At 48.8% G+C, this 57,671-nt stretch carries 47 protein-coding genes and 3 pseudogenes (1 of these 50 only partly in view); 38 read left to right on the top strand and 12 right to left on the bottom strand.

Annotated features, from left to right (window positions below; all coding sequences use genetic code 11):
* The 7 genes from FQZ95_RS21530 to FQZ95_RS21560 form a co-directional block, all read left to right on the top strand.
* Window positions 1–5,164 carry the 3' portion of a BigA/YdbA N-terminal beta-barrel domain-containing protein gene (locus FQZ95_RS21530; RefSeq protein WP_160530627.1) on the top strand. 335 nt of this gene lie to the left of the window's left edge, so only the last 5,164 of its 5,499 coding nucleotides appear in the window; the start codon falls outside the window, past its left edge; the stop codon is at window positions 5,162–5,164.
* A gap of 207 nt (window positions 5,165–5,371) precedes the next feature.
* Window positions 5,372–6,232: a pyridoxine 4-dehydrogenase gene (pdxI, locus tag FQZ95_RS21535; protein WP_088542028.1), complete on the top strand. Its 861-nt coding sequence runs from the start codon at window positions 5,372–5,374 to the stop codon at window positions 6,230–6,232.
* Window positions 6,233–6,295: 63 nt separating this feature from the next.
* Complete coding sequence (locus tag FQZ95_RS21540) at window positions 6,296–8,602, top strand: DUF2773 domain-containing bactofilin (RefSeq protein WP_032184127.1); 2,307 nt, start codon at window positions 6,296–6,298, stop codon at window positions 8,600–8,602.
* Between the two features lie 170 nt (window positions 8,603–8,772).
* On the top strand, window positions 8,773–9,378 hold the full coding sequence (locus FQZ95_RS21545) for a CDP-alcohol phosphatidyltransferase family protein (protein WP_032184128.1): 606 nt from the start codon (window positions 8,773–8,775) through the stop codon (window positions 9,376–9,378).
* Window positions 9,378–10,274 carry a phosphatidate cytidylyltransferase gene (locus FQZ95_RS21550; RefSeq protein ID WP_032184130.1) on the top strand — a complete coding sequence of 299 codons (897 nt, stop codon included), beginning with the start codon at window positions 9,378–9,380 and terminating at the stop codon, window positions 10,272–10,274. The genes FQZ95_RS21545 and FQZ95_RS21550 overlap by 1 nt, the downstream gene beginning before the upstream one ends.
* A 15-nt stretch (window positions 10,275–10,289) precedes the next feature.
* On the top strand, window positions 10,290–12,047 hold the full coding sequence (locus FQZ95_RS21555; protein WP_032184131.1) for a bifunctional alpha/beta hydrolase/class I SAM-dependent methyltransferase: 1,758 nt from the start codon (window positions 10,290–10,292) through the stop codon (window positions 12,045–12,047).
* Window positions 12,037–13,353: a phosphatase PAP2/dual specificity phosphatase family protein gene (locus FQZ95_RS21560; RefSeq protein ID WP_050487856.1), complete on the top strand. Its 1,317-nt coding sequence runs from the start codon at window positions 12,037–12,039 to the stop codon at window positions 13,351–13,353. The genes FQZ95_RS21555 and FQZ95_RS21560 overlap by 11 nt, the downstream gene beginning before the upstream one ends.
* A gap of 53 nt (window positions 13,354–13,406) precedes the next feature.
* Here the strand turns inward: FQZ95_RS21560 and azoR are convergent, their stop codons facing one another.
* Window positions 13,407–14,012, bottom strand: a complete 606-nt coding sequence (gene azoR, locus FQZ95_RS21565; protein WP_000048948.1) for an FMN-dependent NADH-azoreductase — start codon at window positions 14,010–14,012, stop codon at window positions 13,407–13,409.
* Between the two features lie 200 nt (window positions 14,013–14,212).
* On the opposite strand from azoR, the gene hrpA reads away from it, so the two are divergent.
* The 3 genes from hrpA to aldA all read left to right on the top strand — a co-directional run bounded on the left by hrpA (window position 14,213) and on the right by aldA (window position 20,823).
* Complete coding sequence (gene hrpA, locus FQZ95_RS21570; RefSeq protein WP_032184132.1) at window positions 14,213–18,115, top strand: ATP-dependent RNA helicase HrpA; 3,903 nt, start codon at window positions 14,213–14,215, stop codon at window positions 18,113–18,115.
* Between the two features lie 271 nt (window positions 18,116–18,386).
* On the top strand, window positions 18,387–19,187 hold the full coding sequence (ydcF, locus tag FQZ95_RS21575) for a DUF218 domain-containing protein YdcF (protein WP_160530628.1): 801 nt from the start codon (window positions 18,387–18,389) through the stop codon (window positions 19,185–19,187).
* A 196-nt stretch (window positions 19,188–19,383) separates the two neighbouring features.
* Complete coding sequence (gene aldA, locus FQZ95_RS21580; protein WP_160530629.1) at window positions 19,384–20,823, top strand: aldehyde dehydrogenase; 1,440 nt, start codon at window positions 19,384–19,386, stop codon at window positions 20,821–20,823.
* A gap of 41 nt (window positions 20,824–20,864) precedes the next feature.
* Here the strand turns inward: aldA and gap are convergent, their stop codons facing one another.
* Window positions 20,865–21,866 (bottom strand): type I glyceraldehyde-3-phosphate dehydrogenase, encoded by a 1,002-nt coding sequence (gene gap, locus FQZ95_RS21585; RefSeq protein WP_160530630.1) that lies wholly within the window; start codon window positions 21,864–21,866, stop codon window positions 20,865–20,867.
* Between the two features lie 188 nt (window positions 21,867–22,054).
* Between gap and cybB the strand changes: the two genes are divergently transcribed.
* From cybB to FQZ95_RS26555, 3 genes are all read left to right on the top strand, one after another.
* Window positions 22,055–22,585: a cytochrome b561 gene (gene cybB / locus FQZ95_RS21590; protein ID WP_001353209.1), complete on the top strand. Its 531-nt coding sequence runs from the start codon at window positions 22,055–22,057 to the stop codon at window positions 22,583–22,585.
* Window positions 22,586–22,829: 244 nt separating this feature from the next.
* Window positions 22,830–23,003 (top strand): hypothetical protein, encoded by a 174-nt coding sequence (locus tag FQZ95_RS21595; protein ID WP_000731856.1) that lies wholly within the window; start codon window positions 22,830–22,832, stop codon window positions 23,001–23,003.
* 25 nt (window positions 23,004–23,028) lie between these two features.
* Window positions 23,029–23,097 carry a hypothetical protein gene (locus FQZ95_RS26555; RefSeq protein WP_212734533.1) on the top strand — a complete coding sequence of 23 codons (69 nt, stop codon included), beginning with the start codon at window positions 23,029–23,031 and terminating at the stop codon, window positions 23,095–23,097.
* Here FQZ95_RS26555 and hokB read toward each other — a convergent pair.
* Window positions 23,075–23,224, bottom strand: coding sequence for a type I toxin-antitoxin system toxin HokB (gene hokB, locus FQZ95_RS21600; RefSeq protein ID WP_001320773.1), 150 nt, complete (start codon window positions 23,222–23,224; stop codon window positions 23,075–23,077). The two genes, FQZ95_RS26555 and hokB, sit on opposite strands and share 23 nt — an antisense overlap.
* Window positions 23,225–23,622: 398 nt before the next feature.
* Here hokB and trg point away from each other — a divergent pair, with 398 nt between their 5' ends.
* Window positions 23,623–25,263: a methyl-accepting chemotaxis protein Trg gene (trg, locus tag FQZ95_RS21605; RefSeq protein WP_088542018.1), complete on the top strand. Its 1,641-nt coding sequence runs from the start codon at window positions 23,623–23,625 to the stop codon at window positions 25,261–25,263.
* A gap of 36 nt (window positions 25,264–25,299) precedes the next feature.
* Here trg and FQZ95_RS21610 read toward each other — a convergent pair whose 3' ends face one another.
* Window positions 25,300–26,223 (bottom strand): LysR substrate-binding domain-containing protein, encoded by a 924-nt coding sequence (locus FQZ95_RS21610; protein WP_000414564.1) that lies wholly within the window; start codon window positions 26,221–26,223, stop codon window positions 25,300–25,302.
* A gap of 216 nt (window positions 26,224–26,439) precedes the next feature.
* Between FQZ95_RS21610 and hglS the strand changes: the two genes are divergently transcribed.
* From hglS to rimL, 4 genes are all read left to right on the top strand, one after another.
* Complete coding sequence (gene hglS, locus FQZ95_RS21615) at window positions 26,440–27,783, top strand: 2-oxoadipate dioxygenase/decarboxylase HglS (RefSeq protein ID WP_160530632.1); 1,344 nt, start codon at window positions 26,440–26,442, stop codon at window positions 27,781–27,783.
* Between the two features lie 224 nt (window positions 27,784–28,007).
* Window positions 28,008–29,663: a glucan biosynthesis protein OpgD gene (gene opgD, locus FQZ95_RS21620; RefSeq protein ID WP_000375956.1), complete on the top strand. Its 1,656-nt coding sequence runs from the start codon at window positions 28,008–28,010 to the stop codon at window positions 29,661–29,663.
* 139 nt (window positions 29,664–29,802) lie between these two features.
* Entirely contained in the window at window positions 29,803–30,027 is a 225-nt protein-coding gene (locus FQZ95_RS21625) for a YdcH family protein (RefSeq protein WP_001296778.1), read from the top strand.
* Between the two features lie 62 nt (window positions 30,028–30,089).
* Window positions 30,090–30,629: a 50S ribosomal protein L7/L12-serine acetyltransferase gene (gene rimL / locus FQZ95_RS21630; protein WP_160524456.1), complete on the top strand. Its 540-nt coding sequence runs from the start codon at window positions 30,090–30,092 to the stop codon at window positions 30,627–30,629.
* Here the strand turns inward: rimL and ydcK are convergent.
* Window positions 30,621–31,601: a YdcK family protein gene (gene ydcK / locus FQZ95_RS21635; RefSeq protein WP_088542016.1), complete on the bottom strand. Its 981-nt coding sequence runs from the start codon at window positions 31,599–31,601 to the stop codon at window positions 30,621–30,623. The genes rimL and ydcK overlap by 9 nt on opposite strands.
* A 123-nt stretch (window positions 31,602–31,724) precedes the next feature.
* On the opposite strand from ydcK, the gene tehA reads away from it, so the two are divergent.
* From tehA to FQZ95_RS21650, 3 genes are all read left to right on the top strand, one after another.
* On the top strand, window positions 31,725–32,717 hold the full coding sequence (tehA, locus tag FQZ95_RS21640) for a dicarboxylate transporter/tellurite-resistance protein TehA (RefSeq protein WP_001353207.1): 993 nt from the start codon (window positions 31,725–31,727) through the stop codon (window positions 32,715–32,717).
* The gene (gene tehB / locus FQZ95_RS21645) at window positions 32,714–33,307 is read left to right on the top strand and encodes a tellurite resistance methyltransferase TehB (protein ID WP_088542015.1); all 594 of its coding nucleotides are present in this window, start codon (window positions 32,714–32,716) and stop codon (window positions 33,305–33,307) included. Before tehA ends, tehB begins: the two co-directional genes overlap by 4 nt.
* 301 nt (window positions 33,308–33,608) lie before the next feature.
* Window positions 33,609–34,277 carry a DUF3313 domain-containing protein gene (locus tag FQZ95_RS21650; RefSeq protein WP_088542014.1) on the top strand — a complete coding sequence of 223 codons (669 nt, stop codon included), beginning with the start codon at window positions 33,609–33,611 and terminating at the stop codon, window positions 34,275–34,277.
* A gap of 34 nt (window positions 34,278–34,311) precedes the next feature.
* Here FQZ95_RS21650 and ydcO read toward each other — a convergent pair whose 3' ends face one another.
* A complete protein-coding gene (ydcO, locus tag FQZ95_RS21655; RefSeq protein ID WP_160530634.1) occupies window positions 34,312–35,523 on the bottom strand; it encodes a BenE family transporter YdcO in 1,212 nt (403 codons plus the stop codon).
* Between the two features lie 52 nt (window positions 35,524–35,575).
* On the opposite strand from ydcO, the gene sutR reads away from it, so the two are divergent.
* Together sutR and rlhA are read left to right on the top strand one after the other, a co-directional pair.
* Window positions 35,576–36,112, top strand: coding sequence for a DNA-binding transcriptional regulator SutR (gene sutR / locus FQZ95_RS21660; protein ID WP_160530636.1), 537 nt, complete (start codon window positions 35,576–35,578; stop codon window positions 36,110–36,112).
* Window positions 36,113–36,184: 72 nt separating this feature from the next.
* Window positions 36,185–38,146, top strand: a complete 1,962-nt coding sequence (gene rlhA, locus FQZ95_RS21665) for a 23S rRNA 5-hydroxycytidine C2501 synthase (RefSeq protein ID WP_160530638.1) — start codon at window positions 36,185–36,187, stop codon at window positions 38,144–38,146.
* Window positions 38,147–38,237: 91 nt separating this feature from the next.
* Here rlhA and FQZ95_RS21670 read toward each other — a convergent pair whose 3' ends face one another.
* Window positions 38,238–38,468: a DUF2554 family protein gene (locus FQZ95_RS21670; protein ID WP_024225472.1), complete on the bottom strand. Its 231-nt coding sequence runs from the start codon at window positions 38,466–38,468 to the stop codon at window positions 38,238–38,240.
* A 178-nt stretch (window positions 38,469–38,646) separates the two neighbouring features.
* Between FQZ95_RS21670 and hicB (FQZ95_RS21675) the strand changes: the two are divergent.
* Window positions 38,647–38,775: pseudogene (gene hicB, locus FQZ95_RS21675) on the top strand (type II toxin-antitoxin system antitoxin HicB); the annotation flags it as partial.
* Between the two features lie 253 nt (window positions 38,776–39,028).
* On the opposite strand, the gene FQZ95_RS21680 reads toward hicB (FQZ95_RS21675), so the two are convergent.
* Window positions 39,029–39,808: a lysozyme inhibitor LprI family protein gene (locus FQZ95_RS21680; RefSeq protein WP_032184150.1), complete on the bottom strand. Its 780-nt coding sequence runs from the start codon at window positions 39,806–39,808 to the stop codon at window positions 39,029–39,031.
* A 361-nt stretch (window positions 39,809–40,169) separates the two neighbouring features.
* Here FQZ95_RS21680 and FQZ95_RS21685 point away from each other — a divergent pair, with 361 nt between their 5' ends.
* The 9 genes and pseudogenes from FQZ95_RS21685 to patD all read left to right on the top strand — a co-directional run bounded on the left by FQZ95_RS21685 (window position 40,170) and on the right by patD (window position 50,272).
* A complete protein-coding gene (locus FQZ95_RS21685) occupies window positions 40,170–40,721 on the top strand; it encodes a hypothetical protein (protein ID WP_032184151.1) in 552 nt (183 codons plus the stop codon).
* Window positions 40,722–41,682: 961 nt separating this feature from the next.
* Window positions 41,683–42,859 (top strand): annotated as a pseudogene (locus FQZ95_RS21690) (IS3 family transposase).
* Window positions 42,860–43,074: 215 nt separating this feature from the next.
* A pseudogene (gene hicB, locus FQZ95_RS21695) lies at window positions 43,075–43,194 on the top strand (type II toxin-antitoxin system antitoxin HicB); the annotation flags it as partial.
* A gap of 78 nt (window positions 43,195–43,272) precedes the next feature.
* On the top strand, window positions 43,273–44,679 hold the full coding sequence (locus FQZ95_RS21700) for an aminotransferase-like domain-containing protein (protein WP_160530640.1): 1,407 nt from the start codon (window positions 43,273–43,275) through the stop codon (window positions 44,677–44,679).
* Window positions 44,680–44,923: 244 nt separating this feature from the next.
* Window positions 44,924–46,069, top strand: a complete 1,146-nt coding sequence (gene ydcS / locus FQZ95_RS21705; protein WP_104919752.1) for a putative ABC transporter substrate-binding protein YdcS — start codon at window positions 44,924–44,926, stop codon at window positions 46,067–46,069.
* A gap of 17 nt (window positions 46,070–46,086) precedes the next feature.
* Window positions 46,087–47,100 carry an ABC transporter ATP-binding protein gene (locus FQZ95_RS21710; protein WP_000220426.1) on the top strand — a complete coding sequence of 338 codons (1,014 nt, stop codon included), beginning with the start codon at window positions 46,087–46,089 and terminating at the stop codon, window positions 47,098–47,100.
* Window positions 47,101–48,042 carry an ABC transporter permease gene (locus tag FQZ95_RS21715; RefSeq protein WP_001251299.1) on the top strand — a complete coding sequence of 314 codons (942 nt, stop codon included), beginning with the start codon at window positions 47,101–47,103 and terminating at the stop codon, window positions 48,040–48,042.
* Entirely contained in the window at window positions 48,032–48,826 is a 795-nt protein-coding gene (locus FQZ95_RS21720; RefSeq protein WP_160530642.1) for an ABC transporter permease, read from the top strand. The genes FQZ95_RS21715 and FQZ95_RS21720 overlap by 11 nt, the downstream gene beginning before the upstream one ends.
* 21 nt (window positions 48,827–48,847) lie before the next feature.
* Window positions 48,848–50,272 carry an aminobutyraldehyde dehydrogenase gene (gene patD, locus FQZ95_RS21725; protein ID WP_160530643.1) on the top strand — a complete coding sequence of 475 codons (1,425 nt, stop codon included), beginning with the start codon at window positions 48,848–48,850 and terminating at the stop codon, window positions 50,270–50,272.
* A 96-nt stretch (window positions 50,273–50,368) separates the two neighbouring features.
* On the opposite strand, the gene yncL is transcribed toward patD, so the two are convergent.
* Window positions 50,369–50,464, bottom strand: a complete 96-nt coding sequence (yncL, locus tag FQZ95_RS21730; RefSeq protein WP_001303494.1) for a stress response membrane protein YncL — start codon at window positions 50,462–50,464, stop codon at window positions 50,369–50,371.
* Between the two features lie 194 nt (window positions 50,465–50,658).
* On the opposite strand from yncL, the gene ortT reads away from it, so the two are divergent.
* Window positions 50,659–50,832 (top strand): orphan toxin OrtT, encoded by a 174-nt coding sequence (gene ortT, locus FQZ95_RS21735; protein ID WP_000061178.1) that lies wholly within the window; start codon window positions 50,659–50,661, stop codon window positions 50,830–50,832.
* 85 nt (window positions 50,833–50,917) lie between these two features.
* Window positions 50,918–51,151 (top strand): DUF2526 family protein YdcY, encoded by a 234-nt coding sequence (ydcY, locus tag FQZ95_RS21740; protein ID WP_000018633.1) that lies wholly within the window; start codon window positions 50,918–50,920, stop codon window positions 51,149–51,151.
* On the opposite strand, the gene FQZ95_RS21745 is transcribed toward ydcY, so the two are convergent.
* Together FQZ95_RS21745 and FQZ95_RS21750 are read right to left on the bottom strand one after the other, a co-directional pair.
* Window positions 51,152–51,601, bottom strand: a complete 450-nt coding sequence (locus FQZ95_RS21745) for a DMT family transporter (RefSeq protein ID WP_160530645.1) — start codon at window positions 51,599–51,601, stop codon at window positions 51,152–51,154.
* Complete coding sequence (locus FQZ95_RS21750; protein ID WP_000027557.1) at window positions 51,601–52,116, bottom strand: GNAT family N-acetyltransferase; 516 nt, start codon at window positions 52,114–52,116, stop codon at window positions 51,601–51,603. Before FQZ95_RS21750 ends, FQZ95_RS21745 begins: the two co-directional genes overlap by 1 nt.
* 180 nt (window positions 52,117–52,296) lie before the next feature.
* On the opposite strand from FQZ95_RS21750, the gene curA reads away from it, so the two are divergent.
* Window positions 52,297–53,334, top strand: coding sequence for an NADPH-dependent curcumin/dihydrocurcumin reductase (curA, locus tag FQZ95_RS21755; protein ID WP_160530647.1), 1,038 nt, complete (start codon window positions 52,297–52,299; stop codon window positions 53,332–53,334).
* A gap of 198 nt (window positions 53,335–53,532) precedes the next feature.
* Window positions 53,533–54,198, top strand: coding sequence for a colanic acid/biofilm transcriptional regulator McbR (mcbR, locus tag FQZ95_RS21760; RefSeq protein ID WP_032184161.1), 666 nt, complete (start codon window positions 53,533–53,535; stop codon window positions 54,196–54,198).
* Window positions 54,199–54,233: 35 nt separating this feature from the next.
* Here mcbR and pqqU read toward each other — a convergent pair whose 3' ends face one another.
* Window positions 54,234–56,336 carry a TonB-dependent receptor PqqU gene (pqqU, locus tag FQZ95_RS21765; RefSeq protein WP_160530649.1) on the bottom strand — a complete coding sequence of 701 codons (2,103 nt, stop codon included), beginning with the start codon at window positions 56,334–56,336 and terminating at the stop codon, window positions 54,234–54,236.
* A gap of 241 nt (window positions 56,337–56,577) precedes the next feature.
* Here pqqU and yncE point away from each other — a divergent pair, with 241 nt between their 5' ends.
* A complete protein-coding gene (yncE, locus tag FQZ95_RS21770) occupies window positions 56,578–57,639 on the top strand; it encodes a 7-bladed beta-propeller protein YncE (RefSeq protein WP_160530650.1) in 1,062 nt (353 codons plus the stop codon).
* The last annotated feature ends 32 nt before the right edge of the window (window positions 57,640–57,671 follow it).

The following is a 57,671-nucleotide window of genomic DNA, read 5'->3' on the forward strand; positions in this document are numbered from 1 at the left end:
ACCGCTACCCGTTCCCAGTGATGAAGATTCAGGTATACCTGTAAAGCCAGATAACGGCGGTAATGTTACTCCACCCGACAATAGCGGTGATGATGTTGACCCCCCGAGAACAGAACCCGTTGTCTTTGATAACAATGTGACATGGGACAAGGACGCGCAAACCCTGAAGATTCGCGGGGCGACGTTCACTTATACCCAAAATGAAGATGGTAGCTACACGCTGACGGCAAAAGATGGCCGAAAAACCATTGTGACTGAGTGGGAAAACCATGAAGAGACTCATACCGCCATGTTTAGTGGTGTGAGTACCACAGGTGATATGGAATGGCGCTACGATGACGAAGGTAAACTCCACGTCACACAGTTAGCCAGTGTCGTGTCTGATGGAACAACGGACAGAATAATTACCGTTAATGATGCGATTATCACTGACCAGGGCGGTAACACGGCCCTGAATGGCGGCACGGTGATGATGATTAATGGTAACAACATTGCGCTGACAAACGAGGGTAAAACAGAGGCTGTCGGTGAAGGTTCGGTGGTCGGTATCCTGACCGGCGATAATATAACCATCAATAATAACGGTCAGACGGTGGTCGATGCTGGCACGGCGGTTATCGTCAATGGCGATCGTACAATCTTAAATAACACTGGCGACTCCACTGTCAATAACGGCGGAATAGGGGCCGTTATTAGCGGTAATGATGTCAGGACCGATAATAAAGGACATATGACGGTTGATGGGCAAAATTCAACGGGCAGCAAAATCGTTGGTAATAATGCGACGGTTATACAGGAAGGGGATTTATACGTTAGCAATGCTGCACGGGGTATTGATGTTGAGGGTAATGGCGCGATCGTCAGCAACAAAGGAAATATAACGGTCGTGGATGAAAATTCGCAGGGTGTTTCTCTCAGTGGTGATGCGTCGACGTTCATTAACAGGGGGGATATATCCGTCAGTAATGGTAGTTCAGAGGCCAATGCGACAGGGATTCTGATTGAGGGTAATCATTCTACCCTTATCAATGTGGGGGACATCATTGCTGATAATTTCAGTACCGGGATTCGCATCATCGGAGATGATGGTCTGATTTCTCTGGCTGGCCGTGTGGATGTAGGGGATTATTCAACCGGTCTGGATGTCTCTGGAAATAATAACGCCATGACGCTGGCGACAAATGAGCTTAATGTGACCGGCAGTGTTGCGACAGGGGTAAATGTAGCCGGTGATGGCAATGAAGTTGAAATTACCGGTAATATTCTGGTGGATAAAAATCAGGCCGGAGAGCATTCAATAAATGACTTTTTTACCCCTTCTGTTGGCATTCAGGTGCAGGGACACGACAATAATATCGTATTAAATGGCAATCTTACCGTTGTTGCTGACAGTGAAGTCACTTCTCGTATCTATAATGAAATGGATGGCAGCCAGGAAAATATTAATGGTCTGGTTGTGTCGGGTGACGGTAATACCGTCGAAATTAATGGTGGTATCCATTTAGCTGGCGAAGAAAATACTCTACAGGATGGCTCCACACCTGCTTTAAAACGTAATGGTTATGGCGATACGCCTGTTATCAAAATCGATGGGCACTCTACTCTGTATCTAAATGGGGATTCAACAATCAGTGGTGTTTTTCCGCTTGGATTAGGCGATATCATTCAACTGAATAACCGAGCCCATTTAGAACTTGGCCGCAACGCCACTTTTATCCTAAAAGATATAAATACATTTGAACATTATAATAGTGACACATCACAGGTTGTACTGGTGAATTCCGGTTCGCAGATGATAAATAATGGTGATGTAGAACTGGGTAATATTGGCTTTGCCAGGGCTACTGGTGAAGAGTCGCTAGCTGTAAATAATAACAACGTAACGATTTCTATCTACGGCGTAGAGGGGAATACATCAGACTCTGCTAGTTCTGCGTATTTGAGCGTCTATGGTGGTCGAGTTGTTAATAACAGTGCCATCACCAGTAAGGTACTCGCGCAGGGACGTATTTTCAATAGTCTGAACGCTCAAGGTTTGAGTGACCCTTTAATTTTTAATAATCAAGTCATTAGTCTGACGGGGATGACGGCAGGCAACAATGGCACCGCTTTAAATAATACTGCCGGTGAGATCCAAATGTACGGCCGGGGGAGTGTTGGCATGCTGGCCTCCAATAATTCAACCATTGACAATATGGGTAAGATTTTCATTGACGCATTATGGGTTGATGAAAACGATACTTCCAGTCTGGCGTCCAATATCGCTCATGACAGCGCCAAAGATTATGCTGTCGGGATGGCTGTGGGTACAGACAGTTCTGGTGCCAGCGTTAATTCTACCGCCATTAACCAGCAGGGTGGTGAAATAACACTCTATAATTCCGGTGCCGGTATGGCTGCGATGAAGCCAGGTAACATTATTATTAACCAGGGAACTATAAATCTGGAAGTAAATGAAAATGATGATGATACGCTGGGGCCAAATAAATTGGTCGGCATGGCTGTTTACAATGGTGCCACTGCGATTAATGATCAGACGGGCATCATCAATATTAATGCTGAAAACGGGCAGGCGTTCTATAACGATGGCAGCGGGACCATCGTTAATTACGGAACCATCTGTACTTTTGGTATATGCCAGGACAGTAACGCCTATAACCCTACTGACGGAGTTGTTTCATTAAGCTGGAGAAATGGTGACATTATTACGGTCGACGGGGAAACGCTTAACCTGTCTTCATATGGCGGTACTACTGATATCATGGCAACCGCCGAAACCCTGGTAACCAACGCGGGTACGGTTACCGGGGGGCCTGTCACCGTGGCTGACTTCGGCCATCTGGTCAATGAAACCACGGGCAGTATAAACGAGGTTGATATCGCAACGGGTGGGGAATACACCAACCACGGCACGACAAAAACCGTTTCTGTGGATGGCGGCGTGTTCACTAACGAAGGTACGGTGACCGGGCTGGTAGGTACAACCGTTGCGGGTTCTGTTATCAACAATTCCGGCACCATGAACACTGTTGAACAATGGGCCAGTACGTTTTATAACGCCGGGACGGTAACAGCCTGGAAAGGGGCCTCAGCTTCTGCCGTGATGAATAACGAAGCGGATGGAACGGTCAATAAAGTGAATTTTTCTGCCGCAGCCACCTTCAATAACGCAGGAACGGTTCACAGTGGTTCGGTTGATAAAAACGCGACCTTTAATAACCTGGGTGGTGGTGTTGTCGATCTTCTTGATAACGGACTTTGGGCTGGGCATTTCAACAACTGGGGTACAGTGAATGGGGATGCTGATATCGCTACCGGCGGTAATGGGCATACCTTGTATAACGGTACGACAGGTGTGATTAACGGCCAGGTTACGACGCCAAATAATAACGCCGGTAGCCGGGCAATTAACGATGGCACTATCAATATTGATAAAAATAATACCATCGCCATGAATGCGCACGGCAGCGCAAAAATGGTCAACAATGGCACTATCAATATTGGTAGCGAAGGCACTTCGCATACAGGTATGGTTGGAATGCAATTAGCATCGGACGCGAAAGCGGATGGTGTGGTTGAAAACAACGGTACGATTAATATCTACGCCAATAATTCCTGGGCTTTCAGCAAGCTCGGGAGCAATGGTCATATTGTTAACAACGGCACTGTTTATATTGACGACAGCGTGAATGGTTCCGGATTAATTAAACAATCTGGCACGGTGATGGAGGGCAGTGGTGAAGGGGGAGACGGTACGGAAGTACACTATGTCGACTTTACCGCGCCGGAAGAACCCACCATTACGCCATACGACGACAGTCATTCTTCTTCTGTTAGCCGCAACGATGGCATGAACAACCTCAATGGTTACGTGGTGGGGACGAACGCCGATGGTAGCGCTGGTAAGCTGATGGTCAATAACGCCAGTATGAAAGGCGTGGAGATCAACACTGCTTTTGCGGCGGGAACGGCGGACAAAACCGCCAGCTTTGATGATGTGGTGCAAGGCAGCAACCTGACCGATGCGCAAGCGATCACTTCGACATCTGTTGTCTGGCAGGCGACAGGCAGTACCGACGCCAGCGGCAACGTTGACGTGACCATGAGCAAAAAAGCCTACACCGATGTGGCGACGGATGCCTCAGTGAATGACGTGGCAAAAGCGCTGGATGCGGGTTACACCAACAATGAGCTGTATACCAGTCTGAACGTCGGCACCACTGCAGAGCTGAACAGCGCACTTAAGCAAATTAGCGGTAGCCAGGCGACCACGGTATTCCGCGAAGCGCGTGTGTTAAGCAATCGCTTTAGTATGCTGGCAGACGCAGCACCGAAGATGGGCAACGGTCTGGCATTTAACGTGGTGGCGAAAGGCGATCCGCGTGCAGAGCTGGGGAATAATACCGAGTACGACATGCTGGCGCTGCGCAAAACCCTCGACCTGAGCGAAAACCAGACCATGAGCCTGGAGTACGGTATCGCCCGTCTGGACGGCGATGGTGCGCAGAAAGCGGGTGATAATGGTGTTACAGGCGGCTACAGCCAGTTCTTTGGCCTGAAGCATCAGATGTCCTTTGACAACGGTATGAGCTGGAATAACGCGCTGCGCTACGATATTCACCAACTGGACAGCAGCCGTTCGGTGGCTTACGGCGACATCAGTAAGACGGCAGACACGAATGTGAAACAACAGTACCTGGAGTTCCGCAGCGAAGGGGCGAAAACCTTTGAACCGCGCGAAGGGCTGAAAATCACGCCATATGCGGGTGTGAAACTGCGTCACACGCTGGAAGGCGACTATCAGGAGCGCAATGCCGGAGACTTTAACCTGAGCATGAACAGCGGCAGCGAAACGGCGGTGGACAGCATCGTCGGGCTGAAGCTGGACTACGCAGGGAAAGACGGCTGGAGTGCGAACGCCACGCTGGAAGGTGGGCCGAACCTCAGCTACAGCAAGAGCCAGCGCACGGCAAGCCTGGCAGGCGCAGGCAGCCAGCACTTTAATGTCGATGATGGGCAGAAGGGCGGCGGCATCAACAGTCTGGCAAGCGTCGGCGTGAAGTACAGCAGCAAAGAAAGTTCGCTGAATCTGGATGCTTACCACTGGAAAGAGGATGGTATCAGCGATAAAGGCGTGATGCTGAACTTCAAGAAAACGTTCTAATTTTTAGTATGTGATGCATAAACCGCAACGCTGATACAGGTTGCGGTTTTTTATTGCCGGATGCGGCGCTTGACGCGTTTTGTTTTGGTGTTTTTCAGGACAATAGAGCAACTCATCCAGTAATCTTGTTTACGCCTTCGCATTATTTAACTCTTTTCGTTTCTATACTGATTTTTCTTAATCCGTTTTATTACAGGGCAGGGTGCGATGAGCAGCAACACATTTACTCTCGGTACAAAATCCGTTAACCGTCTTGGTTATGGCGCGATGCAACTGGCAGGTCCTGGAGTTTTTGGTCCCCCAAGGGATCGCCACGTCGCTATAACCGTGCTGCGCGAGGCGCTGGCATTAGGCGTTAATCACATTGATACCAGTGACTTTTATGGTCCACACGTCACCAATCAGATTATCCGCGAAGCGCTTTATCCTTACTCTGACGACCTGACCATTGTTACTAAAATTGGGGCGCGGCGTGGAGAGGACGCCTCCTGGTTGCCCGCATTTTCTCCGGCAGAGTTGCAAAAAGCGGTACACGATAATCTACGTAATCTCGGACTGGACGTACTGGATGTGGTCAACCTGCGCGTTATGATGGGGGATGGTCATGGCCCAGCGGAAGGATCGATTGAAGCCAGCCTGACCGTGCTGGCAGAGATGCGACAACAAGGCCTGGTAAAACATATTGGCCTGAGCAACGTCACACCGACGCAGGTTGCAGAGGCACGCAAGATTGCCGAAATCGTCTGCGTGCAGAACGAATACAACATTGCTCATCGTGCTGATGACGCAATGATTGATGCTTTGGCTCGTGACGGCATTGCCTACGTGCCGTTCTTCCCGCTCGGGGGCTTTACGCCGCTGCAATCCTCCACGCTTTCCGATGTTGCTGCGAGCCTTAATGCGACACCAATGCAGGTAGCGCTGGCGTGGCTGTTACAACGTTCACCGAATATTTTGTTGATTCCTGGAACATCTTCTGTTGCGCATTTACGGGAGAATATGGCTGCTGAAAAATTGCATCTTTCTGCGGACGTGTTGTCTACGTTGGATGGTATTTCGCGAGAATAACGAATATACAAAAGGGAAAGATGCATTTCCCTTTTGTTTCTTTTTTAATGGCATGGAGTGCATATGTTTAAGGCCAGGATTTGCGGCTGGATACGTTTACTTCCCCTGTTTATCCTGAGTCTTCCAGTACAGGCGGAACTTCGATGTGTTGCAAATGCAGTTGATATTAATCCATTTTTATCTGCGGCTACCGCTGAAGATAAACAGCAAGTTGAACAAGCTATCAACAGTAGCGTGAATCTTGTCCCCTTCGGTTTATCTGCATCGGACTGGAAAGTGCATCGTGGCGATTTAGTGGTAGAAGGTAATATAGAGAGTAATCAAAAATTGATTGTTCTTGGCAATTTGACAGTCAAAGGTAATATTTCCACTTTCTCTCTTTCTAATCCATGGGTTATTCTCGGTAACGTGACGGCAACGAATATAGTTACGGATTCACCACTGTTAATTACCGGTTCGATAAATGCAAGTGGACTGGTATTTATCGATTCATATTACGATAATCCGTCTACGATTAAGGGGAGTATTAATGCGCGTGGGATATTTATCAATGACATAATTGCACCTGTTGTTGCGTCTTCGACAAATAGTGAATTCATGGTCCGTGCGAGTGATAAAAATGACACTGAAAATGTCAAAAAAGCGCTGATGATAATAAATCCTGATGCATATTATTGGGGTCTAATAAATGATGAAGATGCTCTGAAAGAAATTTTTAAGCGAAGCAATATTCGCATGGCAGGGAATGTCTGTAATCAGATGAAAAAAGAAGCGCTGTTTCGCCCTAAGCCTTCTCCTGAGTTAGTGCAGGAATTGCAAATTCTGGATGAAGGCAACGTTGCTGCATTTGAAGGACGAGATATTGCGACATTTGATCTTGCCATAATGCGAACTCTCCCAAGGCTTAAAGGAATTTCAGCTAACCTACGCAAACAACTTATTAATAGCAATGATGAAAAAACGATTGCAAGTATGGCGAGATATATGCCTGACAATGAGATTCTGGAGTTGACCGATCAGCAATTAGGTTACCAGCCTGTTGTTCTGGGGTTGCTCGACCGTGAACCGCTCTCTGTCGAAATAATGACGCGAATGAGTCATCTACCTGATGGTGTCGGTCCGTTGAATCTTGCGCTACGTGAAAATCTCCCTCTGGATATCGTCATGACTCTGGCGAAAAGAGATTGGGATATGATCATTCAGGAGCTTTATAAAGATGCGTGGTTATTGCCCGAATCCATTATTGATGGCTATATCCGCAGTGATGATTCCTCTATTCGTCAAGTCGGTGCTGGAGGACAACTCACCTACAATCAGGCAATGCAGTTGGCGAACGATTCATCAAACGATGTTGTCACAAGCTTAGCGTTCAAACTGGCAGAGATGAAACACCATGGTCAATTGTTGCGGATGACGCCACAAGAGAGTGACAAAATAGCAGTATATTTATACCAAAAATTCGAGAATGACGATGATCTAATACGTGTGTTATTTTTAGCATTGCCAGATAACTTACAGTTTAATTTTGTTAAAAGGATGGAGAAAAAATCCCCTGCCTACTTTTGCTGTCGGGATATGCAGGTAATTCACTCTGACGCTGCTCTACAACGGTTATTGACACGTTTCAACGATCCTGAGGGGTGGAGTAATCTGGCGAAAAATCAGTATCTGAGCACGTCGATGAAACAAAAAATTTGGCAACGTGCTTTATCGCATCGGAAAAATAATCCCAAAGCAGATTCAGATGCATATGAAACCAGCGCTGATATGATTTTGTCTGAGCTTATCAGCTACGGTGAAGTTGATGACCAGATGCTATTAAATGCCACCTCTCTGATACGTTCGGACGACTGGGACTTTTTAGAGAGTGCATTAATTAGTTGGGATAATTTACCCGCTGTTGTTCTCAAGGAATTACAGCAAAACACGCCACGCAATGATATTTGGGCGAAGTTTTTTCTGAGGCAGGAAAACAGTTCCCGTGCGCAGGTTAACGAAGCGTTACGTGTTTATTATGCACTCGACCCCGATGCGTTAGCACAACTGGATGTACTGGCAAAACAACCGGATCGTATATGGTGGAGTACACTGGCGAAAAGCAATCTCACATTTTTCAAGTTCGGCGCACTTAGCAACCGCCACACCCCCCCAGCGGCACTGGCGGCAGAAATTGATCCCGAGTGGTGGATTGTGGCGATGAATAATCCCCGCTTTCCAGTTGATGTATTGAAGGCGAGGTTGAAACGTAATCCTTTGCTGGCGTTAGAGCTTGTTAACCCTGAACTGGATTTAGTTCGCCAGCTGGCGCTTAACGGTAAGACGCGCGCAATACGGGAACAAGCGATGAGAAAACTTGATGAGTTGTATTGATCCACAACGTAATGTTTCTTAACCATTTGATTAATTGGGGATAATCATTCCTGGCAGTGAGTCCCCAATACCTTGATATATTCTGAATTTTTAATGAAGCGTCGTGTTGCGATATCTCCGTCAGGGGAATTGATGCACCATAGCGCAAACCGAATTATCAAGGATTGATAATGACGCTCTACCAGATAAAACCGCTCTTTCAGTCGCTGTTAAGGCCGACGATGTTTTGGCTTTATAAGCACCATGTTACAGCGAATCACATCACTCTTGCTGCACTGGCGCTTTCTCTTCTTACCGGATTGCTGTTGATGTTGGTGGCACGACCCATCCTCTTTTTGCTATTGCCCATCGTGCTTTTTGTCCGTATGGCACTCAATGCGCTGGATGGCATGATGGCGCGTGAGTGTAATCAGCAAACACGTCTTGGGGCGATTTTGAATGAAACTGGCGATGTTATTTCCGATATTGCGCTTTATTTACCGTTTTTATTTTTACCGGAAAGTAACGCATCACTCGTAATACTCATGTTATTTTGCACCATATTGACTGAGTTTTGCGGTTTACTCGTGCAGACGATTAATGGTATTCGCAGTTATGCCGGTCCATTTGGCAAAAGCGATCGTGCGTTAATATTTGGTTTGTGGGGGCTGGCCGTTGCCATTTATCCACAGTGGATGCAATGGAATAATCTTTTATGGAGCATTGCTTCAATTCTGCTTCTCTGGACTGCGATTAATCGTTGTCGGAGTGTGCTCCTTATGAGCGCTGAAAAGTAATGCTGGAAAAATCTCTGGCAATACTTTTCGTGTTGTTAATTTTAGCAACGCTGATAAACCGTTTTCTGGTATGGCGGTTACCGGAGAGAAAAGGAGATGAAGTTACATTACGTATTCGTACCTGGTGGAGCATCGTTATTTGTTTTTCACTAGTGATTTCAGGTCCACGCTGGATGACATTGACGTTTTTTGCGCTGATAAGTTTTATGGCATTGAAAGAATATTGTACGCTTGTATTCGTACATTTTCCGCGTTGGTTATATTGGGTTATTCCTCTTAACTATTTGCTTATCGGTTTTAATTGCTTTGAGCTGTTTCTGTTATTTATACCTTTGGCTGGGTTTCTGATATTAGCCACCTGGCGAGTTTTTGTTGGTGACCCCTCCGGTTTTCTGCATACCGTGAGCACCATTTTTTGTGGCTGGATAATGACCGTTTTCGCCTTGAGTCATGCCGCCTGGTTATTAATATTGCCAACCATAAATACCCAGGGCGGGGCGTTACTGGTGTTATTTCTTTTGGCATTAACCGAGTCAAACGATATTGCACAGTATTTATGGGGAAAATCCTGCGGCAGAAGAAAAGTGGTCCCTAAAGTCAGCCCGGGAAAAACATTGGAAGGTCTGATGGGCGGCGTAATCACCACCATGATTGCGTCACTGATTATTGGACCGTTGCTGACACCGCTAGATACATTACAGGCATTATTAGCGGGTTTGTTAATTGGTATTAGTGGTTTTTGCGGCGATGTAGTGATGTCAGCCATCAAACGAGATATTGGTGTTAAAGATAGTGGAAAACTATTACCAGGACATGGCGGACTCCTTGACAGGATTGACTCATTAATTTTCACCGCTCCGGTATTTTTTTATTTTATTCGCTACTGCTGTTACTGAAGGAAAATAGAGAAAATGGAAAATTCACGCATCCCTGGGGAATATTTTTTTACAGCCAGTGATAATACAGCGTTGTTTTATCGGCACTGGCCCGCTTTACAGCCAGGGGTGAAAAAGGTCATCGTCTTATTTCATCGCGGTCATGAACATTCTGGTCGTCTACAACATATCGTTGATGAACTGGCGATGCCAGATACTGCTTTTTATGCCTGGGATGCCCGAGGTCATGGACAAACTTCGGGGCCGCGTGGTTATAGCCCATCTCTTGCGCGTTCAGTGCAGGATGTCGATGAATTTGTCCGTTTTGCTGCCAGCGACAGCCAGGTAGGGCTGGAAGAGGTGGTTGTGATCGCGCAAAGCGTCGGCGCAGTGCTGGTTGCCACATGGGTTCATGATTATGCGCCTGCTATTCGCGGGCTGGTGCTGGCTTCTCCGGCCTTTAAGGTTAAATTGTATGTGCCGCTGGCACGTCCTGCGCTGGCGTTATGGCATCGTCTGCGTGGTCTGTTTTTTATTAATTCCTATGTGAAAGGACGCTATTTGACCCACGATTGGGAACGGGTAGCGAGTTTCAATAATGATCCGCTGATCACACGGGTGATTGCCGTCAATATCTTGCTCGATCTCTATAAAACGTCTGAACGTATTGTTAGCGATGCGGCGGCGATTACGCTCCCCACGCAACTTCTGATATCGGGCGATGACTATGTGGTGCGTCGCCAACCGCAGATTGATTTTTATCAGAGATTACGTTGCCCTCTGAAAGAGCTGCATCTGCTGCCGGGCTTTTATCACGACACGTTGGGTGAAGAGAACAGGGCGCAGGCATTTGAAAAAATGCAAAGCTTTATTAGTCGCTTATATGCTAACAAGTCGCAAAAATTTGATTATCAGCATGAAGACCGCACAGGACCATCTGCGGATCGATGGCGGCTCCTTTCTGGTGGACCCGTGCCATTATCGCCGATTGATTTGGCGTATCGCTTTATGCGAAAGGCGATGAAACTGTTCGGGGCGCAATCTGCGGGCCTGCATCTCGGAATGAGCACCGGCTTTGATTCAGGCAGTTCGCTGGATTATGTTTATCAAAATCAACCGCAAGGCAGTAACGCATTCGGGCGTTTTATCGACAAAATCTACCTGAACAGTGTTGGCTGGCGCGGTATTCGCCAGCGCAAAGCCCATTTACAAATGCTGATTAAACAAGCCGTTGCCGATCTCCACGCCAAAGGTTTAGCCGTCCGCGTGGTTGACATTGCCGCAGGGCATGGGCGCTATGTACTGGATGCGCTGGCAAACGAGCCTGCCGTAAGCGATATTTTGTTACGTGATTACAGTGAGTTAAATGTTGCACAGGGGCAAGAGATGATTGCCCAAAAGGGAATGTCTGGGCGGGCGCGTTTTGAACAGGGCGATGCGTTTAATACGGCAGAACTCAGCGCGTTAACTCCGCGGCCTACGTTGGCGATTGTCTCTGGCCTGTATGAGCTTTTTCCCGAAAACGAGCAGGTAAAAAACTCCCTCGCTGGTCTTGCCAATGCCATCGAACCGGGTGGCATTCTCATCTACACCGGGCAGCCGTGGCACCCACAACTGGAGCTGATTGCCGGGGTGTTAACCAGTCATAAAGATGGTAAACCGTGGGTAATGCGCGTGCGTTCGCAAGGGGAGATGGATTCGCTCGTGCGTAATGCCGGATTTGATAAATGCACACAACGGATTGATGAGTGGGGCATTTTTACGGTTTCGATGGCGGTGCGTCGTGACCACTGAACGCCGGAGCGTATTGCTACAAGGAGTTGGCTGGTTATTGTTGCTGGCCCCGTTTTTCTTCTTCACATATGGATTTCTTAATCAGTTCACCGCGTTTCAGGATCTTAACAACCATGATATCCCCAGTCAGGTATTCGGTTGGGAAACGGCGATCCCTTTTCTTCCCTGGACTATTGTTCCTTACTGGAGTCTGGATCTTTTATATGGATTTTCGCTGTTCGTTTGTCGCTCGACATTTGAACAGCGCCGACTGGTCCACCGGCTTATTCTGGCAACGGTAATGGCCTGTTGCGGTTTTTTGCTCTATCCGCTGAAGTTTAGTTTTATCCGCCCTGAAATGAGTGGGGTGACGGGATGGCTATTTTCGCAACTTGAACTGTTTGATCTGCCTTATAACCAGTCCCCTTCGCTGCATATTATTCTCTGCTGGCTACTTTGGCGTCACTTTCGTCAGCATCTGGCTGTGAGGTGGCGTAAAGTCTGTGGCGGATGGTTTTTACTCATCGCCATTTCGACGCTGACGACCTGGCAGCATCATTTTATTGATGTCATCACAGGGCTGGCGGTAGGTATGTTGATTGACTGGATGGTGCCCGTCGACCGTCGCTGGAACTACCAGATACCTGATCAACGTCGAATCAAAATAGCACTGCCTTATGTCGTAGGCGCGTGTTCGTGCATAGTATTGATGACGCTAATGATGATGAATCAGTTACGGTGGTCAGTCTGGTTATGTTGGCCAGTATTATCGCTACTCATTATTGGCCGTGGGTACGGTGGGCTTGGCGCGATAACAACAGGGAAAGATAGTCAGGGGAAACTCCCGCCTGCCGTTTACTGGCTGACGTTGCCCTGGCGCATCGGTATGTGGATATCGATGCACTGGTTTTGTCGTCGGCTGGAGCCGGTGAGCGAAATTACTGCGGGGGTTTATTTAGGGACGTTTCCACGACATATTCCGGCACAGAATGCAGTTCTGGACGTCACCTTTGAATTCCCTCGCGGACGCGCGACAAAAGATCGACTCTATTTTTGTGTACCGATGTTGGATCTGGTGGTTCCAGAAGAGGGGGAGCTCCGACAGGCCGTGGCGATGCTGGAAACATTACGCAAAGAGCAAGGCAGCATTCTGGTCCATTGCGCGTTGGGATTATCGCGCAGTGCGCTGGTGGTGGCCGCATGGCTGTTATGTTACGGACACTGTAAAACCGTTGATGAAGCGATTAACTATATTCGCGTCAGACGCCCGCAGATTGTGCTGACAGACGAGCACAAAGCGATGCTGAGATTGTGGGAAAACAGGTAAGTGGATTGAGATGTGGACTGAATATCTACAGTCCACATCAAAATAGTGTCCGGTTATGCAGCAACAATACTGTCGATGGCTGCTTTCGCGTCAGACTGCGCTTTCGCTGCCATTTCCGGGCCGTATGCGATCCCTTCGGCGAAGACAAATTTCACATCGGTAATGCCGATAAAGCCCAGGAATGTGGACAGATACGGCGTTACCAGATCCGTTGGGCCATCTTTATGGATCCCACCGCGGCTGGTAATCACGATGGCTTTTTTACCCGTTACCAGACCTTCCGGACCGTTCTCGGTATAGCGGAAAGTAACGCCTGCACGTGCCACCAGGTCAAAATAGTTTTTCAACTGAGTTGAGATGTTGAAGTTATACATCGGTGCCGCAATAACGATAACGTCGTGGGCTTTCAGCTCGGCAATCAGCTCATCGGAAAGCGCCAGAGCTTCCTGCTGACGCGGAGTCAGCGGCGCATCGCTCGGACGCAGTGCACCAACCAGTTCGCCATCCAGTACCGGAATCGGATTTGCAGCCAGGTCACGCACGGTGATTTCATCAGCGGAGTGCTTTTCGCGCCATTGTTCAACAAAATAATCGGACAACTGATTAGACTGAGAGTACCCTGCCAGGATGCTGGATTTAAGAACTAATACCTTGCTCATGGTGTTTCCTTATAGATGTTTGAATGGGCGATGCCCCGTTGCTTGTTGACACTTTATTCACAATCCTGCCACAGAGATAGCGCAATAAATCGAAGCCTATGTTCGAATTTATTGAACAACGCATAGAAAGCCGCGATGTGGTACTCTATATCTATCATTTAAAAGAAAATTAATCAGGCAGCCTACTGCCCACTAACGTTATGACAGAACAACAAAAATTGACCTTTACGGCCTTGCAGCAACGGTTGGATTCGCTGATGCTGCGTGACAGACTGCGTTTTTCCCGCCGTCTGCACGGCGTGAAGAAGGTTAAAAATCCTGATGCACAACAGGCCATTTTCCAGGAGATGGCGAAAGAGATTGACCAGGCGGCAGGGAAAGTCCTGCTGCGTGAAGCAGCACGACCGGAAATCACTTATCCAGACAATTTGCCGGTTAGTCAGAAAAAGCAGGACATTCTCGAAGCAATCCGTGATCACCAGGTGGTGATCGTCGCCGGGGAAACGGGTTCCGGGAAAACGACTCAGCTACCGAAAATCTGTATGGAACTGGGCCGCGGGATTAAAGGGCTGATCGGCCATACCCAGCCGCGTCGTCTGGCGGCAAGAACGGTGGCGAACCGTATTGCGGAAGAGCTGAAAACGGAGCCGGGCGGTTGCATCGGGTATAAAGTGCGTTTCAGCGATCACGTCAGTGATAACACGATGGTCAAACTGATGACCGACGGTATCCTGCTGGCAGAGATCCAGCAAGACCGCCTGCTGATGCAGTACGACACCATCATTATTGACGAAGCGCACGAACGCAGCCTGAATATCGATTTTCTGCTCGGCTATTTGAAAGAGTTGCTGCCGCGGCGTCCTGACCTAAAAATCATTATTACTTCCGCGACTATCGACCCGGAACGCTTTTCGCGCCACTTTAATAATGCGCCGATTATCGAAGTCTCCGGTCGTACCTATCCGGTGGAGGTGCGTTATCGCCCGATTGTTGAAGAAGCTGATGACACCGAGCGCGACCAGTTGCAGGCGATTTTTGACGCCGTAGACGAACTGAGCCAGGAAAGCCCTGGCGACATTCTGATTTTTATGAGCGGCGAGCGAGAAATTCGCGATACCGCCGATGCGCTGAACAAGCTGAACTTACGCCATACGGAAATTCTTCCGCTTTATGCACGGCTTTCGAACAGCGAGCAGAACCGCGTCTTCCAGTCGCACAGCGGACGGCGCATTGTGCTGGCGACTAACGTCGCGGAAACGTCGCTGACCGTGCCGGGGATTAAATACGTTATCGACCCAGGTACGGCGCGTATTAGCCGCTACAGCTATCGCACCAAAGTGCAGCGTCTGCCGATTGAGCCCATTTCGCAGGCTTCAGCTAATCAGCGTAAAGGCCGCTGTGGTCGTGTGTCAGAAGGGATCTGCATTCGTCTTTATTCCGAAGACGATTTCCTCTCGCGCCCGGAGTTTACCGATCCGGAGATTCTGCGTACCAACCTGGCCTCGGTTATTTTGCAGATGACCGCGCTGGGGCTGGGCGATATCGCTGCGTTCCCGTTTGTAGAAGCGCCGGATAAACGCAATATCCAGGATGGCGTGCGTCTGCTCGAAGAGCTGGGCGCGATCACCACTGATGAACAGGCCAGCGCCTATAAACTGACGCCGCTCGGTCGCCAGCTCTCGCAACTGCCAGTCGATCCTCGTCTGGCGCGAATGGTGCTGGAAGCGCAGAAACATGGCTGCGTGCGTGAGGCGATGATTATCACTTCCGCGCTCTCTATTCAGGACCCGCGTGAGCGGCCAATGGACAAGCAGCAGGCATCGGATGAAAAACATCGTCGCTTCCACGATAAAGAATCCGACTTCCTGGCGTTTGTAAATCTGTGGAATTATCTCGGCGAGCAGCAAAAGGCGCTCTCTTCAAACGCCTTCCGTCGCCTTTGCCGTACCGATTACCTTAACTATCTGCGCGTGCGCGAATGGCAGGACATCTACACCCAGTTGCGCCAGGTGGTGAAAGAACTTGGCATTCCGGTTAACAGCGAACCAGCGGAGTATCGCGAAATTCACATCGCCTTACTGACCGGTTTGCTTTCGCATATCGGGATGAAAGATGCCGATAAACAGGAATATACCGGCGCACGTAACGCGCGTTTCTCCATCTTCCCCGGTTCTGGTTTATTCAAGAAGCCGCCGAAATGGGCAATGGTGGCGGAACTGGTAGAAACCAGCCGCCTGTGGGGGCGCATTGCGGCACGTATCGATCCGGAATGGGTAGAGCCAGTTGCCCAGCATTTGATTAAACGCTCCTATAGCGAACCGCACTGGGAACGGGCGCAGGGCGCGGTGATGGCAACTGAAAAAGTCACCGTTTACGGGTTGCCGATTGTTGCTGCGCGTAAGGTCAACTACAGCCAGATTGATCCGGCGTTGTGTCGTGAACTTTTTATTCGCCACGCGCTGGTGGAAGGTGACTGGCAGACGCGTCACGCATTCTTCCGTGAAAACCTGAAACTACGGGCAGAAGTAGAAGAACTGGAACACAAATCACGTCGCCGCGATATTCTGGTGGATGACGAAACGTTGTTTGAGTTCTACGACCAGCGCATCAGCCATGATGTGATCTCTGCACGACACTTTGATAGTTGGTGGAAAAAAGTCAGCCGCGAAACACATGATTTGCTCAACTTTGAAAAGAGCATGTTGATCAAAGAAGGGGCAGAAAAAATCAGCAAGCTGGATTACCCGAACTTCTGGCATCAGGGCAATCTCAAGCTGCGTTTAAGCTATCAGTTTGAGCCGGGGGCGGATGCTGACGGTGTGACCGTGCATATTCCGCTGCCGTTACTTAACCAGGTTGAGGAAAGCGGGTTTGAGTGGCAGATCCCCGGCCTGCGCCGTGAACTGGTGATTGCTCTAATCAAATCGTTGCCGAAACCGGTACGGCGTAATTTTGTGCCCGCGCCAAACTACGCCGAAGCGTTTTTAGGTCGCGTCACGCCGCTGGAACTGCCGTTGCTCGACAGCCTTGAGCGCGAGCTACGGCGGATGACCGGCGTTACCGTTGACCGCGAAGACTGGCACTGGGATCAGGTGCCCGATCACCTGAAAATCACCTTCCGCGTGGTGGATGACAAAAATAAGAAGCTAAAAGAAGGGCGCTCATTACAGGATCTGAAAGACGCCCTGAAAGGCAAAGTGCAGGAAACGCTTTCCGCCGTTGCCGATGATGGTATTGAGCAAAGCGGGTTACATATCTGGAGCTTCGGTAATTTACCGGATCACTACGAGCAGAAACGTGGCAACTACAAAGTGAAGGCCTGGCCTGCGCTGGTGGATGAGCGTGACAGCGTAGCGATTAAGCTTTTTGATAACCCGCAGGAACAACAGCAGGCTATGTGGCGTGGTTTGCGTCGCTTGCTGCTGCTGAACATTCCGTCGCCAATTAAATATCTGCATGAGAAACTGCCGAATAAAGCAAAGCTGGGTCTCTACTTTAACCCGTACGGTAAAGTGCTGGATCTTATTGACGACTGCATCTCCTGCGGTGTTGATAAGTTGATTGATGAGGCGGGCGGCCCGGTCTGGACGGAAGAAGGCTTTGCTGCGTTGCATGAAAAAGTGCGCGCTGAATTGAACGACACGGTGGTGGATATTGCGAAGCAGGTCGAGCAAATCCTCACAGCGGTGTTCAATATCAACAAACGCCTGAAAGGGCGGGTGGATATGACCATGGCTCTGGGGCTTTCTGACATTAAAGCGCAGATGGGCGGGCTGGTGTATCGCGGTTTTGTCACTGGCAACGGTTTTAAACGGCTGGGCGACACGCTGCGTTATTTACAGGCGATTGAAAAACGTCTGGAAAAACTGGCGGTTGATCCACATCGCGACCGCGCCCAGATGCTGAAAGTTGAAAACGTCCAGCAGGCGTGGCAGCAATGGATCAACAAACTGCCGCCTGCACGTCGTGAAGATGAAGACGTAAAAGAGATCCGCTGGATGATAGAAGAGCTGCGCGTCAGCTACTTCGCTCAACAACTTGGTACGCCTTATCCGATTTCGGATAAGCGTATTTTGCAGGCGATGGAGCAGATTAGCGGTTAATCCTGCTATTTGCCTGATAAATCTAAAACCCGGTAAGCATTTAGCGCCGGGTTTTTTATTAATTCTAAAACGGTAAGGGCAAAAATTCAGGAATTCAGAAAAATACAATTCTCTGCTGCAAGATGAATAATGTTTATCTACAGCATTTCCTTAAAAGATATGTCAGGCTTGCGGAGTGGCGGTTAAGGAAATACGACTTCCTCCTTTCAGAGTGCTCCGCTTCTCATTATTATCTCACGCAGTATTCTTAAGGGAACGATAAGGAGGAACCATGAACATTACCCCGTTTCCGACGCTTTCGCCGGCAACCATAGATGCCATAAATGTTATCGGTCAGTGGCTGGCGCAGGATGATTTCTCCGGAGAGGTGCCGTATCAGGCCGATTGCGTGATCCTTGCAGGCAATGCGGTTATGCCGACTATCGATGCGGCATGTAAGATTGCCCGCGATCAGCAAATTCCTCTACTGATTAGTGGTGGTATCGGTCACTCGACAACTTTTTTGTATAGCGCCATCGCACAGCATCCGCACTACAACACTATCCGCACCACTGGCAGAGCAGAAGCTACCATCCTGGCGGATATCGCTCATCAGTTCTGGCACATTCCGCATGAAAAAATCTGGATTGAAGACCAGTCAACAAACTGCGGTGAAAACGCACGCTTTAGCATCGCGCTATTGAATCAGGCCGTAGAAAGAGTTCATACGGCTATCGTTGTTCAGGACCCCACCATGCAGCGGCGCACGATGGCGACGTTCCGCCGTATGACCGGGGACAATCCAGATGCACCTCGCTGGTTAAGTTATCCCGGATTCGTTCCTCAGCTAGGAAATAACGAAGACAGTGTAATCTTTGTTAATCCGTTGCAAGGATTATGGCCGGTTGAGCGTTATCTCTCACTACTCACTGGCGAGCTGCCACGTTTACGCGATGATAGCGATGGCTACGGTCCACGCGGGCGAGATTTTATCGTTCACGTTGATTTTCCGGCAGAAGTCATCCAGGCATGGCAAACGCTGAAACACGATGCGGTGCTCATCGAGGCGATGGAAAGTCGCTCGTTACGTTAAAAATTGCCCGTTTGTTAACCATTTGTTTGCAAACGGGCATGACTCCTGACGTTTATTTCTGCCTTTTATTCCTTTTACACTTGTTTTTATGAAGCCCTTCACAGAATTGTCCTTTCACGATGCCGTCTCTATGATGATTGATGTTAATTAACAATGCATTTACTAAAAACAAACATATAAATCACAGGAGTCGCCCATGTCAGTACCCGTTCAACATCCTATGTATATAGATGGACAGTTTGTTACCTGGCGTGGAGACGCATGGATTGATGTGGTAAACCCTGCTACAGAGGCGGTCATTTCCCGCATTCCCGATGGTCAGGCCGAGGATGCCCGTAAGGCAATCGATGCAGCAGAACGTGCACAACCAGAATGGGAAGCGTTGCCTGCCATTGAACGCGCCAGTTGGTTGCGCAAAATCGCCGTCGGGATCCGCGAACGCGCCGGTGAAATCAGTGCGCTGATTGTTGAAGAAGGGGGCAAGATCCAGCAGCTGGCCGAAGTTGAGGTAGCATTTACTGCGGATTATATCGATTACATGGCAGAGTGGGCACGGCGTTATGAAGGCGAGATTATTCAAAGCGATCGTCCAGGAGAAAATATTCTTCTGTTTAAACGTGCACTTGGCGTGACTACCGGCATTCTGCCGTGGAACTTCCCGTTCTTCCTCATTGCCCGCAAAATGGCTCCCGCTCTTTTGACCGGTAATACCATCGTCATTAAACCCAGTGAATTTACGCCAAACAATGCGATTGCTTTTGCCAAAATTGTCGATGAAATAGGCCTTCCACGCGGTGTGTTTAACCTTGTGCTGGGGCGTGGTGAAACCGTTGGGCAAGAACTGGCGGGTAACCCAAAGGTCGCAATGGTCAGTATGACAGGCAGTGTTTCTGCTGGTGAGAAGATCATGGCGACTGCAGCGAAAAATATCACCAAAGTGTGTCTTGAGCTGGGGGGGAAAGCACCAGCTATTGTAATGGACGATGCCGATCTTGAACTGGCAGTCAAAGCCATCGTTGATTCACGCGTCATTAATAGTGGGCAAGTGTGTAACTGTGCAGAACGTGTTTATGTACAGAAAGGCATTTATGATCAGTTCGTCAATCGGCTGGGAGAAGCGATGCAGGCGGTGCAGTTTGGGAATCCTGCTGAACGCAACGACATTGCGATGGGGCCGTTGATTAACGCCGCGGCGCTGGAAAGGGTCGAGCAAAAAGTGGCGCGCGCAGTCGAAGAGGGGGCGAGAGTGGCGTTGGGGGGCAAGGCAGTAGAGGGGAAAGGATATTATTATCCGCCGACATTGCTACTGGATATTCGTCAGGAAATGTCGATTATGCACGAGGAAACCTTTGGCCCGGTGCTGCCAGTGGTCGCATTTGACACGCTGGAAGAGGCTATCGCAATGGCTAATGACAGTGATTACGGCCTGACATCATCACTCTATACCCAAAATCTGAACGTCGCGATGAAAGCTATTAAAGGGCTGAAGTTTGGTGAAACTTACATCAACCGTGAAAACTTCGAAGCTATGCAAGGATTCCACGCCGGATGGCGTAAATCCGGTATTGGCGGCGCAGATGGCAAACATGGCTTGCATGAATACCTGCAGACCCAGGTGGTTTATTTACAGTCGTAATGAGTGAAAGAGGCGGAGGCTTTTCCCTCCGCCTGTGCGCGTCAGAGTTTAGCGAATTTTTCGAGGGTGCGAATAAGCTGCGTGACGAAGCCATATTCGTTATCATACCAGGCGACCGTTTTCACCAGCTGTAAATCGCCCACGGCGGTAATTTCGGTTTGCGTGGCATCAAACACCGACCCGAAATGGCTGCCAATGATATCAGAAGAGACTATTTCTTCATCGGTATAACCAAATGACTCGTTATTGTTTGTCGCGTTTTTAAGCGCGTTGTTCACCTCTTCGGCAGTCACTTTTTTTCCAAGAATAGACACCAGTTCAGTCACCGAACCTGTTTTCACGGGTACGCGTTGCGCATGACCTTTCAGTTTGCCGCTCAGTTCTGGGATCACCAGACCAATGGCTTTTGCCGCGCCTGTAGTGTGGGGAATGATATTTTCTGCCGCTGCACGTGAAGCGCGTAGATCTTTACCTCGCGGGCCATCCACCAGTGACTGGGTGCCAGTATAGGCATGAATGGTCGTCATCGTGCCGACTTCTATTCCGAAACTGTCGTGCAAGGCTTTGGCCATCGGTGCAAGACAGTTAGTGGTGCATGACGCCACGGAAACAATGGTGTCGTTGCTATCCAGTGTGTCGTCATTGACGTTATAAACGATGGTTTTCATTTCACCGGCAGGGGCGGAAATCAACACCTTCTTCGCACCAGCATCAAGGTGCGCCTGCGATTTCTCGGCGGAGGTATAAAAGCCAGTACATTCGACAATGATTTCTGCGCCTTTCGCTTTCCATGGAATATTTTTAGCCTCTTTTTCGGCGTAAACCGCGATACTTTTTCCATCAACGATAAGTGAATCTTCCGTAAAATCAACGCTCCAGGGGAACGGTCCGTAGTTTGAATCATGTTTCAGCAGGTAGGCGAGAATTTTTGGGGAAGTGAGATCATTAATAGCGACAATGTCTATGTTGCTTTTGACTTCAAGTAATCGACGCAACACCAGTCGACCGATACGACCAAAACCGTTAATACCAACTTTACTCATGGTCTTCTCCTGTCAGGAACGTTCGGATGAAAATTGATCCTTTCCAGGCTTAGACCAGGATGGCGGGATGGGCAATCTACATTCTTGCCGTGAAACGTAACGTACTGAAAACGGGTGAACAATATTTAATGAAATTTTAAGAAAAGCTCGTTATGTTAACGGAAAATTATGTTAAAGCAGGAAATGTTATGGAAAGTAAATATTCAAGGTTACAAATCGGCATTCACTGGCTGGTCTTTTTGCTGGTTATCGCAGCGTATTGCGCAATGGAGTTTCGTGGTTTCTTCCCACGTAGCGATCGGCCGCTCATCAACATGATTCATGTTTCCTGTGGCATCACAATTCTCGTGCTGATGGTTGTTCGTCTTTTGTTAAGGCTTAAATACCCAACTCCGCCGATTGTACCTAAACCAAAACCGATGATGACGGGACTGGCACATTTGGGACATTTGGTGATCTATCTCCTGTTTATTGCGCTGCCAGTGATTGGTTTGGTGATGATGTATAACCGGGGCAACCCGTGGTTTGCGTTTGGTATGACAATGCCTTATGCAGCAGAGGCCAATTTCGAACGGGTTGATAGCTTAAAGTGGTGGCATGAGACGCTGGCGAATCTGGGATATTTTGTCATCGGGTTGCACGCTGCGGCTGCACTGGCACACCACTATTTCTGGAAGGACAACACACTTCTACGCATGATGCCGCGTAAACGTTCCTGAAGGATATTTAAAGAAAACGCCTGTACTAAAACCGACCCGTGGTACAGGCGAAGAATACGGGCCTACATCGGAAGCGCCTATTATATTTATTTGTATGACAAATAAAACCATAATCCTTGTCCATATGTCCATCTGGCTTATCTTTAATCAATTCACCCGATCTTTGATCTCATCAACGGTATCAAAATAAACCAGTGTATAACGTTCAAATCGAACATAAGATTCGATAAATCATGGAGGTTATATGAAAAAATTGGCACTTATCTTGGTTATGGGAGCGCTTGTTTCCTTTTATGCCGATGCCGGGCGCAAACCCTGTTCTGGTTCGAAAGGGGGGATCTCACACTGTACGGCAGGCGGCAAATTTGTCTGTAATGATGGTTCTATTAGTGCATCGAAAAAAACATGCACTAACTGAAGTGTAAAAGGGGTGCCATGAGAAACTGAATCCGCTAGTCAGATGCGCGGGGAAAATCCCCGCGCTTGCCCTTACCTGGACGTGCAGGCCATGAGCGCCGCCACCTCCTTATCACCGTCCCGGAACCGCAGTTCGTAGAGCGTTTGTCGGGTCAGGAGTGTGAATGTCAGAATCGTAATACAGATAATGAGCAGACACACCACCAGAGGGTTGTGCTTCATAGCCTTTCTCCTTGCCGGATGGCGGGTAAGAGGCTAACATCTGAATTGCTAGGTTCATTCGTTGGCCTCGGTTGATAGAAATATCGGTCGGGGCCTTCGTCTTTCTGATTCCCGGTTAGCCTGAAAACAGAAAGTCTCAGGCACCCGTGAGCATCCTATGTGGTTTCCTTAGGGACGAAAATAATCACCTGACGAAATTGCGTGCTGTTTTCCAGAATTTTTCGTCATTCGGGTTAGCCAGTTTAACCATTCCTCACTTTCTTCAATCCAATGGCATTAATCTTCTCTGCAATAATTGTTGTAAAAATGTGACGCAAAGAGGTTTTTAGTCGTAAGTAATTACCGTCAAATGCCGATGACTTTCTATCAGGAGTAAACCTGGAAGAGAGACAACGGTAATGAATACAACTCCCTCACAGCGATTAGGTTTTTTGCATCACATCAGGCTGGTTCCGTTATTTGCCTGCATTCTTGGCGGTATCTTACTTCTGTTTGCCTTGAGTTCAGCCCTGGCTGGCTATTTCCTCTGGCAGGCCGATCGCGATCAGCGTGATGTGACTGCGGAGATTGAGATTCGGACCGGGTTAGCGAACAGCTCAGATTTTTTGCGTTCGGCCCGGATCAATATGATTCAGGCCGGGGCGGCGAGTCGTATTGCGGAAATGGAAGCAATGAAGCGAAATATTGCGCAAGCCGAATCGGAGATTAAACAGTCGCAGCAAGGGTATCGTGCTTATCAGAATCGGCCGGTGAAAACACCTGCTGATGAAGCCCTCGACACTGAATTAAATCAACGCTTTCAGGCTTATATCACGGGTATGCAACCTATGTTGAAATATGCCAAAAATGGCATGTTTGAAGCGATTATCAATCATGAAAGTGAGCAGAACCGACCGCTGGATAATGCTTATACCGATATTTTGAGCAAAGCCGTTAAGATACGTAGCACCAGAGCCAACCAACTGGCGGAACAGGCCCATCAGCGTACCCGCCTGGGTGTGATGTTTATGATTGGCGCGTTTGTGCTTGCCGTGGTCATGACGCTGATAACATTTATGGTGCTACGTCGGATCGTCATTCGTCCACTGCAACATGCCGCACAACGGATTGAAAAAATTGCCAGTGGCGATCTGACGATGAATGATGAACCGGCGGGTCGTAATGAAATCGGTCGCTTAAGTCATCATTTACAGCAAATGCAGCATTCACTGGGGATGACAGTCGGGACTGTTCGACAGGGCGCGGAAGAGATTTATCGTGGCACCAGCGAAATTTCCGCTGGCAATGCGGACCTTTCATCTCGCACCGAAGAACAAGCGGCGGCAATCGAACAAACTGCCGCTAGCATGGAGCAACTCACTGCGACGGTGAAACAGAATGCGGATAACGCGCATCATGCCAGCAAACTGGCGCAAGAGGCCTCCATTAAAGCCAGCGATGGCGGGGAGACGGTTTCCGGTGTAGTAAAAACGATGGGCGCTATCTCCACGAGTTCGAAGAAAATTTCCGAGATCACCGCCGTCATCAACAGCATTGCTTTCCAGACAAATATTCTGGCGCTGAATGCTGCCGTTGAAGCCGCGCGAGCGGGTGAGCAAGGACGTGGATTTGCCGTTGTCGCCAGCGAAGTACGGACACTCGCAAGTCGCAGCGCCCAGGCGGCGAAAGAGATTGAAGGCTTGATCAGTGAATCAGTCAGGTTAATTGACCTGGGGTCGGTTGAAGTGGCAACGGCAGGGAAAACCATGAGCACGATTGTTGATGCCGTCGCGAGTGTCACACATATCATGCAGGAGATTGCCGCCGCCTCGGATGAACAAAGTAGAGGCATAACGCAGGTGAGCCAGGCGATTTCCGAAATGGATAAGGTGACGCAACAGAATGCTTCTCTGGTAGAAGAAGCTTCTGCGGCGGCGCTATCCCTTGAAGAACAGGCTGCACGATTAACTGAGGCGGTAGACGTTTTCCGCCTGAACAAACATTCTGTGTTGGCAGAATCACGCGGAGCTGGTGAGTCTGTTAGTTTCGCAACAGCGTGAAAATATCAAAGAAGGGATCGAAAGATCCCTTACTTTTCAGAACGGCATTGATTTTCGAATAGCGTTAATCATCAACTGGCAACCAGAAGAGAACGTCGCATCTACGCGGGTCAGTATTCCAATCGGTTCGCCTGCACCATGACCCGGAACAGGCAGGGCCACCAGCGTGGCATGACGCAGGTCGTCTTTTACAGCGCCAGAAGGGACAAACCACACGTAGTCGTATTCAACCGTAAGTTGACGAGATAGCGAAGCAGACAGTGTTTCGATACAGCCCGAAGGAATTTTACAGCCCTGGCTCTGCACTAATGCATCTGAATGCTGGCGTGGCGCAGTGCCTTCTGGTGATACAACAACCGGCCATTCCAGCACCCGGCTTAGCGTTACGTTCTCCTGAAGTAGCGGGTGATTAGGGCGGACGACCAGCTTCAGCGATTCAAGAAACAGCAGTTCATAATTAAGCCCGGTCATCAGTTCAGGATCTGACATCCGACCAATGCCGATATCGATTTCGCCAGTCTTCAAACCCGCCAGAATCATAGGGTTACTCATTGTCGCAACTTGCAAGGTCGTCTCTTTTTGTTGCTGATGAAACTGACCTATAACCGAAGGTAATATTCCCAGCGCCGCGGTAGGTAATGCACCTACCCTGACGACATCATTGTTAAGACCTTCTTTACGATGAAGCGACTGTCCGGCAGTGTTAATAGCGTCAAGAACTCTGACTGCATGTGTTAAAAATTGTTCGCCGGGTAAGGTAAGTTGCGCCCCCTGACGACCACGCTCAAACAAGCGAGCGCCCGTCAGCTGCTCCAGTTCATTCAATGTTTTAGAGAGCGCAGGTTGACTCAAATTAAGGGTTTCAGCCGCGCGCCCCAAAGTTCCTTGTTGTGCGACAGCTACGAATGTATGAAGGTGGCGCAAACGGATGCGCTGACTAAACAGACTATTTTTTTCCATAAGCGATGTTAAAAACGAAGCAGTGTCGCTGACAAGTGAAGTTGTTTGATTATGATAACTTGATTGCAAAATATTATTAACAATTAAAGCAATTGCGTTACAGGAAAATGGATAATATTGATGTTTTCGCGGCGAGATCACAGTTTGTAAATTCTTCCCGCCAGAGTGAATGTGGTTACCTACACTCCAGATTACTGACCAATGGAGGCAGACATTATGGCGAACAGCATCACGGCGGATGAGATTCGGGAACAGTTTTCGCAGGCAATGTCAGCCATGTACCAGCAAGAAGTTCCGCAGTACGGCACGCTGCTGGAACTGGTAGCTGATGTGAATCTGGCTGTGCTGGAAAACAATCCTCAACTGCACGAAAAAATGGTAAATGCAGACGAGCTGGCGCGACTGAATGTTGAACGTCATGGGGCAATTCGCGTTGGGACTGCACAAGAGCTTGCTACTCTTCGGCGGATGTTTGCCATTATGGGGATGTACCCGGTGAGCTATTACGATCTCTCGCAGGCGGGCGTGCCGGTACATTCCACAGCATTTCGGCCCATTGATGATGCTTCTCTGGCGCGTAATCCCTTCCGCGTTTTTACCTCATTACTCCGCCTGGAGCTTATCGAGAACGAATTTTTGCGCCAGAAAGCGGCGGAGATTCTGCGTCAGCGCGATATCTTCACCCCACGTTGTCGACAACTGTTAGAGGAGTATGAGCAGCGGGGCGGTTTTAACGAAACACAGGTACAGGAGTTTGTGCAGGAAGCCCTGGAAACGTTTCGCTGGCACCAGTCAGCAACGGTTGATGAAGAAACCTATCGTGCGTTGCACAACGAACATCGGCTGATTGCTGATGTGGTCTGTTTTCCTGGATGCCATATCAACCACCTGACGCCACGTACGCTGGATATTGACCGGGTGCAGTCGATGATGCCTGAATGCGGAATTGAACCCAAAATTCTGATCGAGGGGCCGCCGCGCCGCGAGGTACCGATTTTACTACGCCAGACCAGCTTTAAAGCACTGGAAGAGACGGTGTTGTTTGCGGGGCAGAAACAGGGCACGCATACCGCGCGCTTTGGTGAAATAGAGCAGCGTGGCGTGGCATTAACGCCGAAAGGACGACAACTGTATGATGATCTACTGCGGAACGCTGGAACCGGGCAGGATAATCTCACTCACCAAATGCATTTACAGGAAACCTTTCGCACTTTTCCTGACAGTGAGTTTTTAATGCGTCAGCAAGGGTTGGCATGGTTCCGGTACCGTCTGACGCCTTCAGGTGAGGCGCATCGTCAGGCGATTCATCCCGGAGACGATCCACAGCCCTTAATTGAACGTGGTTGGATAGTGGCGCAACCCATTACCTATGAAGATTTCTTGCCCGTTAGCGCGGCGGGGATCTTCCAGTCAAATCTGGGTAATGAAACGCAGGCACGCAGTCACGGTAATGCCAGTCGCGAAGCATTTGAGCAGGCGTTGGGCTGCCCGGTTTTGGATGAGTTCCAGCTTTATCAGGAAGCGGAAGAACGCAGTAAACGTCGCTGTGGTTTGCTTTAAATTCTGACCATCCGCCTTTGCAAAAATTTGCCTGATTTTACAAACGAATCAGGCTCATCCCATCGACATAAAAAAATTGCCGATTAATGCATATTCTCTGAGTTCAACAATTGGATTATTAATAAATATTGTCTAGAGTGAGCGGTCATAAATAAGCACTTTCTTGCCGCTGAAAACGACCAGCGCGGGACCATTCACAACACCAGAAGGACTCACTTTCAGGTATGGATCGTAGACGATTTATTAAAGGTTCAATGGCTATGGCCGCCGTGTGCGGTACCAGCGGCATTGCTTCTCTTTTTTCTCAGGCGGCATTCGCGGCAGATTCTGATATTGCCGACGGGCAAACCCAGCGTTTTGACTTCTCCATTCTACAGTCAATGGCGCACGACTTAGCGCAAACCGCGTGGCGTGGTGCGCCGCGTCCGTTACCTGACACTCTGGCGACAATGACGCCGCAGGCTTATAACAGTATTCAATACGACGCCGAAAAATCGCTCTGGCATAACGTTGAGAACCGTCAACTGGACGCTCAGTTCTTCCATATGGGAATGGGATTCCGTCGCCGCGTTCGTATGTTCTCTGTTGATCCCGCAACACATCTGGCGCGTGAAATTCACTTTCGCCCGGAGTTGTTCAAATACAACGATGCGGGTGTTGATACCAAACAATTAGAAGGGCAAAGCGATCTCGGTTTTGCCGGTTTTCGCGTGTTTAAAGCCCCCGAACTGGCGCGCCGTGATGTCGTATCATTCCTCGGTGCGAGTTATTTCCGCGCGGTTGATGATACATATCAATACGGTTTGTCGGCTCGCGGCCTGGCGATCGACACTTACACCGACAGTAAAGAAGAGTTCCCCGACTTTACCGCCTTCTGGTTTGATACGGTAAAACCGGGGGCAACCACCTTTACCGTTTATGCGTTGCTCGATAGCGCCAGCATTACTGGTGCCTATAAGTTCACTATCCATTGTGAGAAAAGTCAGGTGATTATGGATGTGGAAAATCACCTGTATGCGCGCAAAGACATTAAACAGCTGGGCATTGCGCCGATGACCAGCATGTTCAGCTGCGGCACTAATGAACGTCGGATGTGCGACACCATTCATCCGCAAATCCATGACTCTGATCGTCTGTCCATGTGGCGGGGCAACGGCGAGTGGATTTGCCGTCCGCTGAATAATCCGCAAAAATTGCAGTTCAATGCTTACACCGACAACAACCCGAAAGGGTTTGGTTTATTGCAACTGGATCGTGATTTCTCTCATTATCAGGACATTATGGGCTGGTATAACAAACGCCCAAGTCTGTGGGTGGAGCCGCGTAACAAGTGGGGTAAAGGCACCATCGGCCTGATGGAAATCCCAACAACGGGCGAAACGCTGGATAATATTGTCTGCTTCTGGCAGCCAGAAAAAGCTGTAAAAGCGGGTGATGAGTTTGCATTCCAGTATCGTCTGTACTGGAGTGCGCAACCGCCTGTTCATTGCCCATTAGCGCGCGTTATGGCGACGCGTACCGGCATGGGCGGTTTCCCGGAAGGTTGGGCGCCTGGTGAACACTATCCCGAAAAATGGGCGCGTCGTTTTGCCGTCGATTTCGTTGGTGGTGATCTGAAAGCTGCCGCACCAAAAGGCATTGAGCCGGTGATTACGCTTTCCAGTGGGGAAGCGAAGCAAATCGAAATTCTCTATATTGAACCCATTGATGGTTATCGTATTCAGTTTGACTGGTATCCGACTTCGGACTCCACTGATCCGGTCGATATGCGGATGTATCTGCGTTGTCAGGGCGACGCTATCAGTGAAACATGGCTGTATCAGTATTTCCCGCCAGCGCCGGATAAACGTCAGTATGTTGACGACCGCGTGATGAGTTAATCGTTTTTTCTTCGGCACCTTCTTCGGGAGGTGCCGTCTGGTTAAACACGATCCCGCTCGCATTTTTCCCTAAGTTAAATGAGTAATCTGATAGTGTGTATTTCAGATACACCTTGTCAGCCACTAACAGGGAGTGCGTATGTTTCCAGAATACCGAGATTTAATATCCCGTCTGAAAAACGAAAATCCTCGCTTTATGTCCTTGTTCGATAAACACAATAAACTTGATCATGAAATTGCCAGAAAGGAAGGTTCCGACGGTCGAGGATACAATGCGGAAGTGGTCCGCATGAAAAAACAAAAGCTACAGTTAAAAGATGAGATGCTCAAAATCCTGCAGCAGGAGAGCGTCAAAGAGGTGTAAACTTTCCTAAGCCGCCAGCCAGGCGGCTTTTTTAACAACTGCATGGATTGACTGGAGATAAGATGGCTGAAACGATAAAAGTAAGTGAATCACTTGAATTACATGCTGTTGCAGAAAGTCATGTCACACCTCTTTATCAGTTAATCTGTAAAAATAGAACCTGGTTACAGCAGTCGCTAAACTGGCCGCAGTTTGTTCAAAGTGAAGAGGACACGCGAAAAACGGTGCAGGGCAATGTAATGTTGCATCAACGCGGCTATGCCAAAATGTTCATGATTTTCAAAGAAGATCAACTTATCGGCGTTATCTCGTTTAATCGTATTGAACCACTGAATAAAACCGCTGAAATCGGCTACTGGCTGGACGAATCTCATCAGGGGCAGGGGATCATTTCTCAGGCGCTGCAGGCATTGATTCATCATTACGCTCAGTCTGGTGAACTTAGACGCTTCGTGATCAAATGTCGGGTGGATAATGCGCAAAGCAACCAGGTCGCTTTGCGCAATGGTTTTATCCTTGAAGGTTGCCTGAAACAGGCTGAGTTTCTGAATGATGCCTATGATGATGTGAACTTATACGCGCGTATTATCGATTCACAATAACCCTGCCAGCGGCGTTCGCGTAATGCGCTCTTCGCCGTTAATGACTTTTGGACCACGGACATGAACCGTGTCGCCATCAAAGGCTTCAACGACGGCGTGGTCGGTCAACTCCACATGGTTTTCAATTATCACCGCACCTGTAATACGGCTCTCACCTTGTATTACAACGTGCTCGTCGAGCAGAATCGGTCCGCCACGTACCACTGCCTTTCCGCCAATCAAGACATGATGTTTTAACACACAATTACCTTCCACAATGGCATATTCCGCTACCTGCGAACTGTAATGAATCGTCGGAATGGCATCTTCTTCTATGCCAGCTTTCACCTGCGCGTGACCGTAGACTTTAGCGCAATCGCATAGCCAGACGTTGTTCTCTTCATTACCTTCAATACTGGCAAAATCAAAAATTTCGGCGCGATGTTCAATAAAAGCATACCGGACGACGGCATCGCCATAAATTTGTGCCTGGTGGACAATACGCGAGGCGCTAACCCTTGCGCGATCATAAATTTGTAGCAGGAGTTGATGGTCGGAGGTTAAGCCTTGCGCGGCGACGATCATAGAATGTTGATCAATTAAGGCGTGACCAAATATTCTACATTGACCGCAAACTAATGAGTCACGAATGGTGACACTGTCACTTATATATGCACCCTGACTGACTTCACTATTATCGATCCAGACGTTATCCGTTGCGTAAACCTCTCCCCAAAGGACGCTGGTGCCGGTGATACGCGTATTACCGGAAATCACCGTTCCGCCGAACGCAATAGCATTCTGATCGTAAATCCAGCAATTTCCTTCCTGTGCTAACACTGTTTCGCGATCGATCCAGCCGCCAGCGGTTCCTGTTATCACATCGTTAAAATCGCTCATGGCGATAATTTGCCGTAATAACACACTTTTTTTAGTGCCATCATCCTGATAACTAAAGGCTCGCTGTTCTTCACTTAGACGATATTTGCGCATAGCGTTTTCCCACAGGTGACTTACTATAACCGTAGCAAATTCTGCGGCTCTGGCTATGCTCGAGAAAATTCCATAAAATGTATTTCAAATATACTTTATAAATTAAACAAAATGAGTAACAAGATGCAGAGCGATAAAGTGCTCAATTTGCCGGCAGGCTACTTTGGTATTGTGTTGGGGACGATAGGGATGGGATTTGCCTGGCGCTATGCCAGCCAGGTTTGGCAGGTCAGCCACTGGTTAGGGGATGGGCTGGTAATTCTGGCGATGATCATCTGGGGATTATTGACTAGCGCATTTATTACCCGACTCATACGCTTTCCGCATAGCGTGCTGGCGGAAGTGCGCCATCCAGTGATGAGCAGTTTTGTGAGTTTGTTTCCTGCAACGACGATGCTGGTAGCGATTGGTTTTGTTCCGTGGTTTCGCCCACTGGCGGTATGCCTGTTCAGTTTTGGTGTCGTGGTTCAGTTGGCTTATGCCGCCTGGCAAACTGCGGGATTATGGCGCGGATCTCATCCTGAAGAAGCTACCACGCCTGGACTGTATCTGCCGACAGTTGCCAACAACTTTATCAGCGCAATGGCCTGTGGTGCATTGGGCTACACCGACGCCGGTCTGGTGTTTTTAGGCGCAGGCGTTTTCTCATGGTTAAGCCTGGAACCGGTGATCTTGCAGCGTCTGCGCAGTTCGGGAGAATTACCCACGGCGCTGCGGACATCACTCGGCATTCAGCTCGCTCCTGCGCTGGTGGCCTGTAGTGCCTGGCTGAGCGTCAACGGCGGCGAGGGTGACACGCTGGCGAAAATGCTTTTCGGTTATGGGCTGCTGCAACTGCTGTTTATGCTACGTCTGATGCCATGGTATCTCTCCCAGCCATTTAATGCTTCATTCTGGAGTTTCTCGTTCGGCGTATCTGCACTGGCAACCACCGGTTTGCATCTGGGGAGTGGCAGCAATAATGGATTTTTCCATACCCTGGCGGTGCCGCTGTTTATCTTTACCAATTTTATAATAGCAATACTGCTTATCCGTACTTTCGCGCTTCTGATGCAGGGGAAATTGTTAATCAAAACAGAGCGCGCTGTTTTAATGAAAGCTGAGGACAAAGAATGATCATTCGTGACGAAAACTATTTTACTGAAAAATATGAATTAACCCGCACACACTCTGAAGTACTGGAAGCGGTGAAAGTGGTTAAACCCGGTAAAACGCTGGATCTGGGCTGTGGCAATGGTCGTAACAGTCTTTACCTGGCAGCCAATGGTTATGAAGTTGACGCATGGGATAAAAATGCTATGAGTATCGCCAACGTCGAGCGCATTAAATCCATTGAAAATCTGGATAATTTACATACCCGGGTCGTTGATCTGAATAACCTCACGTTTGATGGGCAATACGATTTTATTCTTTCGACTGTGGTGCTGATGTTCCTTGAGGCTAAAACCATCCCAGGGCTGATTGCCAATATGCAACGTTGCACTAAACCTGGTGGTTACAACCTGATTGTGGCGGCGATGGATACCGCTGATTATCCATGTACCGTCGGCTTCCCGTTTGCCTTCAAAGAGGGAGAATTACGTCGATATTACGAAGGCTGGGAGATGGTGAAATACAATGAAGACGTCGGCGAGCTGCACCGCACCGACGCCAACGGTAATCGGATTAAACTGCGTTTCGCCACGATGCTGGCACGTAAAAAATGACCCGGTAGAACAAGGCGCGTGAAAATGCCCCGCGTTGAGATGGTTAACCGTTGTTCTTTTCGGTAAGCATATTTTTAATCAAAAGGATGTGAAATTAATCACGGTAGTCGAAGTTTTTCATCAGCTTAACGCACTGATATTTAACTACTGATGATTGACTTAGCCCCTTTTTCGGCATTGACTATGTCGTCTGAAAAGGGGCTGAAAAATTTATTTTCACCAACACTTTTTTTGCCACAACACGAAGCGGCGCTTTTTGCTATAACTTAGAAAGTAATATAATCATCTCAGGAAACTATTCATGCGTACCACATCAATTGCGAAAGTTGCAGCTTTATGCGGCTTGTTGGCTCTGTCTGGTTGTGCCTCTAAAATCACCCAGCCAGATAAATATTCTGGCTTTTTAAACAATTACTCTGATTTAAAAGAAACAACTTCTGCAACGGGTAAGCCTGTTTTACGTTGGGTAGACCCGAGTTTTGATCAAAGCAAATATGACAGCATCGTCTGGAACCCAATCACTTATTATCCGGTGCCGAAACCTTCTACTCAGGTAGGGCAGAAAGTTCTGGATAAAATTTTGAGTTATACCAACACCGAAATGAAAGAAGCGATTGCGCAGCGTAAACCACTGGTTACCACCGCTGGGCCGCGTAGTCTGATTTTCCGTGGGGCCATTACTGGTGTTGATACCAGCAAAGAAGGGCTGCAATTCTATGAAGTGGTTCCTGTCGCATTAGTGGTCGCGGGGACGCAAATGGCGACGGGCCACCGTACCATGGATACTCGCCTGTATTTTGAAGGTGAGCTGATTGATGCAGATACTAATAAACCGGTTATCAAAGTCGTTCGTCAGGGCGAAGGTAAAGACCTGAATAACGAAAGTACGCCAATGGCTTTCGAAAATATTAAACAAGTTATTGATGATATGGCGACCGATGCCACCATGTTTGACGTTAACAAAAAGTAATTCCAGTCGCGCCATCGTAAGATGGCGCTTTTTATTATTGGTTTCTGTCAGCGATTAAATTTAACACCATGTAACAAACGCCACCGGCAATTAATCCCCAAAACGCAGAACCAATCCTGACAAGCGTTAGTCCACTTGCCGTTACCAGAAATGCGACCACCGCCGCGTCGCGCTCACGCTCATTATGCAGCGCCTGATACAAACTGCCGCCAATGGTACTCAACAGCGCCAGACCTGCCAGCATCTGGATCCAACTCACGGGCAGCGCGGCCATCATTCCAGTTATGGCGCTACCAAACAGACCTGCAAACAAATAAACAACGCCTGCGACGGCAGCTGCCAGCCAACGTTGATCTTTATCCGGATGCGCTTCCGGGCTTTGGCAAATAGCCGCGGTGATTGCTGCAATACCAACGGAATAAACCCCGAAAGGGGAAAATACCAGCGCCAGCAATCCAGTAAATACAATCAATGGCGAAACAGGAGCCGAATATCCGGCCGCTTTCATTGCCGCAATACCCGGTGCGTTTTGCGATGCCATCGTCACCAGAAAAAGGGGGAGTGCAACGCTCAGACTGTGAGCAAACGAAAAATCAGGGGTAATATAAGTGGGGAGAACGGGTTTAAAGACAACATCATTTGTGACAATGTCACCTTGCGCGATAACGATCACGATCCCAATAATCATCGCGGCAATTACCGCATAGCGCGGCGCAACGGCCCTGGTTGCCAGCCATACCAGCAACATACTGCCACATAACGTAAACTGACCATCCAGACTTGCAAACGCCTGTAAACCAAAGCGTAACAAAATTCCGGCCAGCATCGCCGCTGCCAGCGAGTGCGGAATAATACGCATCAGACGGGCGAATAATCCCGTCATACCACAGAGGACTATTAACGCGTTGGTGACAATAAAAACACCGATGGCTTGGTTAAGTGTCAGTCCCTGCAATCCGGTAACCAGCAAAGCTGCGCCCGGCGTTGACCATGCAGTGAGAACAGGCACACGGTACCACAATGTCAGAGCCAGCGTACTGACGCCCATTGCCAATCCCAGCGCCGTCATCCAGCCAGAGATTTGTGCAGTGGTGGCTCCGGCGACAATCGCTGCTTGCCAGATTATTGCCGCTGAACTGGCGTAGCCAATTAATACCGCCAGAAACCCCGCCAGTAGCGTGGGTGGAGGAATAGAAAACAGACGCATGGTCACCTCGTGCGTTATAGCGTACAGGTACCGTAGCATTTGTCCGTTATAACGCACAAGTGATAAACTTCCGCTTTGCCGGAGGAGTCACATGGAAAATCTCACTCGCTTTTTATCCACCACACTTAAACAACTACGTCAGCAGCGCGGCTGGAGTCTTTCGCGACTGGCAGAAGCGACGGGGGTTTCTAAAGCGATGTTAGGGCAGATTGAGCGTAATGAGTCCAGCCCGACGGTCGCGACATTATGGAAAATTGCCACCGGAATGAACGTTCCGTTTTCGACATTTATTTCTCCGCCGCAGTCCGTTACCCCCTCTGTTTATGACCCACAACAACAGGCAATGGTGATCACCTCGTTGTTTCCTTATGATCCGCAACTCTGCTTTGAACACTTCTCCATTCAGATGGCACCTGGTGCAATAAGTGAATCGACGCCCCATGAGAAGGGAGTAATCGAACATGTTGTCGTCATTGATGGGCAACTTGATCTGTGCGTTGATGGTGAATGGCAGAGCCTTAATTGTGGAGAAGGCGCTCGATTTGCTGCAGACGTTACGCATGTCTATCGTAATGGTGGGGAGCAAATCGTACATTTTCATTCCCTCATCCATTACCCACGCAGTTAAGCGGGAAAACTATTTCGCAACGTCGCGCTTGTGGCTAAAATAGCCGCCATTTTTCAGCTACTGGATAAGAATGTGACCGTATCTTCTCATAGACTTGAACTGTTAAGCCCGGCACGCGATGCCGCCATTGCCCGCGAAGCTATTTTGCACGGTGCCGATGCTGTTTATATCGGCGGCCCTGGTTTTGGTGCCCGTCATAATGCCAGTAATAGCCTGAAAGATATTGCCGAACTGGTGCCGTTTGCCCATCGTTATGGTGCAAAAATTTTCGTCACGCTTAACACCATTTTGCATGATGATGAGCTGGAACCTGCGCAACGGCTGATTACCGACCTCTACCAGACCGGCGTCGATGCGCTGATTGTTCAGGATATGGGGATTCTGGAACTTGATATTCCGCCGATTGAACTGCACGCCAGTACGCAGTGCGATATTCGCACAGTAGAAAAAGCGAAGTTCCTCTCTGATGTTGGCTTTACGCAGATTGTGCTGGCGCGAGAGCTGAATCTTGAGCAGATCCGCGCGATTCACCAGGCCACGGACGCGACCATTGAATTCTTTATTCATGGTGCATTGTGCGTGGCCTATTCTGGTCAGTGCTACATTTCTCATGCGCAAACAGGGCGTAGCGCCAACCGTGGCGATTGCTCGCAGGCGTGCCGTTTGCCATACACATTGAAAGACGATCAGGGGCGGGTGGTTTCCTATGAAAAACATCTGCTGTCGATGAAAGATAACGATCAGACTGCCAACCTCGGCGCGCTGATTGATGCTGGCGTACGCTCCTTCAAGATTGAAGGGCGTTACAAAGATATGAGCTACGTGAAGAATATCACCGCGCATTATCGCCAAATGCTGGACGCCATTATTGATGAACGTGGCGATCTGGCGCGTGCTTCATCCGGTCGTACCGAGCATTTCTTCGTACCGTCGACGGAAAAAACCTTCCATCGTGGCAGTACCGACTACTTTGTTAATGCCCGTAAAGGGGATATCGGCGCGTTCGACTCCCCCAAGTTTATCGGCCTGCCGGTCGGTGAAGTATTAAAAGTGGCGAAGGATCATCTCGATGTTGCCGTCACCGAGCCGTTAGCAAATGGCGATGGTCTGAATGTGATGATTAAACGTGAAGTGGTTGGCTTTCGCGCCAATACAGTCGAAAAAACCGGGCAAAATCAGTACCGCGTCTGGCCAAATGAGATGCCTGCGGATTTGCATAAAATTCGTCCGCATCATCCGCTTAATCGTAATCTGGACCATAACTGGCAGCAGGCGTTGACCAAAACATCCAGCGAACGTCGCGTAGCGGTAGACATTGAACTGGGCGGCTGGCAGGAACAACTGATTCTGACCCTGACCAGTGAAGAGGGCGTCAGCGTCACGCATACGCTGGATGGACAATTCGACGAAGCTAATAACGCCGAAAAAGCGCTTAATAACCTGAAAGATGGTCTGGCTAAGCTGGGGCAAACCCTCTATTACGCCCGCGATGTGCAAATTAATTTGCCGGGGGCGCTGTTTGTACCAAACAGTCTGTTAAACCAGTTCCGCCGTGAAGCCGCCGATATGCTTGATGCTGCGCGTCTTGCCAGTTACCAGCGCGGCAGCCGTAAACCGGTTGCTGATCCTGCGCCGGTTTATCCGCAAACGCATCTGAGTTTCCTCGCGAACGTATACAACCAGAAAGCGCGTGAATTTTATCATCGCTATGGTGTGCAACTGATTGATGCGGCGTATGAGGCACATGAAGAGAAGGGCGAAGTCCCGGTGATGATCACCAAGCATTGTCTGCGCTTTGCCTTCAATCTGTGTCCGAAACAGGCAAAAGGTAACATCAAAAGCTGGAAGGCGACGCCAATGCAACTGGTTAATGGCGATGAAGTATTAACGCTAAAGTTCGATTGTCGCCCATGTGAGATGCACGTCATTGGCAAAATCAAAAATCACATTCTTAAAATGCCGTTACCAGGGAGTGTTGTCGCCTCCGTAAGCCCGGATGAGCTGCTAAAAACATTGCCGAAGCGTAAAGGATAAAACGCAGGTTTTCAGGTTATTCTCAGCTCATTGAGTCTGCATGATCTTGTTGGCCGGGTAAGGCGTCACGCCGCATCCGGCATCATACGACTCAATGCTGTCCTGCTTCTGGTTTGCGCGATTTTTGCCAGTAAAAATGCTCGCGCAAACCTTCCGCCGACTCTTCCGCCACGGCACGCAATTCATCGCTGTCCGCTTCATGACGCAGCTGATGATCCACATTCTTTACCCACATAAATTCATGTCCTTTGTGCCCTGCCATGAGTTGTCCTGAGAACAGTGCACACGTTAATAAGACAACCGATAACGCCTTCGAAAACATCCCGCCACCTTTTTCTGACCTTTTGCCGCTATGATGCCGATCGTTTCTTGAGGTTATTATTCAGTTTTGCAAATTAGCGCAAAGAAATTCTGGAATCTTCCTTCCTGATTTTGCATTGCATTCTGCCGTTGCGGCGATTTAGTGCTATTTTCGAGCACATTACACACGGAGGTAAACTTCGCCATTAAATAGTCACGATCACTTTATTGAAGTGCCTTTGAGCGTCGCCTCTAAGGTATTGCTGTTAAATGCTTTTTTACAGTCAGAAATCACTCAGCAAGAGTTAGCCAGGCGAATTGGCAACCCGAATGTAGTCAACCCAAAATAACTAAAAATTTTGCAATAAAAAGCCCCATCACAAGGACAAGGCTTAGAAATCAACTAATTAACATAGTTTCCAGATCAAAGGGGTTATAATGAAATCCATAAAAGGTGATCTGTTAGCTGGGTGCTGTATATCTAAAATGTTACTTAATTAATATCGTTCTGGTGGTTAGCTTTCATCGCATCCCACCATTTTTGAGTAATCTTCATGCTATTGAATTGCATCATTTCACCTCTTACTCTGCGTCTACCATGTCACATGCAAATTGAGTGTGTTTATATTCAGAATCATATTTTGGTTCAATAACTTCAAGACGCATGTCACCTTTTTTGCTTACCCAGATGTTATAAGTGTTAACACGTCCAATAGTATCCTGTTTGGATTTACCCTCCATTGCGTTTGGATTTTCTTTAGCTGGTTTGAGTGGTGATTTATAAACGTTATATTTGTCGGTGTAAACAAAATACACAGGAACATCATCTACCAGTTTGATTTTAAGTTTACCGCCTTTATCATCATGATCTTTGTTTCCGTATAAGTAATCTTTTACAGCTTCTGTTTCCTCACCATCGATAACTTTCCATGTAAATTTTGCAGTACATGCGTAAATCGCGGTAACATTCAGTTTCTTTACTTCTTCCTGTTTCGGTTGTTCTTCTTCAACCTTTGCAGAATCATCTGTAACGCTCTCTGACGCGGTTTCTTCTTTAGATAATACATTCATCAAGTTTTGGATTTGAGCGTTGTATACAGCCTCCAGTGGCTGAATCTGCCCGATATTGATCATTGTATCACGAACAGTTTTATTCCAGTTGCGTTGCTCTTGTTTAAGAGACGGATCAATCTTAACAGCCTTAACATATACTTCATGAAGTTTAGAATCCAGTGCGGAGATTGACTCATTAGCACAAATAAACTTCTCTGATTTGGTTATAGCCTTAGTGCAATCAAAGGACGCAGCATCAGCACCGAAAGCAGTAGCAGAAAGCACGATAGCAGCGATAATGTTTTTCATTTTATACCTCTTTTGGTATGGACTGACTTTTAGATGCTTACTTTATTGATTTTTGATATTTTTTCAATTATTGGGGTGAGATTTAGTAATTAAATTAAGAAATTAATGCTTGACAAATTAAAAAGGTACTGTTCCGCGGATGAAATAAAGGGAGTTTTCGGCACCCCGGTATTTGATGTGCGTGTGAGATTTCAAAACAGGTGCAGTGCAGCCCACCAGCGCGGTCGCTACGCGACTATTAACACCCGCCAATTCCTTTCCACGCCTAGATCTTTCATGTCGTTAGAAAGCGTTTTAGGCGCTCTCCTGAATGCGTAGATCAGATAAATAATTTTACGCAAATTTAATGGAGGATAACCGGATGAAAGAAGAATTAACCCTTACAGAAATTTCCCGCTTATACGGCTATACAATTAACGCCGCTAAGAAATGGTTAGAAAGGGGTCTACCTTATAACACAAATACAAGACGTGTCCCGGCGAAGCCTGGGTGTGATTGGGTCTTGAAGAACATCATTAACCCGCTTAAAGAAACTTCTATCAAGGAACAAATCGACGTAGAGAAATTACGCCGTGAGAGAGCATTAGCAGATGCAGCCGAACGAGAGAACCAGGAAGCAATGAATCTCCTGATTCCGGTCGGGTATGTAGAACAGGAACTAGCTGAATATTGTGGGAAGGTGAAGCAGACTATCTTGCAGATCGCCACAATCGATGCCCTAGAAATTTTAGAATCCGCCACTGATCAGAAAACATTGAAGAATAAGCTAAGGGAGATCATCGAGCTTCGTTTAAATGAAGTAGGGGACTTGTTCGAAAATGCTGATTTGGGAGAAGACGAGGAAGAAGAATTACCATTAATGGATGAACCGGAACAAGAACCAGAAGAAGACGATGAATTTGATGTGTCTTAAAACGCGTTATAAATAAATGTATGAAAGATGTTGAGCTGGTCAACGTCTACGGGGGGAATCACCCCCCGCTAACCTTTTTCTTATTTGAGGATTTACCTATGGTTGAATTTTTGATTTGTCTTACTGTAGGATTAACTATCGTATATTCATGGCACATATTGGCATTTCTGCTGTGTGTAACGCTTTCAAGTATCATTAATTAAATCGATGAATTGAACTATAGATGATGGTCGTTTTCAAAGAGGATTATCTATGGATCTTTTTGTCTACTTTGCTACTCTGCTGTTTTTGACTATCGTCGCTGGCATTAAATTGATTTTTATATCGATGGTGGTGTTTTTCAAATTTCTAATTGGTACACCTTACGGCTGGGGATGTTTAATCCTGTTTATTCTTTTTAGTTGCTGTAAAAAGGATGCTAAATAATAGTGTAATCTGCCTTTTCTCCTTATGGTTATTAACAGGGGATCTTCTTTGAGGATTCCCGATTAAAAGCCATAAAACACACTCCAGTACAGTGTTTTCATAGTCAGTGATCTATACAACATAAAAACATAACAAGTATAGATTGAGTATTAATCCTCCCGCCCTTCGGGGCGGTTATTTTTCTGGCTTTAAAGAATAATGTAGCATTATGTTCATTATAACCTCATCTTTGTTGTGCAAACCTAACCTAAACTTACTAGGGACTCTTCGGAGTCCCTTTTTTTATGCAACCACTCGAAGTGTAGGTTTCTTATATTGTGTAGGTTTAGTTTCATTTCGCCACTCAGGGAATACATGATCCATCATAACCGCATTAGTCTCATCAATCAGTTTTAAACTCTTTCGTAATGCGGCGTTATCAGCTTTAAGTGATTTAATCTCTGATTCCATCTTAGCCATACTGTAGTGGCACACTGAATTTGGCCACCTGAATAGAGGTGATATCATCGCCTCATAGTCAAAAACAGGTGACATTATGACCGGACGTAACAGACGTAATTTTAGCCCAGAGTTTCGCCTCGAAGCTGCCCAGCTTGTACTCGATCAGCATTACACGGTTGCAGCCGCTGCTACGGCAATGAATGTCGGTAAATCCACGATGGATAAGTGGGTCCGCCAGTTGAAAGAGGAACGAGCGGGAAAATCCCCCACAGCTTCACCAATGACGCCTGAGCAGATTGAAATACGCGAGCTGAAGAAAAGACTTCAACGCGTTGAAATGGAAAGGGATATATTAAAAAAGGCTACCGCGCTCTTGATGTCAGACTCCCTGAACAGTTCTCATTAGTTGAGAAACTCAGGGCGCGGTTTCCTGTTGCCGTTGTATGCAACGTGTTTGGGGTTCATCGCAGCAGCTATAAATACTGGCGGCAGCCAAAGAAGCCTGATGTCGCGCGCGTGTCATTACTCAGTCTTGTTCGTGAAAGCTATCGCGAAAGTAATGGTTCCGCAGGTGCACGTAATATTGCCGCGATGGTCACAACTAAAGGCGTAAAACTGAGGCGCTGGCGAGCAACAAAGCTGATGAAAGAACTTAATCTCATCAGCTGTCAGCAGCCTGGCCATCGATATAAGAAGGCGTCTACGGAACACGTAGAGATCCCCAATTATCTTGAACGCCAGTGTTTGCAGTAACAGAGCCTAATCAGGTCTGGTGTGGCGATGTGACTTATATCTGGACGGGTAAACGTTGGGCTTATTTAGCCGTTGTGCTTGATCTGTTTTCCCGTAAACCGGTTGGCTGGGCGATGTCATTTTTCCCGGACTCTGCACTGACAACGAAAGCGCTGTCCATGGCCTGGGAAGCGCGAGGAAAGCCCGCTAATTTGCTGTATCACTCGGATCAAGGGAGCCACTATACCAGCAGAAATTTCAGACAGTTACTGTGGAGATATCAGATAAAACAAAGCCTGAGTCGCCGGGGAAATTGCTGGGATAACAGCCCGATGGAACGTTTTTTTAGAAGCCTGAAAACGGAGTGGGTACCAGATAATGGATACGCTAATTTTAGCGAAGCCAGCGCAGCGATAACAAACTACATCACGGGATATTACAGCCAGCTCAGACCTCATCAATATAACGGTGGTTTGACGCCGAATGAATCAGAACGATTGTTCTGGAAAAACTCTAAAGCCGTGGCCAATTTTTGTTGACCACTACAGCAGATACACATTGCCTTTAAAGTGGAGGAAACCATCATTACCAATCATGTAGGAGAACATCCATTCACAATCGTTATCCGCTTCCCAGAACGCCACGGTCTCATCGTCAATCAGGTAATGTCCATGTTGCGACGCGCTGCGTAGTTGATGATTGCTTTACCGATGTTCATTGTTGTACCCCCTCGTGTTATTGTGGGTACATGATATTAGGCAAACCTAAACAGGAAATTACGCGCTTATTTAACTTGCACCATGCGACAAAAATCGACGCCGTCCAGCTTGCGGCTAAGGCGCTTGGCAAAGAGTTATCGCTGGTGATGGTTTGATAACAGTTAATGAAAAGTTGTCATTTTTAACAACTGATATAGACTGCCGAATCACCTGCACATAATAACGATTCGATAATGAAAAAATACCAGCAGCTTGCAGAACAATTACGCGAGCAGATTGCGTCGGGTATCTGGCAACCCGGAGATCGTTTGCCTTCGTTGCGTGACCAGGTGGCGCTTTCTGGCATGAGCTTTATGACTGTCAGCCATGCCTATCAGTTGCTCGAAAGTCAGGGATATATTATCGCGCGACCGCAATCGGGTTATTACGTTGCGCCACAGGCAATAAAAATGCCGAAAGCGACAGTCATTCCAGTCACTCGAGATGAAGCAGTCGATATCAACACCTATATTTTTGATATGTTGCAGGCCAGTCGCGATCCGTCGGTAGTTCCGTTTGCCTCGGCCTTTCCCGACCCGCGACTTTTCCCCCTCCAACAACTAAACCGCTCGCTGGCGCAGGTAAGCAAAACCGCCACGGCGATGAGCGTGATTGAAAACTTACCGCCAGGAAACGCAGAACTGCGTCAGGCTATTGCTCGTCGCTATGCCTTACAGGGCATCACTATTTCTCCTGATGAAATTGTCATTACCGCCGGGGCGTTAGAGGCATTAAACCTCAGTTTACAAGCGGTAACGGAACCAGGCGATTGGGTGATAGTAGAGAATCCTTGTTTCTACGGCGCGTTGCAGGCGCTGGAGCGGTTACGGCTGAAGGCGTTATCGGTGGCGACGGATGTGAACGAAGGGATCGACCTTCAGGCGCTGGAACTGGCGTTGCAGGAGTATCCGGTGAAAGCGTGCTGGCTGATGACTAATAGCCAGAATCCGCTCGGTTTTACCTTAACGCCGCAGAAAAAAGCGCGGCTGGTAGCGTTGCTCAATCAGTACAACGTAACGCTGATTGAAGATGACGTTTACAGCGAACTTTATTTTGGACGGGAAAAACCGCTGCCTGCGAAAGCGTGGGATCGCCATGATGGCGTTTTGCATTGCTCTTCGTTTTCGAAATGTCTGGTGCCTGGTTTTCGTATTGGTTGGGTCGCCGCTGGAAAACATGCACGCAAAATTCAACGCTTGCAGTTGATGAGTACGCTTTCGACCAGTTCACCGATGCAGCTTGCGCTGGTGGATTACCTTTCCACGCGCCGATACGACGCCCATCTTCGTCGCCTGCGTCGCCAGCTTGCGGAACGTAAACAACGTGCCTGGCAGGCACTGCTGCGTTATCTGCCTGCGGAAGTGAAAATTCATCATAATGACAGCGGTTATTTTCTCTGGCTGGAACTCCCCGCGCCGTTAGATGCGGGCGAATTAAGCCTGGCAGCACTGACGCATCATATCAGTATTGCGCCGGGTAAAATGTTTTCTACCGGTGAAAACTGGTCACGTTTTTTTCGTTTTAATACTGCATGGCAGTGGGGCGAGCGTGAAGAACAGGCGGTTAAACAATTAGGCAAACTTATTCAAGAACGGCTGTAATAGCGTTTAATTTAATTCCTCTTAGGTTGGGTAATATGAATTTCGAATAGCAGTCATATTTCCTAACCCCTTGTCTATACTCCAGAAGATAACCTCACAGACGGCATAATGCGCGGTAGCTCACAACCTGATTAAATTTTCTCAGGGGCGAAGGTGTGCCTGCAAGCCGCCGTCTATGGTTAAACAAGGAGATATTTTTACGGCACGGCGGCTGAACAATTAATTACGACAGGAGTAAGACCTTATGAGCAAGACATTTGCCCGCAGCAGCCTGTGTGCGCTCACCATGACAATAATGACCGCTCACGCCGCCGAACCGCCTACCAATTTAGATAAACCGGAAGGGCGACTGGATATTATCGCCTGGCCGGGATACATCGAACGCGGACAAACTGATAAACAATACGACTGGGTAACGCAATTCGAAAAAGAGACAGGCTGCGCGGTGAATGTGAAAACCGCCGCGACTTCTGATGAAATGGTCAGTCTGATGACCAAAGGGGGTTACGATCTGGTTACAGCATCCGGCGATGCCTCGCTGCGCCTGATTATGGGCAAACGCGTGCAGCCGATTAATACCGCATTGATTCCCAACTGGAAAGCGCTCGATCCGCGCGTGGTTAAAGGCGACTGGTTTAACGTTGGCGGCAAAGTTTACGGCACTCCTTACCAATGGGGGCCGAACCTGCTGATGTACAACACGAAAACCTTCCCGACGCCGCCGGATAGCTGGCAAGTGGTTTTTGTTGCGCAGAATCTGCCGGACGGTAAGAGCAATAAAGGCCGCGTTCAGGCTTATGATGGCCCTATTTATATTGCGGATGCTGCGTTGTTCGTTAAAGCCACTCAGCCGCAGTTGGGCATCAGCGATCCGTATCAACTCACCGAAGAACAGTACCAGGCGGTGCTGAAAGTGCTGCGCGATCAACATAGTTTGATCCATCGCTACTGGCATGACACTACCGTGCAAATGAGCGATTTCAAAAACGAGGGTGTGGTTGCTTCCAGTGCATGGCCCTATCAGGCCAACGCCCTGAAAGCCGAAGGCCAGCCTGTCGCTACCGTTTTCCCGAAGGAGGGCGTTACCGGTTGGGCTGACACCACCATGCTACATAGCGAAGCGAAACATCCGGTTTGCGCCTACAAATGGATGAACTGGTCATTAACGCCAAAAGTGCAGGGCGATGTGGCGGCCTGGTTTGGCTCGTTACCGGTAGTGCCGGAAGGGTGTAAAGCCAGTCCGTTATTAGGCGAAAAAGGTTGTGAAACAAACGGTTTTAACTATTTCGATAAAATCGCCTTCTGGAAAACGCCTATAGCAGAAGGGGGCAAGTTTGTTCCCTACAGTCGCTGGACGCAGGATTACATTGCCATTATGGGCGGTCGCTAACTTCGCTGGGGTGTTTTATGACGTACGCAGTGGAGTTTGACAACGTCTCGCGACTGTATGGTGATGTGCGCGCGGTAGATGGCGTCAGTATTGCGATAAAAGATGGTGAGTTTTTCTCAATGCTGGGGCCGTCTGGCTCCGGCAAAACCACCTGCCTGCGCCTGATTGCTGGATTCGAACAGCTTTCCGGCGGGACTATATCTATCTTTGGTAAACCCGCCAGCAATCTGCCACCGTGGGAGCGGGACGTGAATACCGTTTTCCAGGACTACGCGCTTTTTCCGCATATGTCGATTCTTGACAACGTGGCCTATGGGCTGATGGTCAAAGGGGTGGATAAAAAACAGCGACACGTAATGGCGCAAGAGGCGCTGGAGAAAGTGGCGCTCGGATTTGTACAGCAACGTAAACCGTCACAACTTTCTGGTGGTCAGCGTCAGCGGGTTGCCATTGCCAGAGCGTTAGTGAATGAACCGCGCGTATTGCTGCTGGATGAACCGCTCGGCGCACTGGATCTTAAGCTGCGTGAGCAGATGCAACTGGAGCTAAAAAAGCTACAACAGTCTCTTGGCATCACCTTTATTTTCGTCACCCACGATCAGGGCGAGGCATTATCGATGTCCGATCGTGTTGCGGTATTCAATAACGGTCGCATTGAGCAGGTCGATTCCCCGCGCGATCTCTATATGCGTCCGCGCACGCCGTTTGTTGCGGGATTCGTCGGGACATCCAACGTTTTTGAGCCGCTAATGGCCGAGAATCTTTGCGGCATGATAGGCAGTTTTGCCCTGAGACCGGAACATATCCGCCTCAACACCCCCGGCGAAGTGCAAGTTAATGGCACGATCCAGGCGGTGCAGTATCAGGGCGCGGCGACCCGTTTTGAACTGAGACTGAATGGCGGTGAAAAACTGCTGGTGAGTCAGGCCAATATGACAGGCGAAGAACTGCCTGCCACGCTCACGCCCGGACAACAGGTGATGGTTTCCTGGTCGCGCGATGTGATGGTGCCGCTGGTTGAGGAGAGGTGAATGGCGATGAACGTATTGCAATCACCTGCGCGCCCAGGGTTGGGTAAGGTGTCAGGTTTCTTCTGGCGGAAACCGGGACTGGGGCTGTTTTTGCTGCTGCTTGGTCCGCTGATGTGGTTTGGCATTGTCTATTTTGGTTCACTCCTGACGTTGTTATGGCAGGGCTTTTATACCTTTGACGATTTCACTATGTCGGTAACGCCTGAACTGACGCTGGCGAATATCCGTGCGCTGTTTAATCCGGCGAATTACGACATCATCCTCCGCACGCTAACCATGGCTGTGGCTGTCACTATCACCAGCGCCATTCTGGCTTTTCCGATGGCGTGGTATATGGCGCGCTATACCAGCGGGAAAATGAAAGCGTTCTTCTATATTGCGGTGATGCTGCCAATGTGGGCAAGCTACATTGTTAAAGCTTATGCCTGGACATTATTGCTGGCAAAAGATGGCGTGGCGCAGTGGTTTTTACAACATCTGGGGCTGGAACCACTGCTGACAGCGTTCCTTACATTACCAGCGGTGGGCGGTAACACGTTGTCAACTTCCGGGCTGGGGCGCTTTCTGGTGTTTCTCTATATCTGGCTGCCGTTCATGATCCTGCCGGTGCAGGCAGCGCTGGAGCGTTTGCCGCCGTCATTGTTGCAGGCGTCGGCTGATCTTGGCGCGCGTCCACGGCAAACCTTTCGCTATGTGGTGCTGCCGCTGGCGATCCCGGGTATTGCCGCTGGCTCTATCTTTACCTTCTCGCTCACGCTGGGCGATTTTATCGTCCCACAACTGGTTGGCCCTCCGGGGTATTTTATTGGCAATATGGTCTACTCTCAGCAAGGGGCGATTGGCAATATGCCGATGGCGGCGGCTTTTACTCTGGTGCCGATTGTTCTCATCGCACTGTACCTGGCGTTCGTGAAACGTCTGGGAGCATTCGATGCACTCTGAACGCGCACCGTTTTTCCTTAAACTGGCGGCCTGGGGCGGCGTGGTTTTCCTTCATTTTCCCATCCTGATTATCGCCGCCTATGCTTTTAATACCGAAGATGCAGCGTTTAGTTTTCCACCGCAAGGCCTGACGCTGCGCTGGTTTAGCGTGGCAGCACAGCGTAGCGATATTCTTGATGCTGTGACACTGTCACTTAAAGTGGCGGCGCTGGCGACATTAATTGCGCTGGTATTAGGGACACTGGCCGCTGCTGCGCTGTGGCGTCGGGACTTTTTCGGTAAAAGCGCCATTTCATTGTTATTGCTGCTGCCCATTGCGCTGCCGGGCATTGTCACTGGTCTGGCGCTATTAACCGCCTTTAAAACCATCGATCTGGAGCCGGGATTTTTCACCATCGTGGTCGGTCATGCGACTTTTTGCGTAGTGGTGGTGTTTAACAATGTCATCGCCCGTTTTCGCCGTACCTCCTGGAGTCTGGTTGAGGCGTCAATGGATCTTGGGGCCAATGGCTGGCAAACCTTCCGCTACGTAGTGTTGCCGAATCTCAGTTCGGCGCTACTGGCAGGAGGAATGCTGGCGTTTGCCTTGTCGTTCGATGAAATCATCGTGACGACCTTTACGGCAGGTCATGAACGAACGTTACCGTTGTGGTTGCTCAATCAGCTTGGGCGACCACGTGATGTACCGGTAACAAACGTGGTGGCACTGCTGGTTATGTTGGTAACAACCTTGCCGATCCTGGGAGCCTGGTGGCTAACCCGCGAAGGCGACAATGGTCAATAACCACTGATACAGGAATATGCTATGCAACATAAGTTACTGATTAACGGAGAACTGGTTAGCGGCGAAGGGGAAAAACAGCCTGTCTATAATCCGGCAACGGGGGACGTTTTACTGGAGATTGCCGAGGCATCCGCAGAGCAGGTGGATGCTGCTGTTCGCGCGGCAGATGCAGCATTTGTCGAATGGGGGCAAACCACGCCGAAAGCGCGTGCGGAATGCCTGCTGAAACTGGCCGATGTTATTGAAGAAAATGGTCAGGTTTTTGCCGAACTGGAGTCCCGTAATTGTGGCAAACCGCTGCATAGTGCGTTCAATGATGAAATTCCGGCGATTGTCGATGTCTTTCGCTTTTTCGCCGGGGCGGCGCGCTGCCTCAATGGTCTGGCGGCCGGCGAATACCTTGAAGGTCATACTTCGATGATCCGTCGCGATCCGTTGGGGGTCGTGGCTTCTATCGCACCGTGGAATTATCCGCTGATGATGGCCGCGTGGAAACTGGCTCCGGCGCTGGCGGCAGGGAACTGCGTAGTGCTCAAACCATCAGAAATTACCCCGCTGACCGCGTTGAAGCTGGCAGAGCTGGCGAAAGATATCTTCCCGGCAGGCGTGATTAACATACTGTTTGGCAGAGGCAAAACAGTGGGCGATCCGCTGACCGGACATCCCAAAGTGCGGATGGTGTCGCTGACGGGCTCTATCGCCACCGGCGAGCACATCATCAGCCATACAGCGCCGTCTATTAAGCGTACTCATATGGAACTTGGTGGCAAAGCGCCAGTGATTGTTTTTGATGATGCTGATATTGAAGCAGTGGTCGAAGGTGTTCGTACTTTTGGCTATTACAATGCCGGACAGGATTGTACTGCGGCTTGTCGGATCTACGCGCAAAAAGGTATTTACGATACGCTGGTGGAAAAACTCGGTGCTGCAGTGGCAACGTTAAAATCTGGTGCGCCGGATGACGAGTCCACAGAGCTTGGACCGTTAAGTTCGCTGGCACATCTCGAACGTGTCAGCAAGGCGGTAGAAGAGGCGAAAGAGACAGGGCACATCAAAGTGATCACCGGTGGTGAAAAGCGCAAGGGTAATGGTTATTACTACGCGCCTACGCTGCTGGCTGGCGCGTTACAGGACGATGCCATCGTGCAAAAAGAGGTATTTGGTCCGGTAGTGAGTGTTACGCTCTTCGACAATGAAGAACAGGTGGTGAACTGGGCGAATGACAGCCAGTACGGACTTGCATCTTCGGTATGGACTAAAGATGTGGGCAGGGCGCATCGTGTCAGCGCACGGCTGCAATATGGTTGTACCTGGGTCAATACCCATTTCATGCTGGTAAGTGAAATGCCGCACGGTGGGCAGAAACTTTCTGGTTACGGCAAGGATATGTCACTTTATGGGCTGGAGGATTACACCGTCGTCCGCCACGTCATGGTTAAGCATTAAGGATAATATTGCAGATCGTAAGAGTATGAGATGATCTTGCGTACTGTCAGAGCACTGATTTCTCTGACAGTACGTGCTGCGTGCAAAATCACTACATCAAATAAACCAGCCAAATCTCATAGAGATAAGAGTAAACAAACCAACAGCAGCAAAGACATTTATCAGTACTACAGTTCTACTGGAAACATTCATTTTTGCCACCTTTTATCATTGCCCCTATGTGTATAGTACGGGTTAAGAAAATCCGCAATAATACTCATTCTGAAGATGGATAAGGGCAAGTTGCTGTTTGATGATTTTTTCTCAAACTGGTGAAAAAACTTGATGCACGTCAAAAAATGACGCATATTTGCGCGCGTTTTATTCATCTGGCTGGACGCCCGTACATGTCTCTCTATCAACACATGCTTGTTTTTTATGCGGTTATGGCAGCAATCGCATTTCTTATCACCTGGTTTCTTTCTCACGATAAGAAACGCATCCGTTTCTTAAGCGCCTTTCTGGTGGGGGCAACATGGCCGATGAGTTTCCCGGTGGCGCTGTTGTTTTCGCTGTTTTAAATCTTACGCACTGGCTTGACGGCACCACGCAGACTTATATCATTTGGATGAATCGATAAATTTCACAAGTGGCTAAGGAGAAAGTATGTCGCATCTGGATGAAGTCATCGCGCGCGTGGATGCCGCGATTGAAGAGAGCGTCATTGCCCATATGAACGAATTATTAATCGCCCTGAGCGATGACGCGGAGTTAAGTCGGGAAGATCGCTACACCCAGCAGCAGCGTCTGCGCACAGCGATCGCCCATCACGGTCGCAAGCATAAAGAAGATATGGAAGCGCGCCACGAACAGTTAACCAAAGGCGGCACCATCCTCTGATTAAAATGTGCGCCTGGCCACCAGCCAGGCACCAACCACAAGTAAAATTGCGCCACAAATTGGGCCGATCAACGCCCGTAGTGGTACGCCATGACTGCGGAAGATATCCAGCACCAGACCGCCAATTAGCTGGCTGGCGACCAGTACTGCAATAGTTGTCGCCGCTCCCAAATTCTGATATCCGCTGATACTGGCGAAGACAAAAAAAGATCCCAGCAAGCCGGGTATAAGTGTCCACCAGCGTACGCTGGACACCAGTTCGCCAAACCCCGCCATGCCTTGTTTAAACCATAAAATAGCAACAAAGAGCACAATCCCTACCAGTGAGTTCAGCAACATGGCGATGAGAATGGTAGAGGAGGTCTGGGTGATGCGCACCATTAGCGTGTTCTGGACGACCAGACCAATCCCTGCGGCAATCAAAAAGGCAAGGGTAAGCGACTGATTCATCAGATTGCGTCCGGTTCACTGCGTTCGTCGAGTTGCAACTGCATAAATGTCAGATCCAGCCAGCGCCCAAATTTAGTGCCCACCTGCGGCATTTGTGCGGTGATGACAAATCCCAGCGACTGGTGGAGATGCAGCGAAGCCTGATTTTGCGATTCGATCCCGGCGACCATAACATGCTTCCCGCAATCCCGCGCTTCATCAATCAATCGGCTTAACAATTTACGCCCAAGACCTTTGCCCTGATGATCAGGATGGACATAAACCGAATGCTCCACGGTATGGCGAAAACCATCGAAACTACGCCAGTCGCCAAACGAGGCATATCCCGTCACTACGCCATCTTCTTCACTCACCAGCACCGGATAACCTGCTATGGTCCGCGCTTCAAACCAGGCAATGCGGTTATCTGCATCCACCGTTTGGTCATTCCAGATAGCCGCCGTATACAACACGGCGTGGTTATAAATTTCCGCAATGGCAGCACAGTCGGCTTTGCGGGCAAAACGGATGGACATGTCTGGCCTCGATAAAATAATGATAATGACGTTATCAATACTATCGAAAACAGCCCGAAGCAACGGATTCCTCGATGAAATTATTGCGTGTTGCAGAGGGGATGTGACGACTGCAAACAAAACCAATCCTGCGAGCCTGCTACTATTGATGGATTCATGCCAAAAGCACAGGAGAGCATTATGGGGCAACAAAAGCAGCGTAACCGCCGTTGGGTTCTGGCCTCGCGTCCGCATGGCGCGCCGGTACCGGAGAATTTTCGTCTTGAAGAAGATGATGTCGCCACACCGGGTGAAGGACAGGTGTTACTGCGCACAGTTTATTTGTCACTGGACCCGTATATGCGTGGACGTATGAGCGATGAGCCATCTTATTCACCGCCGGTTGACATTGACGGCGTGATGGTCGGCGGTACGGTGAGCCGTGTCGTGGAGTCAAATCATCCTGATTACCAGCCTGGTGACTGGGTGCTGGGCTACAGTGGATGGCAGGACTATGACATATCCAGTGGTGATGATTTGGTGAAACTTGGCGATCATCCGCAAAATCCATCGTGGTCGCTGGGTGTGCTGGGGATGCCAGGCTTTACCGCTTATATGGGCCTGCTGGATATCGGTCAGCCCAAAGAAGGCGAAACGTTGGTGGTAGCTGCAGCGACAGGACCAGTGGGGGCGACGGTGGGGCAAATCGGCAAACTTAAAGGTTGCAGAGTGGTGGGGGTAGCTGGTGGCGCGGAAAAATGCCGCCATGCTACCGAGGTGTTGAGCTTCGATGTCTGCCTTGACCATCACGCGGATGATTTTGCCGAGCAACTGGCGAAAGCGTGCCCAAAAGGTATCGATATTTATTATGAAAACGTTGGCGGTAAGGTATTTGATGCGGTGCTACCGTTACTCAATACATCCGCGCGCATTCCCGTCTGCGGCTTAGTGAGCAGCTATAACGCTACAGAGCTACCACCCGGTCCGGATCGTTTACCCCTGTTGATGGCAACGGTGCTGAAAAAACGCATTCGCTTGCAAGGGTTTATTATTGGTCAGGATTATGGTCACCGTATCCATGAGTTTCAGCAGGAGATGGGACAATGGGTGAAAGAGGGGAAAATTCACTATCGTGAACAAATTACCAACGGTTTGGAGAACGCCCCACAGACGTTTATCGGCCTGCTGAAGGGTAAAAACTTTGGCAAAGTGGTGATCCGCGTGGCGGATGATGATTAAAGTTTCAACGGCGGCGTAAGGCCGCCATAAAAATCCAGGCAAAAAGCTTATTTTCAGCTTTAATTAACTGACCACATCATTGTTCTGCTGCTAATAACTACAAAGGTGAGTGGCTTATGATTATTCATTTTAACACACCAGGTGAACGCCTTCTGCTATGCAGGCAGGGTCGGAAAGAAAACACGCGAAGGAAGTAAAATGCCTGGAACGGAAAAAATGAAACATGTCAGTTTGACTATGCAGGTTGAGAACGACCTGAAACATCAACTAAGTATTGGCGCACTAAAACCTGGCGCACGCCTGATTACTAAAAATCTGGCGGAGCAATTAGGTATGAGTATTACACCCGTGCGTGAAGCATTATTACGTCTGGTTTCGGTGAATGCGCTCTCTGTCGCACCAGCGCAAGCATTTACAGTACCGGAAGTGGGGAAAGGTCAATTAGACGAAATCAATCGGATCCGCTACGAACTGGAATTAATGGCAGTTGCTCTGGCTGTAGAAAACCTCTCCTCGCAAGATATAGCGGAACTTCAGAAATTGCTCGATAAATTACAGCAGGCGCAAGAAAAGGGCGACATGGAACAAATCATTAATGCGAACAGGTTATTTCGCTTAGCGATTTATCATCGTTCAAATATGCCCATCCTGTGTGAGATGATTGAGCAACTGTGGGTCAGGATGGGACCTGGTTTACATTATCTCTATGAAGCGATTAATCCAGCGGAATTACAGGATCGTATAGAAAGCTATCATGAACTACTCGCCGCGTTGAAAGTAAAAGACAAAGAGCGATGCAGACATTGTCTTGCTGAAATTATGCAACAAAATGTTGCTATGTTATACCAGCAATATAATCGTTAAATTAAATGCCCGGCAAATACCGGGCATCAAGATAATCACTCAAATCGCCACGCAACATTCACGCCGATACCATAATTTCGCCCGGGCGCAGGTTCGTAATATCGCCCGTTCGACTCATTGACAATGACAGAACCAACGTATTCTTTATCGAATAAATTATCGACACGACCAAATAAATCCACAGTTAAATTGTGGTAATTGTATTTATACCCGGAGAATAAGCCGACGAGAGTATAAGACGGCGCTTTGGCCGTATTTTCATCATCGGCCATAATATCGCCCATATAACGCGCTTCCGTACCTGCATACCAGCCATCTTCCGGTACATAACCTATCGACGCAAAGCCCATATTACGGGCGATCCCTGGCATCCGGTTACCGTTACAATCATGTTCATTGCACACATTGCTGCGATAGGTCGCATCAAGCCAGGTCCAGGACGCTTTTACGCGAAAATCTCCCGCGAAACGTTGATCCCATGCCAGTTCAGCGCCTTGACGACGGGTCTTTCCGGCATTTTTGTAAGTCGTACGCCCACCGCTACTGTTATCGACAACAATTTCATCATCGGTGTCGGTCTGGAACAATGCGAGACTAAGCAGCCCATTACCAATACGCGTTTTACTGCCGATCTCAATTGTATCGTTGGTGGATGGTTTTAAACCAAAGTTCATACCGCTTTGACCGTCAGCACGATAAGACAGCTCATTAATCGTCGGCGTTTCAAAACCACGCCCGGCTGCCAGATAGATATTCCAGGCATCGGTCATTGCATATTTTAACGATCCGGCTGGTAGCCATTTGTGATAACTGGCATCACCACTGTCATCGCCGTTACCCGGAGTAATGTAATGATCGTTGGAATCAAACCATACGGAGCTGTAGCGCACGCCAGCATCCAGCGACAGTTTTTCGGTCAGCTGCCACTGCGTTTGTAAATAAGGATCGACGTTCCACATCAGATTGCGTTCGTCGCGGCGCAACTCACCTTTTTGCCCGTATTCCGGCACGCCGCTATACAGGCGGAAGTTGTTGTAGCCTTTACGGTTTTCACTCATGTTTTCGTAGTTCAGGCCGGTAGTGAACGTGACCGGAACACCCAGTTCGCCACGGTGTGTCCAGCGGCCGTCTATCCCCTGATAATGGCGTTGCAGAGTAATCACGCCGCCCGCATGCGACTGGTTAAGTTGCGGGGCCATTGGGATTGACTGGTACTGGGTCGTTTCTCGTTCTCCGGCATACATCATCACACTCATATCATCTTGCGCGCTCAGGCTACGTTCATAGCGCAACCCAGCCTGAGTTTGCTTGATGGTTTTACGCGTGTCGTACTGTTCAGCGCGTGGCGCTTGTTGCGGATTCGCCTTCCATTCTGCTTCGGTTAGCCCACCAGGGTCATCTGCTTTGATATCCACACTATTGAAAATCAGGCTTAATTTGCTGGCGTCATCAATGCGTACGCCCAGTTTGGCATTGGCTAAATTTTTCTGTGCGCCACTATGGTCACGATAGCCGTGGGTCGTAAAACGCGTGGTTGAGACGGTGTAATCGACATCGCCGGGCTGTGTGCCGTCTCCCGTTGCGCCCGTTGCTTTCAGCCCATAGCGCCAGCTGCCAAAACTGCCGTAGTAACTACTGGCTTCAATGGTTGGTGGCTGTTGTCCGGTCTGGGTGGTGACATTCATTACACCGCCAGACGCGTTGCCATACAGGGCAGAGAAGGGGCCACGCAGCACTTCCACATTTTGCACACTGCTTAAATCGATGTTGGATGTTTGCCCTTGCCCGTCGGGCATGGTGGCGGGAATACCGTCCACATACAGGCGAATACCGCGAATACCGTAAGTGGAGCGGGAGCCAAATCCGCGAATCGACAGCTGTAAATCTTGCGCATAGTTCTGCCGGTTTTGTACCTGCAAACCAGGCACGCCGGTCAGTGATTCGGACAAGTTAATGCGCGGTGTTGCCAGGCGCATCTCCTCGCCATCCACCACGCTTACTGCTGCTGGGGTATCCAGTTCTGAAACCACCTGCGGTGCGGCACTGACAATCATAGTCTGTTCATCAGCGGCAAAAACAACGGGGGAAAGGACAAGCAGTGCGGGCAAAACGGTCTGTCGGACGGAAAAAATCTTCATGAAAAAAGCCAGGTTAAGAATGGGAAAACGCCGTCATGGTAATGAAATTGTAAATTTATGGAAAATGAAACGGCACAATACGTTAAGTAATTGAGAAAATTGTAGTCGTAACGGCAAGAAATGCTCCACATTTGAGAAAATAATGATTACCATTCCCATTTATAACAAGAGCGTAACGATGATTACGCTTAGCGAAGCATTGTGAAGCAGCAAAAATATCGGTTCATCAAAGGGAGTCGTCATGCATTTACGTCATCTGTTTTCATCGCGCCTGCGTGGTTCATTACTGTTAGGTTCATTGCTTGTTGCTTCATCATTCAGTACGCAGGCCGCAGAAGAAATGCTGCGTAAAGCGGTAGGTAAAGGTGCCTACGAAATGGCTTATAGCCAGCAAGAAAACGCGCTGTGGCTCGCCACTTCGCAAAGCCGCAAACTGGATAAAGGTGGCGTGGTTTATCGTCTTGATCCGGTCACTCTGGAAGTGACGCAGGCGATCCATAACGATCTCAAGCCGTTTGGTGCCACCATCAATAACACGACTCAGACGTTGTGGTTTGGTAACACCGTAAACAGCGCGGTCACGGCGATAGATGCCAAAACGGGCGAAGTGAAAGGCCGTCTGGTGCTGGATGATCGTAAGCGCACGGAAGAGGTGCGCCCGCTGCAACCGCGTGAGCTGGTAGCTGATGATGCCACGAACACCGTTTACATCAGTGGTATTGGTAAAGAGAGCGTGATTTGGGTCGTTGATGGCGAGAATATCAAACTGAAAACCGCCATCCAGAACACCGGTAAAATGAGTACCGGTCTGGCGCTGGATAGCAAAGGCAAACGTCTTTACACCACTAATGCCGATGGTGAATTGATTACCATCGACACCGCCGACAATAAAATCCTCAGCCGTAAAAAGCTGCTGGATGATGGCAAAGAGCACTTCTTTATCAACATCAGCCTCGATACCGCCAATCAGCGTGCATTTATCACCGATTCTAAAGCGGCAGAAGTGCTAGTGGTCGATACCCGTAATGGCAATATTCTGGCGAAGGTTGCGGCACCGGAATCACTGGCTGTGCTGTTTAACCCAACGCGTAATGAAGCCTACGTAACGCATCGTCAGGCAGGTAAAGTCAGTGTGATTGACGCGAAAAGCTATAAAGTGGTGAAAACGTTCGATACGCCGACCCATCCGAACAGCCTGGCGCTGTCTGCCGATGGCAAAACGCTGTATGTCAGTGTGAAACAAAAATCTACTAAACAGCAGGAAGCTACTCAGCCGGACGATGTGATTCGTATTGCGTTGTAATAGATATGGCGAGGGTGAAAACTGAGAGACTT

Origin of the sequence: Escherichia sp. HH41S, assembly GCF_009820115.1 — a bacterium.
GTDB lineage: Bacteria > Pseudomonadota > Gammaproteobacteria > Enterobacterales > Enterobacteriaceae > Escherichia > Escherichia coli_F.

Coding starts and splice junctions, on each gene's coding strand:
- pdxI (WP_088542028.1), top strand. CDS start 5,372: ATGAGCAGCAACACATTTACTCTCGGTACAAAATCCGTTAACCGTCTT.
- FQZ95_RS21540 (WP_032184127.1), top strand. CDS start 6,296: ATGTTTAAGGCCAGGATTTGCGGCTGGATACGTTTACTTCCCCTGTTT.
- FQZ95_RS21545 (WP_032184128.1), top strand. CDS start 8,773: ATGACGCTCTACCAGATAAAACCGCTCTTTCAGTCGCTGTTAAGGCCG.
- FQZ95_RS21550 (WP_032184130.1), top strand. CDS start 9,378: ATGCTGGAAAAATCTCTGGCAATACTTTTCGTGTTGTTAATTTTAGCA.
- FQZ95_RS21555 (WP_032184131.1), top strand. CDS start 10,290: ATGGAAAATTCACGCATCCCTGGGGAATATTTTTTTACAGCCAGTGAT.
- azoR (WP_000048948.1), bottom strand. CDS start 14,012: ATGAGCAAGGTATTAGTTCTTAAATCCAGCATCCTGGCAGGGTACTCT.
- hrpA (WP_032184132.1), top strand. CDS start 14,213: ATGACAGAACAACAAAAATTGACCTTTACGGCCTTGCAGCAACGGTTG.
- ydcF (WP_160530628.1), top strand. CDS start 18,387: ATGAACATTACCCCGTTTCCGACGCTTTCGCCGGCAACCATAGATGCC.
- aldA (WP_160530629.1), top strand. CDS start 19,384: ATGTCAGTACCCGTTCAACATCCTATGTATATAGATGGACAGTTTGTT.
- gap (WP_160530630.1), bottom strand. CDS start 21,866: ATGAGTAAAGTTGGTATTAACGGTTTTGGTCGTATCGGTCGACTGGTG.
- cybB (WP_001353209.1), top strand. CDS start 22,055: ATGGAAAGTAAATATTCAAGGTTACAAATCGGCATTCACTGGCTGGTC.
- FQZ95_RS21595 (WP_000731856.1), top strand. CDS start 22,830: ATGAAAAAATTGGCACTTATCTTGGTTATGGGAGCGCTTGTTTCCTTT.
- hokB (WP_001320773.1), bottom strand. CDS start 23,224: ATGAAGCACAACCCTCTGGTGGTGTGTCTGCTCATTATCTGTATTACG.
- trg (WP_088542018.1), top strand. CDS start 23,623: ATGAATACAACTCCCTCACAGCGATTAGGTTTTTTGCATCACATCAGG.
- FQZ95_RS21610 (WP_000414564.1), bottom strand. CDS start 26,223: ATGGAAAAAAATAGTCTGTTTAGTCAGCGCATCCGTTTGCGCCACCTT.
- hglS (WP_160530632.1), top strand. CDS start 26,440: ATGGCGAACAGCATCACGGCGGATGAGATTCGGGAACAGTTTTCGCAG.
- opgD (WP_000375956.1), top strand. CDS start 28,008: ATGGATCGTAGACGATTTATTAAAGGTTCAATGGCTATGGCCGCCGTG.
- FQZ95_RS21625 (WP_001296778.1), top strand. CDS start 29,803: ATGTTTCCAGAATACCGAGATTTAATATCCCGTCTGAAAAACGAAAAT.
- rimL (WP_160524456.1), top strand. CDS start 30,090: ATGGCTGAAACGATAAAAGTAAGTGAATCACTTGAATTACATGCTGTT.
- ydcK (WP_088542016.1), bottom strand. CDS start 31,601: ATGCGCAAATATCGTCTAAGTGAAGAACAGCGAGCCTTTAGTTATCAG.
- tehA (WP_001353207.1), top strand. CDS start 31,725: ATGCAGAGCGATAAAGTGCTCAATTTGCCGGCAGGCTACTTTGGTATT.
- tehB (WP_088542015.1), top strand. CDS start 32,714: ATGATCATTCGTGACGAAAACTATTTTACTGAAAAATATGAATTAACC.
- FQZ95_RS21650 (WP_088542014.1), top strand. CDS start 33,609: ATGCGTACCACATCAATTGCGAAAGTTGCAGCTTTATGCGGCTTGTTG.
- ydcO (WP_160530634.1), bottom strand. CDS start 35,523: ATGCTACGGTACCTGTACGCTATAACGCACGAGGTGACCATGCGTCTG.
- sutR (WP_160530636.1), top strand. CDS start 35,576: ATGGAAAATCTCACTCGCTTTTTATCCACCACACTTAAACAACTACGT.
- FQZ95_RS21670 (WP_024225472.1), bottom strand. CDS start 38,468: ATGTTTTCGAAGGCGTTATCGGTTGTCTTATTAACGTGTGCACTGTTC.
- FQZ95_RS21680 (WP_032184150.1), bottom strand. CDS start 39,808: ATGAAAAACATTATCGCTGCTATCGTGCTTTCTGCTACTGCTTTCGGT.
- FQZ95_RS21685 (WP_032184151.1), top strand. CDS start 40,170: ATGAAAGAAGAATTAACCCTTACAGAAATTTCCCGCTTATACGGCTAT.
- FQZ95_RS21700 (WP_160530640.1), top strand. CDS start 43,273: ATGAAAAAATACCAGCAGCTTGCAGAACAATTACGCGAGCAGATTGCG.
- ydcS (WP_104919752.1), top strand. CDS start 44,924: ATGAGCAAGACATTTGCCCGCAGCAGCCTGTGTGCGCTCACCATGACA.
- FQZ95_RS21710 (WP_000220426.1), top strand. CDS start 46,087: ATGACGTACGCAGTGGAGTTTGACAACGTCTCGCGACTGTATGGTGAT.
- FQZ95_RS21715 (WP_001251299.1), top strand. CDS start 47,101: ATGGCGATGAACGTATTGCAATCACCTGCGCGCCCAGGGTTGGGTAAG.
- FQZ95_RS21720 (WP_160530642.1), top strand. CDS start 48,032: ATGCACTCTGAACGCGCACCGTTTTTCCTTAAACTGGCGGCCTGGGGC.
- patD (WP_160530643.1), top strand. CDS start 48,848: ATGCAACATAAGTTACTGATTAACGGAGAACTGGTTAGCGGCGAAGGG.
- yncL (WP_001303494.1), bottom strand. CDS start 50,464: ATGAATGTTTCCAGTAGAACTGTAGTACTGATAAATGTCTTTGCTGCT.
- ortT (WP_000061178.1), top strand. CDS start 50,659: ATGTCTCTCTATCAACACATGCTTGTTTTTTATGCGGTTATGGCAGCA.
- ydcY (WP_000018633.1), top strand. CDS start 50,918: ATGTCGCATCTGGATGAAGTCATCGCGCGCGTGGATGCCGCGATTGAA.
- FQZ95_RS21745 (WP_160530645.1), bottom strand. CDS start 51,601: ATGAATCAGTCGCTTACCCTTGCCTTTTTGATTGCCGCAGGGATTGGT.
- FQZ95_RS21750 (WP_000027557.1), bottom strand. CDS start 52,116: ATGTCCATCCGTTTTGCCCGCAAAGCCGACTGTGCTGCCATTGCGGAA.
- curA (WP_160530647.1), top strand. CDS start 52,297: ATGGGGCAACAAAAGCAGCGTAACCGCCGTTGGGTTCTGGCCTCGCGT.
- mcbR (WP_032184161.1), top strand. CDS start 53,533: ATGCCTGGAACGGAAAAAATGAAACATGTCAGTTTGACTATGCAGGTT.
- pqqU (WP_160530649.1), bottom strand. CDS start 56,336: ATGAAGATTTTTTCCGTCCGACAGACCGTTTTGCCCGCACTGCTTGTC.
- yncE (WP_160530650.1), top strand. CDS start 56,578: ATGCATTTACGTCATCTGTTTTCATCGCGCCTGCGTGGTTCATTACTG.